Annotated in this window: 55 protein-coding genes and 1 tRNA gene (2 of these 56 running past the window's edge); 13 read left to right on the forward strand and 43 right to left on the reverse strand. The window is 47.5% G+C overall.

Translation table 11 applies throughout. From position 1 onward, the window contains the following. The 5 genes in view from C6P39_RS01435 to C6P39_RS01455 are tightly spaced (at most 48 nt apart) and all read right to left on the reverse strand, a layout consistent with a single transcriptional unit that may run on beyond the window. Positions 1-1,344: the 5' portion of a DNA internalization-related competence protein ComEC/Rec2 gene (locus C6P39_RS01435; protein WP_158661422.1), read on the reverse strand. 870 nt of this gene lie to the left of the window's left edge; 1,344 of the gene's 2,214 nt are visible here — the first part of the coding sequence; the start codon lies at positions 1,342-1,344; its stop codon lies off the left edge, out of view. Then, positions 1,337-2,278, reverse strand: coding sequence for a GerMN domain-containing protein (locus tag C6P39_RS01440; protein ID WP_187144021.1), 942 nt, complete (start codon positions 2,276-2,278; stop codon positions 1,337-1,339). Before C6P39_RS01440 ends, C6P39_RS01435 begins: the two co-directional genes overlap by 8 nt. A gap of 15 nt (positions 2,279-2,293) precedes the next feature. After that, positions 2,294-3,727: a sensor histidine kinase gene (locus C6P39_RS01445; RefSeq protein ID WP_095173828.1), complete on the reverse strand. Its 1,434-nt coding sequence runs from the start codon at positions 3,725-3,727 to the stop codon at positions 2,294-2,296. A gap of 21 nt (positions 3,728-3,748) precedes the next feature. Further along, entirely contained in the window at positions 3,749-4,438 is a 690-nt protein-coding gene (locus C6P39_RS01450) for a response regulator transcription factor (protein ID WP_095173827.1), read from the reverse strand. Positions 4,439-4,486: 48 nt separating this feature from the next. Continuing rightward, positions 4,487-5,173: a ComEA family DNA-binding protein gene (locus tag C6P39_RS01455; protein WP_095173826.1), complete on the reverse strand. Its 687-nt coding sequence runs from the start codon at positions 5,171-5,173 to the stop codon at positions 4,487-4,489. 196 nt (positions 5,174-5,369) lie between these two features. On the opposite strand from C6P39_RS01455, the gene C6P39_RS01460 reads away from it, so the two are divergent. From C6P39_RS01460 to C6P39_RS01490, 7 genes are read left to right on the forward strand one after another with little or no spacing between them, the layout of a single operon-like run. Next, positions 5,370-6,335 carry a transglutaminase-like domain-containing protein gene (locus tag C6P39_RS01460; protein ID WP_095173825.1) on the forward strand — a complete coding sequence of 322 codons (966 nt, stop codon included), beginning with the start codon at positions 5,370-5,372 and terminating at the stop codon, positions 6,333-6,335. Positions 6,336-6,346: 11 nt separating this feature from the next. After that, positions 6,347-7,384, forward strand: coding sequence for a type II secretion system F family protein (locus C6P39_RS01465; protein ID WP_095173823.1), 1,038 nt, complete (start codon positions 6,347-6,349; stop codon positions 7,382-7,384). A gap of 13 nt (positions 7,385-7,397) precedes the next feature. After that, on the forward strand, positions 7,398-7,739 hold the full coding sequence (locus tag C6P39_RS01470; protein ID WP_095173821.1) for a hypothetical protein: 342 nt from the start codon (positions 7,398-7,400) through the stop codon (positions 7,737-7,739). Beyond that, positions 7,736-8,218 (forward strand): DUF4860 domain-containing protein, encoded by a 483-nt coding sequence (locus tag C6P39_RS01475; RefSeq protein ID WP_104802532.1) that lies wholly within the window; start codon positions 7,736-7,738, stop codon positions 8,216-8,218. Before C6P39_RS01470 ends, C6P39_RS01475 begins: the two co-directional genes overlap by 4 nt. A gap of 21 nt (positions 8,219-8,239) precedes the next feature. Further along, positions 8,240-8,680, forward strand: coding sequence for a hypothetical protein (locus tag C6P39_RS01480; RefSeq protein ID WP_104802533.1), 441 nt, complete (start codon positions 8,240-8,242; stop codon positions 8,678-8,680). A gap of 18 nt (positions 8,681-8,698) precedes the next feature. Next, a complete protein-coding gene (locus C6P39_RS01485; protein WP_104802534.1) occupies positions 8,699-9,184 on the forward strand; it encodes a hypothetical protein in 486 nt (161 codons plus the stop codon). A 19-nt stretch (positions 9,185-9,203) separates the two neighbouring features. Continuing rightward, complete coding sequence (locus C6P39_RS01490; protein WP_095173813.1) at positions 9,204-10,259, forward strand: type IV pilus twitching motility protein PilT; 1,056 nt, start codon at positions 9,204-9,206, stop codon at positions 10,257-10,259. A 394-nt stretch (positions 10,260-10,653) separates the two neighbouring features. Here C6P39_RS01490 and C6P39_RS01495 read toward each other — a convergent pair whose 3' ends face one another. The 14 genes from C6P39_RS01495 to C6P39_RS01560 form a co-directional block, all read right to left on the reverse strand. Continuing rightward, a complete protein-coding gene (locus C6P39_RS01495; RefSeq protein ID WP_330406992.1) occupies positions 10,654-10,860 on the reverse strand; it encodes a helix-turn-helix transcriptional regulator in 207 nt (68 codons plus the stop codon). 1 nt (position 10,861) lies between these two features. Next, positions 10,862-11,503 carry a DUF3796 domain-containing protein gene (locus C6P39_RS01500; RefSeq protein WP_104802535.1) on the reverse strand — a complete coding sequence of 214 codons (642 nt, stop codon included), beginning with the start codon at positions 11,501-11,503 and terminating at the stop codon, positions 10,862-10,864. A 225-nt stretch (positions 11,504-11,728) separates the two neighbouring features. Next, entirely contained in the window at positions 11,729-13,057 is a 1,329-nt protein-coding gene (gene dnaB, locus C6P39_RS01505) for a replicative DNA helicase (protein WP_095173804.1), read from the reverse strand. Between the two features lie 31 nt (positions 13,058-13,088). After that, on the reverse strand, positions 13,089-13,535 hold the full coding sequence (rplI, locus tag C6P39_RS01510; RefSeq protein WP_095173802.1) for a 50S ribosomal protein L9: 447 nt from the start codon (positions 13,533-13,535) through the stop codon (positions 13,089-13,091). After that, positions 13,532-15,577: a DHH family phosphoesterase gene (locus C6P39_RS01515; RefSeq protein WP_095173799.1), complete on the reverse strand. Its 2,046-nt coding sequence runs from the start codon at positions 15,575-15,577 to the stop codon at positions 13,532-13,534. Before C6P39_RS01515 ends, rplI begins: the two co-directional genes overlap by 4 nt. Before the next feature lie 206 nt (positions 15,578-15,783). Then, the gene (locus tag C6P39_RS01520; RefSeq protein WP_104802536.1) at positions 15,784-17,388 is read right to left on the reverse strand and encodes a sensor histidine kinase; all 1,605 of its coding nucleotides are present in this window, start codon (positions 17,386-17,388) and stop codon (positions 15,784-15,786) included. After that, positions 17,375-18,076 carry a response regulator transcription factor gene (locus C6P39_RS01525; protein ID WP_095173794.1) on the reverse strand — a complete coding sequence of 234 codons (702 nt, stop codon included), beginning with the start codon at positions 18,074-18,076 and terminating at the stop codon, positions 17,375-17,377. Before C6P39_RS01525 ends, C6P39_RS01520 begins: the two co-directional genes overlap by 14 nt. A 177-nt stretch (positions 18,077-18,253) precedes the next feature. After that, positions 18,254-18,517 (reverse strand): 30S ribosomal protein S18, encoded by a 264-nt coding sequence (gene rpsR / locus C6P39_RS01530; RefSeq protein ID WP_065540893.1) that lies wholly within the window; start codon positions 18,515-18,517, stop codon positions 18,254-18,256. 34 nt (positions 18,518-18,551) lie between these two features. Continuing rightward, positions 18,552-19,016: a single-stranded DNA-binding protein gene (locus tag C6P39_RS01535; RefSeq protein ID WP_095173792.1), complete on the reverse strand. Its 465-nt coding sequence runs from the start codon at positions 19,014-19,016 to the stop codon at positions 18,552-18,554. A 100-nt stretch (positions 19,017-19,116) separates the two neighbouring features. Beyond that, positions 19,117-19,404 (reverse strand): 30S ribosomal protein S6, encoded by a 288-nt coding sequence (gene rpsF / locus C6P39_RS01540; RefSeq protein WP_018598534.1) that lies wholly within the window; start codon positions 19,402-19,404, stop codon positions 19,117-19,119. 101 nt (positions 19,405-19,505) lie between these two features. Then, positions 19,506-19,694, reverse strand: coding sequence for a DUF951 domain-containing protein (locus tag C6P39_RS01545; protein ID WP_018598535.1), 189 nt, complete (start codon positions 19,692-19,694; stop codon positions 19,506-19,508). A 32-nt stretch (positions 19,695-19,726) separates the two neighbouring features. Beyond that, the gene (locus tag C6P39_RS01550) at positions 19,727-20,452 is read right to left on the reverse strand and encodes an NAD-dependent protein deacylase (protein ID WP_104802537.1); all 726 of its coding nucleotides are present in this window, start codon (positions 20,450-20,452) and stop codon (positions 19,727-19,729) included. Beyond that, positions 20,452-21,255 carry a class B sortase gene (gene srtB, locus C6P39_RS01555; RefSeq protein WP_104802538.1) on the reverse strand — a complete coding sequence of 268 codons (804 nt, stop codon included), beginning with the start codon at positions 21,253-21,255 and terminating at the stop codon, positions 20,452-20,454. The genes C6P39_RS01550 and srtB overlap by 1 nt, the downstream gene beginning before the upstream one ends. A 12-nt stretch (positions 21,256-21,267) precedes the next feature. Further along, positions 21,268-22,509: a hypothetical protein gene (locus tag C6P39_RS01560; RefSeq protein ID WP_104802539.1), complete on the reverse strand. Its 1,242-nt coding sequence runs from the start codon at positions 22,507-22,509 to the stop codon at positions 21,268-21,270. Positions 22,510-22,732: 223 nt separating this feature from the next. On the opposite strand from C6P39_RS01560, the gene C6P39_RS01565 reads away from it, so the two are divergent. Next, positions 22,733-22,806: transfer RNA gene (locus C6P39_RS01565), tRNA-Met, on the forward strand. A gap of 88 nt (positions 22,807-22,894) precedes the next feature. On the opposite strand, the gene C6P39_RS01570 is transcribed toward C6P39_RS01565, so the two are convergent. After that, positions 22,895-25,657, reverse strand: coding sequence for a glycoside hydrolase family 3 protein (locus C6P39_RS01570; protein WP_104802540.1), 2,763 nt, complete (start codon positions 25,655-25,657; stop codon positions 22,895-22,897). A 234-nt stretch (positions 25,658-25,891) separates the two neighbouring features. After that, on the reverse strand, positions 25,892-26,740 hold the full coding sequence (locus tag C6P39_RS01575; RefSeq protein ID WP_330406993.1) for a MerR family transcriptional regulator: 849 nt from the start codon (positions 26,738-26,740) through the stop codon (positions 25,892-25,894). Between the two features lie 185 nt (positions 26,741-26,925). On the opposite strand from C6P39_RS01575, the gene C6P39_RS01580 reads away from it, so the two are divergent. The 4 genes from C6P39_RS01580 (at position 26,926) to C6P39_RS01595 (ending at position 31,884) form a co-directional block, all read left to right on the forward strand. Further along, positions 26,926-27,855 carry a helix-turn-helix domain-containing protein gene (locus C6P39_RS01580; RefSeq protein ID WP_095173775.1) on the forward strand — a complete coding sequence of 310 codons (930 nt, stop codon included), beginning with the start codon at positions 26,926-26,928 and terminating at the stop codon, positions 27,853-27,855. 122 nt (positions 27,856-27,977) lie between these two features. Next, entirely contained in the window at positions 27,978-29,651 is a 1,674-nt protein-coding gene (locus C6P39_RS01585; RefSeq protein ID WP_104802542.1) for an alpha-glucosidase, read from the forward strand. 121 nt (positions 29,652-29,772) lie between these two features. Next, a complete protein-coding gene (malQ, locus tag C6P39_RS01590) occupies positions 29,773-31,263 on the forward strand; it encodes a 4-alpha-glucanotransferase (RefSeq protein WP_104802543.1) in 1,491 nt (496 codons plus the stop codon). 3 nt (positions 31,264-31,266) lie between these two features. Then, complete coding sequence (locus C6P39_RS01595; protein WP_104802544.1) at positions 31,267-31,884, forward strand: sugar O-acetyltransferase; 618 nt, start codon at positions 31,267-31,269, stop codon at positions 31,882-31,884. A gap of 98 nt (positions 31,885-31,982) precedes the next feature. On the opposite strand, the gene C6P39_RS01600 is transcribed toward C6P39_RS01595, so the two are convergent. The 9 genes from C6P39_RS01600 to C6P39_RS28640 form a co-directional block, all read right to left on the reverse strand. Continuing rightward, positions 31,983-32,792: a Fic family protein gene (locus tag C6P39_RS01600; protein WP_104802545.1), complete on the reverse strand. Its 810-nt coding sequence runs from the start codon at positions 32,790-32,792 to the stop codon at positions 31,983-31,985. Positions 32,793-33,016: 224 nt separating this feature from the next. After that, complete coding sequence (locus tag C6P39_RS01605; RefSeq protein ID WP_104802546.1) at positions 33,017-34,090, reverse strand: Gfo/Idh/MocA family protein; 1,074 nt, start codon at positions 34,088-34,090, stop codon at positions 33,017-33,019. A 93-nt stretch (positions 34,091-34,183) separates the two neighbouring features. After that, positions 34,184-35,098: a sugar phosphate isomerase/epimerase family protein gene (locus C6P39_RS01610; RefSeq protein WP_104802547.1), complete on the reverse strand. Its 915-nt coding sequence runs from the start codon at positions 35,096-35,098 to the stop codon at positions 34,184-34,186. A 30-nt stretch (positions 35,099-35,128) separates the two neighbouring features. Continuing rightward, positions 35,129-36,088 carry a flavodoxin family protein gene (locus tag C6P39_RS01615; protein WP_104802548.1) on the reverse strand — a complete coding sequence of 320 codons (960 nt, stop codon included), beginning with the start codon at positions 36,086-36,088 and terminating at the stop codon, positions 35,129-35,131. A 15-nt stretch (positions 36,089-36,103) separates the two neighbouring features. Beyond that, positions 36,104-36,496 carry a C-glycoside deglycosidase beta subunit domain-containing protein gene (locus C6P39_RS01620; RefSeq protein WP_104802549.1) on the reverse strand — a complete coding sequence of 131 codons (393 nt, stop codon included), beginning with the start codon at positions 36,494-36,496 and terminating at the stop codon, positions 36,104-36,106. Next, positions 36,489-37,517 (reverse strand): sugar phosphate isomerase/epimerase family protein, encoded by a 1,029-nt coding sequence (locus C6P39_RS01625; RefSeq protein WP_104802550.1) that lies wholly within the window; start codon positions 37,515-37,517, stop codon positions 36,489-36,491. Before C6P39_RS01625 ends, C6P39_RS01620 begins: the two co-directional genes overlap by 8 nt. Before the next feature lie 12 nt (positions 37,518-37,529). Next, positions 37,530-38,645, reverse strand: coding sequence for a Gfo/Idh/MocA family protein (locus tag C6P39_RS01630; RefSeq protein ID WP_104802551.1), 1,116 nt, complete (start codon positions 38,643-38,645; stop codon positions 37,530-37,532). Further along, positions 38,635-40,020, reverse strand: coding sequence for an MFS transporter (locus tag C6P39_RS01635; protein ID WP_242986864.1), 1,386 nt, complete (start codon positions 40,018-40,020; stop codon positions 38,635-38,637). The genes C6P39_RS01630 and C6P39_RS01635 overlap by 11 nt, the downstream gene beginning before the upstream one ends. Positions 40,021-40,266: 246 nt before the next feature. After that, positions 40,267-40,386, reverse strand: a complete 120-nt coding sequence (locus C6P39_RS28640; RefSeq protein WP_408608507.1) for a DUF6783 domain-containing protein — start codon at positions 40,384-40,386, stop codon at positions 40,267-40,269. Positions 40,387-40,394: 8 nt separating this feature from the next. Between C6P39_RS28640 and C6P39_RS28395 the strand changes: the two genes are divergently transcribed. Then, positions 40,395-40,454, forward strand: coding sequence for a hypothetical protein (locus C6P39_RS28395; RefSeq protein ID WP_334293910.1), 60 nt, complete (start codon positions 40,395-40,397; stop codon positions 40,452-40,454). Here C6P39_RS28395 and C6P39_RS01640 read toward each other — a convergent pair. The 13 genes from C6P39_RS01640 to C6P39_RS01700 form a co-directional block, all read right to left on the reverse strand. Continuing rightward, positions 40,446-42,851, reverse strand: coding sequence for a GH39 family glycosyl hydrolase (locus C6P39_RS01640; protein ID WP_158661423.1), 2,406 nt, complete (start codon positions 42,849-42,851; stop codon positions 40,446-40,448). The two genes, C6P39_RS28395 and C6P39_RS01640, sit on opposite strands and share 9 nt — an antisense overlap. Beyond that, positions 42,802-43,848, reverse strand: a complete 1,047-nt coding sequence (locus C6P39_RS01645) for a GIY-YIG nuclease family protein (RefSeq protein ID WP_104802554.1) — start codon at positions 43,846-43,848, stop codon at positions 42,802-42,804. The genes C6P39_RS01640 and C6P39_RS01645 overlap by 50 nt, the downstream gene beginning before the upstream one ends. A 12-nt stretch (positions 43,849-43,860) precedes the next feature. Further along, positions 43,861-44,910 (reverse strand): 16S rRNA (cytosine(1402)-N(4))-methyltransferase RsmH, encoded by a 1,050-nt coding sequence (gene rsmH / locus C6P39_RS01650; RefSeq protein ID WP_095173746.1) that lies wholly within the window; start codon positions 44,908-44,910, stop codon positions 43,861-43,863. Positions 44,911-44,984: 74 nt separating this feature from the next. Beyond that, entirely contained in the window at positions 44,985-46,067 is a 1,083-nt protein-coding gene (locus C6P39_RS01655; RefSeq protein ID WP_104802555.1) for a Gfo/Idh/MocA family oxidoreductase, read from the reverse strand. A 12-nt stretch (positions 46,068-46,079) separates the two neighbouring features. Next, positions 46,080-46,460 carry a VOC family protein gene (locus C6P39_RS01660; RefSeq protein WP_104802556.1) on the reverse strand — a complete coding sequence of 127 codons (381 nt, stop codon included), beginning with the start codon at positions 46,458-46,460 and terminating at the stop codon, positions 46,080-46,082. Between the two features lie 608 nt (positions 46,461-47,068). Beyond that, positions 47,069-47,959: an Rpn family recombination-promoting nuclease/putative transposase gene (locus tag C6P39_RS01665; protein WP_104802557.1), complete on the reverse strand. Its 891-nt coding sequence runs from the start codon at positions 47,957-47,959 to the stop codon at positions 47,069-47,071. A gap of 384 nt (positions 47,960-48,343) precedes the next feature. After that, positions 48,344-49,744 carry a glycoside hydrolase family 32 protein gene (locus C6P39_RS01670; RefSeq protein ID WP_104802558.1) on the reverse strand — a complete coding sequence of 467 codons (1,401 nt, stop codon included), beginning with the start codon at positions 49,742-49,744 and terminating at the stop codon, positions 48,344-48,346. 38 nt (positions 49,745-49,782) lie between these two features. Next, on the reverse strand, positions 49,783-50,619 hold the full coding sequence (locus C6P39_RS01675) for a carbohydrate ABC transporter permease (protein ID WP_242986866.1): 837 nt from the start codon (positions 50,617-50,619) through the stop codon (positions 49,783-49,785). A 2-nt stretch (positions 50,620-50,621) separates the two neighbouring features. Beyond that, positions 50,622-51,506, reverse strand: coding sequence for a carbohydrate ABC transporter permease (locus C6P39_RS01680; protein WP_095173732.1), 885 nt, complete (start codon positions 51,504-51,506; stop codon positions 50,622-50,624). Between the two features lie 208 nt (positions 51,507-51,714). Next, positions 51,715-53,052 (reverse strand): ABC transporter substrate-binding protein, encoded by a 1,338-nt coding sequence (locus tag C6P39_RS01685; protein ID WP_095173730.1) that lies wholly within the window; start codon positions 53,050-53,052, stop codon positions 51,715-51,717. Positions 53,053-53,409: 357 nt separating this feature from the next. Next, on the reverse strand, positions 53,410-55,011 hold the full coding sequence (locus C6P39_RS01690) for a response regulator (protein ID WP_095173728.1): 1,602 nt from the start codon (positions 55,009-55,011) through the stop codon (positions 53,410-53,412). Continuing rightward, on the reverse strand, positions 54,986-56,812 hold the full coding sequence (locus C6P39_RS01695) for a sensor histidine kinase (protein WP_095173726.1): 1,827 nt from the start codon (positions 56,810-56,812) through the stop codon (positions 54,986-54,988). Before C6P39_RS01695 ends, C6P39_RS01690 begins: the two co-directional genes overlap by 26 nt. A gap of 7 nt (positions 56,813-56,819) precedes the next feature. Then, a protein-coding gene (locus tag C6P39_RS01700; protein ID WP_104802559.1) for a tetratricopeptide repeat protein crosses the window boundary here: on the reverse strand, positions 56,820-57,671 show its 3' portion. The gene runs 1,974 nt beyond the window's last position; only the last 852 of its 2,826 coding nucleotides appear in the window; its start codon lies off the right edge, out of view; its stop codon occupies positions 56,820-56,822.

The following is a 57,671-nucleotide window of genomic DNA, read 5'->3' on the forward strand; positions in this document are numbered from 1 at the left end:
CAGAATATGCCGCTTTTTCTCCTCCTTTCTCCCCCACGCCGCCCACACTGCCAATAAAATATAATACAGCAGAATTTTCCACATTGCGGGCCTGCCTGTTATCACGGAAGCAAAAGGGATCTGTCTCAAAATCTGTCCCATAAAAAGATACATCTTTAGGAAAAAGGCTCCGGGCAGCATGAAAAGCTCTCCCAAAAACGGAACTGCCAGACCTGCCAGACACCCGAACACCCCGGAACCCAGCACGATCCCCACTGTAGGCAGCACCAGCAGGTTCACCAGAATCCCTAATACAGGCAGTTCATAGAAGAAATACATCTGTATAGGAATTGTGGCAAGCTGCACAGCCAGGCCGGATTTCAGTGCCATTGCCGTCTTTCTTTTTTCTTTCTTTTCCGAAAACGCCGGATAGACCACAGCCAGCCCCAGAATAGCCCCAAAGGATAATAGGAACCCGCTGTCATACAGATATCCCGGACTTTCCAGAAGCAGCAGCACTGCCGACAGCGACAGCGCGGAGAGCAGATCGTATGTCCGGCCTGCCGCCATGGCCCCCACTGCAAGAGAAAACATGATCACCGCGCGCATCGCAGAGGCACTGCTCCCTGTAAATATCCCGTACTGCACCATCAGCATGACAGAGATCCCCCCTGCAGCCGCCACCGGCACACGCAGTTTCCGCAGCAGCCGGAACAACCCCCATCCCAGAAAAGAGAGATGGGTGCCACTGATGGCAGCAATATGAAGAACTCCGTCCAGCTTCAGCAGCAGCTGGTCCTCCTTACCGATCTCCTGCTTTTCCCCCAGCAGCATCGCGCAGAAAATCCCTCCTGTGTCAAAAGGTGCCAGCTCCAGTATCTTGTCACTCAGGAAACTCTTCACCTGGCAGCGCAGTGCTTCAAAAGACCAGGCATCCGGGGGAAATGCTTTCATACTGCTGCCCTCCAGATACCATTTGATCTTCCTGGCATAATAATAGCTCCTTTCATTAAACTGCCCCGGATTAAAAGGAAGAGGAATCTGCTGCAGATCTCCGGTAAGGCGCACTTTTCTGCCCGGCCTGACGGTATTGTCTGCCAGATCATTTTTGATATTTACTTTTACCTGTTCTATGGAATATTTGTTAGGATCACTTAGAATTTTTACTTGTCTGATATATAGAGTGGTATAAAAAGAATTGCTTTTTGTCTCATAAACCCAGCCCTCAAGCACCGCATGGTCCGGGCTGCAGCCGTTTGGCAGAACCGGGGGAGCATTCCCGAAAAAGGGAACTCCCGCCAGGTTCAGACACCAGATGACTGCCATAAAAAGCAGGGCAAAGGCACACAGAGGCCGTTTACTCATCTGATGCATCCTCCACTAAGCTGTAATCTGCCTTATAAAGTTTATCCAGGCTCATGCTCTCCCGGAACGTGACCTTTGTCTCCCCCTCCACGGAAATCTGCACGCCGTGTATCTTGCACGCATCCATCAGGGAATTGACAATGGAATAAACAGGCAGCTCCTGCTGTACATTCATACTCTGGTTCATAAAGGTCTTGTCCAGGTTCACATAGCACACACCCTCCACAATAGATACTCCCAAAATCTTAGTATCCTTTGCAATGGTGGGCTGGGCATCCGAATCGCTGGGCGGACCTTTTATCAGTAACTCCACGATTTTTTTCTCCAGCGGCACATTTATGCTGTAATACCCGCCGCCGTTTGTCACCTTCACCAGCTTGTCACCGGCCTTATTGGCAAAGTACAGATTCACATCCGCATAGACATACGAATTGGGGTTCTCACCTTCATTTTCCACAAAGGTGTCCTTGTCCATGGCACCGTAGGCATTGCCGCTTGAATCTGTCACCGGCTCACCGCCCACCAGGAAAGTCACATTGATGACTCCCGGAATCTGGGTGAAGGATTTTACGATTCCTGCCCGCACAAGGATCTCCCTGGTATTCTTCATCTTGGTATAGGCTTCATTAAAATTCAGCACGACACCTCGTCCGTCAAATTCATACTCCTGAATCTTTACATCATCCGGAAGCAGTTTTATATAATCATCGCTGTCCACAGGCTCCGTCAGCTTTTTTGCCATCTCGCTCACCATGCTGGCGGTCACCCGCTCTTCCGGTACATAGTCATCCTCAACCAGAGCTTCCTCTGTGGGGGATAGGTAATACATCCTGTATTCAGCTTTCTCTGTATTATCCGGCATCTTCTGCTTCCCGCACCCTGCCAGAGCGCATACTGCCAGCAGAAGAATTCCCATCAATCCTATTTTCCTCAATGCTGCCACCTCCTTTTAAGCAATATAGGTCAAAGGAATTCTCACAGAGAAGGTGGTTCCTTTATGCTCTTCACTTTTTACTTTTACGGCGCCCCTGTGCATAACAATGGCATTTCTGGTGATGGCAAGACCAAGGCCTGTGCCGCCGATCTCTCTTGAGTGGGATTTGTCCACCCGGTAAAAGCGCTCAAATATCCTGTCAATACTCTCCTCAGGAATTCCAATGCCGGAGTCCGCAACAGATACATAAAAATATTTATGGTCAGCATTCAGCGTCACCCGTACCCAGCCGTCCTCCGTATTGTATTTGATCCCATTCTCCACCAGGTTGGACAGGGCCAGACTCAGTTTCACCTCATCCACCTCAGCCACTACCGGCCGGTAACTCTCCAGGATCAGTTCCACCTGTTTTGCCTCAGCAATCGGCTTTAACCGCTTCAGGATATTCTCCAGAAGCTGGTTGATGTTGACCTCAGCAATGTTTAAGTCAGAGGCTTTTTTGTCCATCTTCACCAGGGAAAGAAGGTCTGTAATGATCTTATTCTCCCTGTCTATCTCCACAGCGATATCCTGCATAAATTCCTGATACAGCTCCACAGGTACATTCTCCTGCCCTACCAGGGAATCCGCCAGAACCTTCATGGAAGTCATGGGCGTCTTCAGCTCGTGGGACACATTAGATACAAACTCCTGCCTGGATTCATCCAGAACCTTCATACGGCTTAACATCTTGTTGAAGGCATTGGTTATCAGCTCTGTCTCTGTATAATCAGGAACCGAGATCTCCTCATCCAGATATCCGTCCGTCAAATCCTCAATGGATTTGGTGACCCTGGAGAATGGCTTCACTAAAACACCGGCAAGAAAGTATCCGAACACCACCACAAGCAGACAGATGGCAATGAGAAGGAGATTCCCCCTCTGTTCCAGCATATCAACGCTGTCTGCGATCTCGCTGGTGGAAATACTCATGAGCATTACACCCTTGACTTTTTTCTTTCCCGGTACGGTCAGAGGGCTTGTAAGTTCAATATAAGAGTTCTTCTTATCATAATGCGGTGTATTTTTCTCCCCCTCAAAGGACCGGATCACCTCCTCTGAGAGCACATATCTTCCCACGTCGATATCAAACGTATCTTTGACGACTTTGAAATCCTCATTGATGATCAGGATCCTGCCATTGTAAATAGCAGACAGCATGGATAGCTCATTATTGATCACCTCCGATTCCGGATGATTCAGATAGTCCTCCTTCATGAGCTGGTTCCCCAGAATATCGCACTGGTTCTTTACATTGACGATCCTGATATCCACAGCCCGGTTCTCATAACTGTTCACAATGACATTTTCCACAATGATACTGGGAACAATGCCGATGACAATGAGGATCAGCAGGATCCGAAACCGCAGACTCTTAAAAAATGTATGTTTTATTTTTTTTCCAAACAACTTCACAGACTCCCTTTTTCCTTATACCTGAAAATAATATCCCACACCCCACTTGGTATGTACATACTTTGGCTCACTGGGAGTCTCCTCGATCTTCTCTCTCAGACGACGGATATGGACGTCAACCGTGCGCACATCCCCCGGATATTCGTAACCCCACACCAGATTCAGCAGATTCTCCCTGCTGTAAACCTTGTTTGGATTCTTTACAAGAAGTTCCAGAACGTCAAATTCCTTTGCAGTCAGATTGACTTCCTTATCGCTTATGAAAACCCTGCGGCTCTCGCAGTCCAGACGCAGGTCTCCCACTGTGATGGAACCGGTGCGCTCTGCCTGCTTCTCGTCCTTTTTGGTCCGGCGCATAATGGCCTTGATGCGGGCCTTCACCTCCAGAATATTAAACGGCTTGGTAATATAGTCATCCGCACCATATTCAAGCCCCAGTATCTTATCCATGTCCTCGCCCTTGGCAGTCAGCATAATGATGGGTACCTGGGAAAATTCACGGATCTGCTGGCAGACCTCCAGGCCGGTCATCTTGGGAAGCATAATATCCAGAAGGATCATATCATAATTGTTCTCCCTGGCTTTCTCCAGCGCTTCCTCCCCATCGTACGCGCAGTCCACTTCCATATTATCCTGCTCCAGGCTGAAACGGATTCCCTTTACGATCAATTTCTCATCATCCACAACTAAAACTCTTTTACTCATTTAATTATCTCCTCATCCTTAAGTTTGCCCGTTATGCCGGACTATATCTCAGTAAGAAATATAGTTTTTTATTTTTTCGTAGGTCTTGCCTTTGATGCCGGGCACCTGCTGGATATCCTCCGCAGATGAAAACTCCCCGTGTTCTTCCCGGTAGGCGAGAATTGCTTTTGCCTTTACCTCCCCGATGCCGGGAACTGTCTGCAGTTCCTCCTGGGTTGCTGTGTTGATATTTACTGTGCCTTGGGCTTCCGCTGAATCCGCTGCATCGGGCGCTGCACCGTTTGCCGGCAGATCCATATCTCCCCCGTCTCTTCCCGGGTCTTGTCCGGCCTGCCGGAATGCCTCTGTCTCCTCCCTGGTATAGATCTGAACCCGGCTGCCATCCGACAGGACAGCCGCCTGGTTCCACCAGTCCTCATCTGCCGCCTCAGCAAAACCTCCGGCAGCAGCGATCCCTTCATAGAGCCGCGCTCCTTCTTTCAGGTAATACACACCCGGCTGGTTTACAGCACCGCACAGGAATACACAGATCTGCTGTGGAGCCGCCTCCTCTTTGGGAACATCCGGTTCTTTTTCGGAATCTTCCTTTCCTTTTGGCTCTGCAGACTCCTTCGGTACACTTTCCTCCTGCTCCGGCCGGTCCCCGGACAGCAGAAGTGTTTCCTCCTGTTTTTGACAGGATGACATAAACAACACGGACAGCACAAGCAGTCCGAAACATATCTTCTTATTCATTACAGCATATCTCCTCTCAGCAGTAGGCTAAAAGGTTCCCAGTATGCATAACTATTTCTATTTTATCGAATTTAGCCCCATATTACAATATCAAATTCCATAACTTTTCCCTCATATTGCTTTATGAAGGAAAAAATGATATGATTAAAACAATTATTCAGAACGAAAGAAGCAGCAGACACGAGGAGGGTCCCGTATGACTCACAACCGTATATTCCATCTGCTATGCGGCATTTTAGCTGTTCTGTGTCCCGTACTGATCCTGGCCTCCTGTTCCGCGGCCAGCGCATCGTCCGGCTCCACAAAAAAATCCAGCACTTCCCAAGCAGAGAAAAAAGAAACGGTACGCCCCAATACGCCGAATGTCCATGTGCCCGAGGCGTCAGGAACCGCCGTACTTGGGGCAGAACCCCTGATCATCGACGTTTCCCACACAGACCAGGGCTACATTATGGCCCGGTATACAGGGGATGCAGCCAAGGCCAATATCCAGATAGACGGCCCTGACGGCATTAATTACAAATATTTCATAACCTCCGGTCCCTATGTGACCATGCCCCTCACTTCCGGGGACGGTTCATACACCATAAGCACATATGAAAATATAACAGGTGACAAATATGCAACACTCTACAGCGAAACCATTGATGTAAAGCTGGAGAGCGACTTTATTCCCTACCTGTATCCTAACCAGTATGTGGATTTCACCCCGGACAGCCAGGCTGTGAAAACCGCTCAGGAACAGGTCAAGACAGCCTCCTCCGATCTGGATGCTGTGGCGGATATCTACAATTACGTCATAGAGACCATATCCTACGACGAGGAGAAAGCCAAGACCGTCCCAAACGGATATCTGCCGGATTTGGACGAAACCCTTTCCTCCTGCAAAGGCATCTGCTTTGACTATGCCTCCCTGATGACCGCAATGCTGCGCTCCCAGGATATTCCCACAAAGCTGGAGATCGGCTATTCCGGCAAGGTATATCACGCGTGGATCAGTGTATACATCAAGGATGTGGGATGGATCGACAATATCATTGAATTTGACGGAAAGAGCTGGAAGCGCATGGATCCCACCTTTGCCTCCAGCAATAAGAACAGCAAAAAGATATTAAAATACATTGGTGACGGAACTAATTATACCGTACGGTATACCCGTTAGAAAGGAGCAGCATGAAAGTTTTATCCAACAATGAACTCTCAACCTTCTGCAGCCAGATGGCTCTCATTCTCCGCTCCGGCATCTCCTCCACTGAGGGGCTTACCATTATGCTGGAGGATGCACCCCAGGAGGAAGGGCAGCAGATCCTCAAAACAGTCCTGGAGCAGATAGAACAGACAGGCTGTCTCTGGTCCTCCCTTAAGGAAGCGCAGGTCTTCCCCAAATATCTGTGCGATATGGTAGAGATCGGAGAGCAGGCAGGCCGTCTGGATGATGTCATGTCAGCCCTTTCCGAACATTATGAGCGGGAGGATGCCATTTCTAAAAATATTAAAAGCGCTGTCACCTACCCTCTGGTTATGATCCTCATGATGCTGGCCGTTGTACTGGTGCTGGTCACAAAGGTCATGCCTATCTTTGAACAGGTATTTGAACAGCTTGGAACCGGCCTTACCGGCATCTCCAGAAGCGTTATGGGATTGGGGCAGGTTTTGAACCGGTATGCTCTGGTTTTCCTATTGCTTGCCGCTGTAGTGATCGTGCTGTTTTTCTATTTTTCCTGCACCAGCAAAGGGCGGCAGTCTCTTAAAAATTTTGCCGGACGATTTTTCCTGACCAAAGGCCTTTCGGAAAAAATAGCGGCTGCGCGTTTTGCAAGCGGCATGTCCCTAGCTCTTAGCAGCGGCCTGGATACAGACCAGAGTCTTGAAATGGTATCGCGCCTCACGGACCACCCTGTCATGCAGGAAAAGATCCAAACGGCCAGGGACCTGATCTCGGAGGGCACCGGATTTTCGGAAGCGCTTTCCAATGCCGGGATCTTCTCCGGGCTTTATGCGCGCATGGTCAATATCGGGTTCCGCACAGGTGCCATGGATGATGTGATGCGTCAGATTGCCGTCCAGTACGACGAGGAAGTAAATGAACGGATATCCGGTATCGTCTCCAAACTGGAGCCGACTCTGGTTGCTGTTCTGTCTGTGGTGGTTGGCATGATCCTTCTGTCTGTCATGCTCCCGCTCATGGGAATCATGTCCAGCATCGGATAAAGGGGGCCGTCATATGAACCGATTTCAAACTGAAAAGCGCCGTCCCTTACACAGACTGCTTCTGCCCGCCCTCGTATTCCTATGTCTGATGTGTTTTCTGTTCTACGGCATGTCCTCTGTCTCCTCCGCCACACAAAAGGAGGAGGAACGAAGCCTGAAACAGGCTGTCATCAAAAGCGCTGTGCACTGCTACGCCGTGGAGGGGAGTTACCCGGAGAGCCTCACTTACCTGGAAGAGCATTACGGGATTACTTATGACCATGACAAATACCTGGTCACATATGAAGTGGTTGGCTCCAACCTGATGCCGGATGTGGATGTCATACCATTAAACAACAGGGAGGTGGCACCATGAATCCCAGCCGGAACCAGAAACATTTTATAGATGTCCTTTTCACCCTTGGGCTGCTCTGCGTATTTGCCGCCTCTGCGCTGGCTGTAGTGCTCATAGGAGCACATGTATACAAAACCACAGCCGCCGATATGGATGCCAATTACACCACACGCACGTCCCTCTCCTATATAGCCGAAAAAGTACGCCAGCACGATGAATCCGGCAGCATTTTTCTGGGAAAAGTCGAGGACAGGGATGCCCTGATCTTTCTGGAGACCATAGAAGATAAGGAATATGCCACCTACATCTACGAGGATGAGGGATATTTAAAAGAACTTTTTACCCAAAAAGAGAAAGAGCCAAAGAAATCCCAGGGGGAATCCATACTGGAAGTAACGGATTTTACTATCCAGGAGGCATCCAAGGGCCTTTTTCGGTTCACGGCAGCAGACAGGCAGAAACATTCCCTGTCCCTGCTGATCCATGTACAAAGTGAGTGATCTGTCAGAAAGGAGATTCCAGTGAGAGAACGGCAAAATACAAGGTCCAGTCTGTTTTTGATCGAACTGATCCTTGCAATATTATTCTTTTCCCTGGCCAGCGCTGTGTGTATCCAGGTTTTTGTAAAAGCGCATTTTATGAGTCAATCGGCAAAGGAACTGACCCTTGGCTCCAGCTATGCCTCCAGTGCTGCTGAGGTACTGGCCCACACAGACGGCTCCTATGAGGCAGTGAAAGCACTTCTGCCTGAAGCAATGGAAACGGACGGGATCATTTACCTATGTTACGACAAAAACGGGGAAACCTGTGCCCAGAAGGACGCAGCCTATTATCTCTATATCGAACAGACCGCCTCCCCACACAGCAGAGAAGCCCGGATTGACTTTACAGACTTAGGCGGTGACAGTCTTTACCATCTGTCTATCAAAATCCCCGTAGCCCGCAAAGCCGGGACAGCTTAACAGAAAGGAGTCCGCAAAATGGAAAAAAGCAGAAAACCCATACTGGGGGTAGGCACATCCTCTATCCTGCTGATCTTTGTCCTGCTCTGCATGATAACTTTTGCTGTACTCTCTCTTGTCAGCGCCCGCTCGGATTATCGTTTGAGCCAAAAAAATGCGGAGCATACCAAAGATTACTACGAAGCGGAAAACAGGGCAAATGAAATCCTCATGACCATTGACAAATGTCTGGAGGAACAGTATACGCTTTACGGAAATACGGAGGCGTACCTGCAGCATGTAAAAACGGCTCTGGAAGATACCGATGGAATCGTATTTTCTTCCCAGATGGAAATAGAATATCATGTGCCTGCAGGAACAAAACAGGAATTGTCTGTAGCCCTTCTCCTGCCCGAAGATTTAAAGGAGGGGGACAGTTATTATCAAATCAAGCGCTGGAAGCTTGTAAATACAGAGACATGGCAGCCGGATGAAACACTGCCTGTATACGGAAGCGACACATAACTCAGGAAAGGAAACAGCAATGGATGCACTAACATTTTTAACTGAAACCACCAATACCGGTGCCTCAGACCTTTTTATCGTAGCAGGTCTGCCGCTCTCATACAAAAAGAACGGCTCCCTTATCACCATGGGAACTGACAAGATCATGCCGGCCCAGTCGGAATCCATGATACGTGAGATCTACCAATTGGCAGACAACAGGGATATCAATCGCTTTCTGGAGACAGGGGATGACGATTTTTCCTTCGCTGTCAGAGGGCTTTCCCGTTACCGGGTGAGCACTTACAAACAGAGAGGTTCCATGGCTGCTGTCATCCGCGTCATCACATTCCAGCTTCCCAATCCATCGGATTTAGGGATTCCGGATTCCATCATTGAACTGGGGAATATGAATAAAGGGCTTGTCCTTGTTACAGGTCCTGCCGGCAGCGGAAAGTCCACCACGCTGGCATGTATCATTGACGCTATAAATAAGACACAAGAAAAGCATATTATTACGCTGGAGGATCCTCTGGAGTTCCTGCACAGCCATAAAAAGAGTATTGTGAGCCAGCGTGAGATCAACACGGATACAGAAAGTTATATTATGGCTTTAAGAGCCTCTCTGCGGCAGAGTCCGGATGTGATCCTTTTGGGGGAAATGAGAGATTATGAGACGATGGCCGTCGCTATGACAGCCGCCGAAACCGGGCATTTGGTGCTGTCCACCCTGCATACCCTGGGGGCTGCAAATACCATAGACCGTATTATTGATGTCTTTCCGCCCAATCAGCAGCGGCAGATCGCTGTGCAGCTCTCCTCCGTGCTGCGGGCTGTCGTATCACAGCAGTTGGTACCTGATGTAAATGAGACGCTGATCCCCGCATTTGAGATCATGAAGACTACTCCGGCTATTAAAAATATGATCCGGGAGAATAAGGTACATCAGATTGATGGGCTTATTTATTCTTCGGCCGGGGGAGATATGATCTCTATGGATGCCAGTCTGCAGCGGCTGGTGAAAGAAGGAAGGATCAGCAGACATGAGGCTTTGGGACATGCTTCTAATCCGGAGATGTTAGGGAAGAGGATATAATGGAGAGACGGACGGGGAAGAGAGGGCGGGAGGGAAACTGGGGAGCGAAGCGTTCCGCTGTCCGGGAGCTAACCTGCTCCCAGGCACTAAATTCATCGGCAATGGCCTCTTCATTAAGTGCCTGGGGCAGGTGGATCTCCCGAACGCTCCACTNGAAATAAAAAAAGTTTTAGCAGCCACAAAAAAGTGAAAATACACCATGAAAATATGACAAAAAGACAAACCCGTTAGTCAGCTTATTTGCTGGGCTAACGGGTATTTTTATACTTAATCATCTGCAAAAGTCAGGTTATATTAAATGATAAAATAATTGTCAAGATAAAACGAAATTTTATAAGCCCCTCAACAACCATAAGCGTAATTTGTATTAGATCAATGGCTTTATTGGGGCTGGTCAATCAAAAATAAAGAGTTCTTCTATGGGAGTCTCTACGACTCTTGATATATCAATTGCCAGTTTTAAAGACGGGTTATACTGGGCTTTTTCCAGCCGCATGATAGTTTCGCGGCGGACGCCTACGGCGTTTGCCAATTGTTCCTGAGTCATGTCCTTTTTCAGACGGTATTTTTTCAGGTTACACGAAAATCCTTCTATGCCCATATTACTCTGCTTCCTCCGTATCATATTTGTACAGAAGATAGCTGTTCAGAAAGAGAACCAGGGCAATGATCAGGGAAGAGGACACTGTAAAAATAAGTGCCACATAGGTAATTCCAATATGGCTTCCCGCCATTCCCATAAACCAGGCCACCGCCCACAGAAGTCCAAAACCAGTCTTATAAGAAACCAGTTGTGCTCTTGTCTGTTCCTCCTTAAATCTTTCATCCATCAACGTACAGCTCATCTTTGCCTCATAAAAAAATCCAAAGAACCCAAAAAACACAAAGAAGAAAAACGGCCAAACCTGTCCCTGTATCATATAGGCCGGGATCCCAACAAACCCGACAAATCCAAAAAAACCAAACCACCCATATCTTGGATTCAGTTTCCTGGTCACCCCCTTAACAGCCGACCCGCCTTTTCTAAAATTTGCAGTCACCATACGAACCACCAAATACACCACATAACAAACAAATCCCACCGTTACAGCCATCAAAGGCAGATCCGTCCATCGGAACACATAACTCCCCAAATCAATAGGTTTCACTATCCTGCTCCCATTAAAAACCACATCAAACCCCACAGCCAAAAACTCCGCCAATATAAACCCCATCAACACAATCTCTCTCCAATTCCTCTTCATGATCCATCCTCCCAAAAGTGATATATTTATCTCTTATTAAGACAAATATATCACTTTGCCTCCCCCCTGTCAACCCTAACCTAATAAACATCATAGACAAATAGCGTAATATAATATCCCCTCCACACCCCTCCCGGCCCTCTTACCATTTCCCGTCCGCCCTCAACTCTCCCCCCCTATACAAAAAAGGCCCCATGGCCGCCTCAGCCACAGAACCTTTCCCATCTATTTCTTCATATTCACAAACTTCGTATAATTCGGCAGCCAAACCAAATTCACCGTCCCAATCGGACCATTCCTCTGTTTAGCAATAATGATCTCCGCAATATTCTTATTCTCAGAATCCTTATTATAATAATCATCCCTGTAAATGAACATAACAACATCGGCATCCTGCTCAATCGCCCCTGATTCTCGAAGGTCAGAAAGCATAGGTCTGTGGTCCGGCCTCTGTTCCACGGCACGGCTTAACTGGGACAGCGCCACCACCGGCACGCTCAGTTCCCTTGCCAGCGCCTTCAGGGACCTGGAAATATCAGAAATCTCCTGCTGCCGGGACTCGCTCCTGCCGCTTCCTGACATCAGCTGCAGGTAGTCAATAAAAATAACTCCCAGATTCTGCTCCAGCTTATACTTCCTGCACTTTGACCGCAGCTCCGAAATGGAAATACCCGGTGTATCATCAATGATCATATTGGAAGACCCAATAATATTAGCGCCCTCGATCAGCTTTGCCCAGTCCTCATCCTCCAGATTACCTGTACGGATACTCTGGGAATCCACTTTTGACTCCAATGACAGCAGACGGTTTACAAGCTGTTCCTTTGACATCTCCAGACTGAAGATCGCCGTGGTAACACCACTCTTAAATGCCATATACTGGGCAATATTCAGTACGAACGCCGTTTTACCCATGGAGGGCCTGGCCGCTACCAGAATCAGGTCTGATGGCTGAAAACCGGACATCTTGTAATCCAGGTCAATAAATCCTGTGGGGATACCGGTAACACTCCCCTTTGTCCTGGATGCCTTCTCAATCTTCTCAATGGCATTCAGGACCACATCTTTTATAGGAACAAATTCATCACTGCTCTTCCTCTGTACCAGGTCAAAAATCTTCTTTTCCGTGATCTCAAGAATATCCTGTGTCCGCTCATTGCCAAGATAACAGGTATTGGCGATCTCCTCTGTGGTCTTGATCAGTTTGCGCAGCATTGCCTTTTCAGACACAATCTCCGCATAATACTTTACGTTCACAGAGGTGGGCACTGCTGCCACCAGTTCCCCTACAAATTCCATACTGGAAATCTCAGGCGGCACATCCAGTTCTTTCAGCCTGTTCTGGAGTGTGACCAGATCCACAGGTTTGTTCTCATTGTAGAGCTCCACCATGGCCTCAAAAACAATGCCGTACTGCTGCTGATAAAAATCATCACCTGTAATGATCTCTGATGCGGTCACAATGGCATCTTTGTTGGTGATCATGGAACCGATAACCGACTGCTCCGCTTCAATGCTGTGGGGCATGATCCTCTTTATAAGTGCTTCATCCATGACAGGTTATGGCTCCTTTCCTTTGGAAGGCTTACGCTTCCTTCACAACGACTTTCAGCTCTGCTGTCACTTTAGGATGCAGACGGATGGGCACTTTTGTGGTACCCAGCTCTTTGATGGGGGAAGAAAGCTGCATTTTCTTCTTATCAATGTCATATCCAAGCTGCTCTTTTGCCGCTTCAGCCAGCTCTTTTGTTGAGACAGAACCAAAAGTACGGCCGTTTTCCCCTACTTTTATGGATACCGTCACTTCTTTTGTCTCCAGCTCTGCCTTGAAAGCCTGTGCCGCGTCAAGCTGCTCTTTTGCCACTTTGTCCTCATGGGCTCTCTGGAGTTTTAAATCATTGATGTTCTTGGATGTAGCCTCCAGGCCCAGTTTCTTGGGAAACAGCATGTTCCTGGCATATCCGTCGCTTACATTTACAATGTCACCCTTTTTACCCAGGGATTTTACGTCTTCTACTAAAATCACTTTCATATCTCTATGTCTCCTTCCTTGATCATCTGGTCAATGGTCTCTTTCAGTTTGATGATGGCGATCTCCATCTCCTCATCCTTTAACTGTGCTCCGGCCATATTAATATGACCTCCGCCGCCCAGGCGTTCCATGATAAGCTGTACATTCACCTCATCAATGGCACGGGCACTGAAATAAATCGTATGGTTGTAGTCTGTGAGCACAAAAGATGCCCGCACACTGCTGATATTCAAAAGTTCATTGGCTGCCTGGGACGCCACGATGGTAGGGCTGTCCAAGCCCTGGCTTGGGCAGACTGCAATGGCAAAATAATTCCGGTAAGTCTCCACATGACGGATCGCCTCAGCCTTCGCCCTGTAGGAAGCCACATCATCCCGGAACATCTTGCGCACCCGGGTCACATCCGCGCCGCAGCGGCGCAAAAACGCAGCAGCCTCAAAAGTCCTCACCCCGGTTTTGGCCGTGAAATTATTGGTATCAATAATGATGCCGGAGTAAAGAGCATCTGCCTCTATGTTGTAAATTCTGATATCGTCAGAGAAATACTGCAGGATCTCCGCAACCATTTCACAGGCCGAAGACGCAAAAGGCTCAATATAAGAAAGCACCGCGTTGGAAATCACCTCCGCACCCTGGCGGTGATGATCCAGAACCACGATCGTCTTAGTCTTGGAAAGCAGCTCCTCACACTCCGTATAACTTGGCTTGTTGGTATCCACCACGACCACAACGGTGTTGTTGTCCACAATATCAAGAGCTTCTGCACTGTCCACAAACATATGCTCATCATAATCCGGATTATTGATGAAATTCTCAATGATCGGACGCACAGACATGGTCGGATTATTTACTACAATATGTGCCCTCTTATTCAGGGATTTCGCTGCCCTGTAAATACCGATCCCGGCGCCGATGGAGTCCACATCCGAAATCTTGTGTCCCATGACCACCACTTTATCCTTGGCAACCATGAACTCTTTCAGTGCATGGGCTTTTACACGGGCCTTTACGCGGGTATTCTTGCCCATCTGCTGAGATTTCCCGCCAAAATATGTCATGCTCTCTTTGTCCTTGATAACCACCTGGTCACCGCCGCGTCCAAGGGCAAGGTCAATGGCGATCCTGGAATACTCATAATTCTGCGCATAGCTGGGCGCATTGATGCCGATACCGATACTGATCGTCACAGCCATATCGTTTCCAATGTTGACCGTCTTTACATCCTCCAGGATATTGAACCGCTTCTTCTTCAGTTCCTCAAGAGAGCGCTGGCGCATAACAAGGATAAACTTGTCCTTCTCCAGCTTTTTCACGAGGCAGTCCACCTCACTGAAATACTTGTTCAGCTTCCTCTCTATCAGGGCAACCAAAAGTGAACGGCGCACTTCCTCCACACTATTCAGTGCCTCGTCGTAATTGTCCAGATACAGAAGCCCTGTAACCAGCTTTTCGTCCTCTGTCCTGCGGATGTAACGGTTGATCTCCGTCTCATCAAAGAGATAAAGTGCTGTGAGGAAATTCTCGTCCTCCGCCTCCACCAGGCCTGAATCTTCCAGAAGTTTCTGGATGGAAATTCTGCGCATGGATGCACGGTAATCCTTCTCAGCGAACTGGAACACTACCTCAGACGCATCCTCCTTCGGCAGAGTGTCCACTGTGATCTCAGGAAACAGGGTGGTGATTGATTTTCTATACTTCCGTGGCTTTTCACACAAGGCGGAAAATGCATCATTCATCCACATCAGCTTTCCCTTGCTGTCCAGCAGTGCATAAGGAACGATAAATTCCTTCAGCAGGCTTCTCTGCACCTGCCCGTACTGGGTAGCAAAAGAGATCAGCTCATTCATGATGATGGCACGGCTGTGGTGATATAAGAAAATAACTATCAGCAAATAAACAGCCAAAAATCCACTGGCAACAGCGCCAGCCCGCCTGTTGATGCGGAACACACTAATATCCATGAGAATCAGAAGGACTGCCAGAATTACCGGCCACTGCATGTACAGCTTCAACTGACCTTTAATCTTAATTTTCCCATTCATATCCTCTTACCTGCCAATTTCTCTACTTTGTCCGGTCTCCTATTATGCCTTGCCGGATGAAAATGTACTTTAACATTATACCATCAAATGCGGGGATGCACAACTTTAAATTGCAGCCGTCATTTTTGTGCAAATTGACAACAGAAAATAAGACAAAAAACAGCCTGTTCCAATAAAAACAGGCTGCATTCAAAACAGAGAAAACCTTATGACGTTTTCATCCATATAATAAATTCCGTGGACATCCCTTCTTCCGGATGCTTGGAAAGGCTGATGTACCCTTTGTGGGATTCCACGATTTTTTTCGCGATGGCAAGTCCCAGACCGGTTCCCTGCCTGCTGTTGCGGGACTCGTCCCCCACAGTGAAAGGTTCAAAGATAACATCTGCAATCTCCGGCGGAACCCCTTTCCCGTTGTCGGATATACTGATCTTTACACTGTTGCCCTCAGCAGCAATGGCAAAGCGCAGTACCGTCCCCTCCGAATTATGCTTCAGCGCGTTGGCAATGATATTTTCAAAGACACGGCTGAACTGCTGGGAATCAATATGACAGTACAGGGGCGTTTCAGGAATATCCGCCTCCAGTTCAAATCCGGCAAGCGCGATCTCATTGTACTTGGACGCCAGGTATTCTCTGGCGAATTCACAGATATTCTCTCTTTTCAGTACCGGGCTGAAATCCGGATGCTCCAGCTTACTGTACTCATAAAAGGTATTGATGAGTTCATTGAGCGCCGAGGATTTTAAATAGATGGTTCTGAGATACTGCTCCCTCCTGTCCTCGGGTATCATGCCGTCACAGATAGCCCTGGCATATCCCTGGATAACGGTAATAGGCGTTTTTAGATCATGGGATATATCGGCCAGCATCTTCTGCTTGTCCATATCTGCTTTCAGACGTTTCTCCTCACTCTCGTTGAGGCGGGCGGCAAGCCTGACAAAATCATCTCCAATCTCCACAAACTCATTTGGTCCTCTGTACTCTGTGCTGGGTTTCTCCCCCTGCTGGTACTGGGTGATGGTCCTGCTCAGGGATGTGAGCGGAACCTTTACTTTCCGGTTCAGCTTCAGCACAAAGACTGCCACAACAATAATATACAGCGGAATTGTCAGAAGCCAGAGTCGTTCCAGAGCAGAGACAATGTGACGGTAACTGGGATCATCTATTTTTTTGTATTTGAAGACTGCCGTATATTTCCTGCCATCCTCCCCTGTGAAAGCATGTTTCTGATATCCGTAGGACGCGGAGACGGAGTCCGTCATATACTGCAGTTCCCGCTCTCCAAGCTGCTGCGCCGGGAAATCCATGGTATTGGTCAGCACTCTGTAGTTCTCATCCAAGATCATGAAGCTCTCTGTCTCTTCATATGTTTCCTCGTCTTTTGACATCACTTCCCCGTACCGTTTCACCAGGATCTGTTTTTTTCCCTCCTGATTCGTAAATGTGGTGGTCTCCGTATATTCCCACAGTGTCATTTCCGGAATACAGTATAATTCCGTGGCAGTGAAGGATTCCTCCATCTTCTCACTGCTCTTATAAACCGTATGCAGGTTCTCGTCCAATACCACAAAATCCCCCTTTGGCCCCAGGACTTTCCGGCATGGAAACGCATCATAGTTTCCTTCCTCCAGCAGTCCCTCGTTTGCTTCCAGGGCATCGACACTGGGCAGATCAAGCCGCCTTTCAAATCCTTTGTTGATAATCGCAGAGATCAATGCCAGGATACAGAGTATGGTCAAGGTAAATCCCACATAGTTTTGTATGAGAAGGGCCAGAAAGCTTCCCGTTTTTCTCTTATCTGTCTTCAATCTTATAGCCTACTCCCCTTATGGTTTTTATGTAACGTGGATTTTTGGGGTTATCTTCTATTTTATCCCTGAGATTGGAGATGTGGACCATGATCGTGTTGTCATCGCTCTCAAAATATTCTCCGCTGGTACTCTCGTAAATCTGTACCTTTGTATAAATAGCACCCGGCTTTTTCATAAGTAGAGCCAGGATTTTATATTCCATTGGTGTCAGGAGAACCTCCTCGCCCTTTTTCTTCAGAACCAGCGTCTGCGTGTCCAGGCTCAAATCTCCCACTTTCAAAATATAGGTCTCCTCATGTTTGGGCTTCTCTGCGTTTAGCTGATAAAACCGTCGGAGATTGGAATTCACCCTTGCCACGATTTCAAGAGGATCAAAAGGCTTTGCCATGTAATCGTCAGCCCCCAGATTCAGTCCCAGGATCTTGTCATTGCTCTTATCTCTGGCGGAAAGAATCAAAATAGGAATATTGCTGATCTCCCGGATACGTCTGGTAAGCTCATATCCATCCATCTTAGGCATCATAACGTCGAGCACAGCCAGACTGATATCTTCCCTCTCCACAATCTTCAGTGCTTCCAATCCATTGCCGGCCCAAAAGACACGGTAGCCCTCATTCTCAAGATAGAGTTTTAAAAGTTCCGCAATGTCCTGTTCATCCTCAGCAATTAAAATCTTGTAATCCATGTACCTGCCTCACTTTCCTTTGTATAACCGAACTCATCCGATGTGCCCATTATAACACGTTTTTAGGTGCGATGAAACCAAAAAGCGCCTCTCTCCCGGCCGCAAAGCTTTTTATACGGCAAAAAACGCCGCTGCACAACGCAGCGGCGCTTCCTTCTCTATGCTTCTGTATGCAGATCAGTCCTGAACATAAGGCATGATAGCCAAATGTCTTGCTTTCTTAATCTCAACAGTTAAAGCTCTCTGATGTTTTGCACAGTTTCCTGTGATCCTTCTCGGAAGGATTTTTCCTCTCTCAGAGACATATCTTTTTAATTTATTTGCATCTTTGTAGTTGATCTCGTTATTTTCTTTTCCACAGAACACGCAAACTTTTTTTCTTCTGCGTCCGCCTCTTCTCTTCATCGGAGAATCCGGTCTGTTACCTTTTTCGTAAGCCATGATTTTTTACCTCCTAATCAAATTCCGTCCTTTATCAGTTGAACGGTAACTCTTCGTCAATTCCGTCCGGAATATTCATGAATCCGTCTGCAGAGGATGCTGCACCAGGTGTCGGTGAAGGCATTCCCATGCCCTGCATTCCCTGTCCGCCAGCCTGTCCCGCATGGCTGTCGCTGACTGCTTTGCTCTCGGCGAACTCCTGGTCCTCAACCACAACGTCTGTGGTATAGACCTTTACGCCGTCCTTGTTCACATAGCTGCCTGTCTGGATCCTGCCGCTGATGGCGATCTTGATACCCTGACGGAAGTATTTTTCTGCAAATTCAGCCTGTCTTCCAAAAGCCACGCATCCGATAAAGTCTGCGGTAGCTTCCCCGTCTCTCTTGAAACGGCGGTCAACAGCGATTGTATATCTGGCAATTGCCATAGAGTTTTCTCCTGCGGAATATCTCACCTCAGGATCTCTGGTTAAACGACCCATTAAAATTACTTTGTTCATATCTCTACCTCATCATTTCTTACCTTGCACATAGTATCGGGAATCAGAAATCTACTTTCATAACTCTAAATGGATCCGCGTTTTGTGCCTTCAGAAAAAATTAAGCGTCTTTTCTGACAACTAAATATCTTAATACATTGTCCATGATGCGAACGTGGCGTTCTACTTCTGCAGGGCATGCTGCATCAGATTCAAACTGGATGAAGTAGTAGTATCCTTCGCGCATTTTCTGGATCTCATAAGCTAATCTTTTTTTGCCCCATTCTTCTACTTCGGAAATAACTCCGTTGTAACGGGTGATGTAGCCTTTCGCTTTTTCCACAACTGCTGCACGAGCTTCATCTTCAATTTTCGCATTAACGACTAATGCTAATTCATATTTGTTCATGCTGTTTTACCTCCTTATGGTCTTCTGGCCCTCTGTTAAGCAGAGAGCAAGGATAAATAATATATCACGAGGATTTATTCTAACACATCACACCTGGATATTCAAGCCTTTTTTTTCAAATCTTTGGTATTTTTCTCCACAATTCTCCTCGCCAGCATGATCTGATGACCACATCCTGTGCATTTCAGTCGAAAATCAGCACCCACCCGGAGGATTTCCCATTCCTGGCTTCCGCAGGGGTGCTGTTTTTTCAGTTTTACAATATCTCCAACTTCATAATTGTAACCCATATCCGGTTTCCTTTCTGTCTGTCTATTCTGGTTTATTCCGCACGGATCTGTGAGAACACCTGGCCAATGGGCGCGTTGATCACAAGATCCGCCATTTTATCCCTAGGTGTGGCATCCCGGTTGATGACCACCAGATACTCCCCGGTGAAATAATCAATCAGGGATGCTGCCGGATAGACTGCCAGGGACGTTCCCCCGATGATCAAAGCTTCCGCGTTTGAAATGGCCTGCACAGACCTGTTGAGCGTCTTGCTGTCAAGGCTCTCCTCATAGAGGACCACATCCGGTTTGATAATACCGCCGCATTTCTCACATTTTGGCACTCCCTCTGCAGCTTTCATATAGGCAAAATCATAGGATGTACAGCATTTCATGCAGTAGTTGCGGTACACACTCCCGTGCAGTTCCAGCACATTGCCGCTGCCTGCCATCTGATGGAGATTATCTATGTTCTGGGTGATGACAGCCTTCAGTTTTCCTGCTCTTTCAAGCTCCGCAAGTTTTAAATGTGCGGCATTCGGTTTTGCGGTATCACAGAGCATCTTGGCTTTATAAAAACGATAAAATTCTTCCGGTCTTCTCATAAAGAAGGTGTGGCTTAAAATAGTCTCCGGCGGATATTCCCACTGCTGGTGATAAAGGCCGTCCACACTTCTGAAATCAGGGATCCCGCTCTCCGTGGAAACTCCTGCCCCTCCAAAAAATACAATGTTGCTGCTCTTTGAAATAATCTCCTGCAGCTTTTCTGTCTCTTCCATTATTTATATACCTCCGGCAGGCGCCTGGCCTGAATTACAAATCTGGTTGCATCATTTCCGGTGCAGGTGGAAAGGGTCACGATCTTGTCATCCTTTGTGGGCTCTGTACCTACATCAAACTCTGAGGCATCCCGCATTTTTTTCAAATACTGTGCAAACTGGTCATCCGGAGCGCTGAAAAGTGTATAAGTGTCACCGGTGGCGGATGTGGTGTGTACCGTGAAGATCTCATAGCGGTAGCTCTTATCCGGCAGACAGATCCACAGATATGGACTGGTCAGGTTTTCCGGCTCGTGCAATGTGCGGAACGTACCGAACATGGAGCCATTTTTCATATTATGTCCGTAAATGATGGTATTGCAGTCTTCAAAATTGCTGTTGTTTGTGTGCTCCATAAAAATGGCGCCCGCTGCATTCTGCTGCCCCTCAAAGGTATAGTGGAGGTAATGGTCATTATCCTTCCCCTTCACAATAGGATAACTCACATCAAGGGCTTCCATCTGGATCCACCCCACAATATCAGGATTGATCTCTTTGAGACCGGCAAAGTCAATCTGGGGGCCGATCAGCTCCTCCTCTTCCTCCTCCTTGGCTTCCGGTTCATCCTTGGGGTCTTCTTTTTTCGTCTCCGGTTCTTTTACATATTCCCTGATCTTGTCGTATTCGTCTGTTCCTTTTTTATACTCCAGGTAAATATTGACAAGCTGGTATGCAGAAAAAAGGAATACGCAGACAGCTGCGATCAAGATGATATTCCGCAGTACACCCCCGAATGTGGTCTTCTTTTTATTCTTCTTGCTCATGAGTGTCTCCTATCAATTGTAGTTATCGTAAAATGCTTGGTAGTCCTCAGAAATGATCCTGGCGCTGGGAACCAGTTTTACGGTGAGCCCATCCGCCGTAACCGTGGTACCTTTTGGAAGTACCGCGTTCTTATATTCCTTGGTATAATCCGGATAATCCGCGCTCGGTTCCGCATCCATCAGAAAGCTGAAGTTCAGCCCATAGTCCATCCCCTGTTCCTTAGGAAGCTCATAGGATACGATTCCGAAATCGTCTGTTGCCATAACAATATCATAGGTCCCTTCCGGGAAATCTTCTCCTGCCACCATGCTGTCTGTCAGGGTGATCTCCTCTGTCAGCGGGTTTGCGGGAGGTGTTAAAACCTCTGCCGCCTGTGCGTTCTCTGATACTATATGTATATTTCCGCCGCCGTTTACCATGACGATGGCACCTGTGAATAATCTCACATCATCTAACTGCAGCACTTCATTATCATTCTCTCCAAAATACTCACTGAACCATACGTTGCTGTCCATATCAGCCACTTCCAGGCGCATTCCTTCCCCTGCACTGGCTATATACTGGCCTTCTGGGATATCATATCCCACCACATATGCACCGGCACCTAAATCCGTCTCCCAGTTTTCCCCTTCCGGGGCCAGTTCCTTCGTGGTGTACTGATAGGGATCAAAGGTGTATTCCGGGTAATCATAAGGCTGCTGGTAGTCATAGGGCTGCTGGTAGTCAAAAGGGTCCTGGTAATCCGGGTCCTCAATAATCTTTTCCGCTGTTATACTTTCTTCTGTCCTGTTCTCATAGCCGATAGCCACCAGGAAAATACCGACAAGGACAGCGATCACAACTACGGTAAGCCCTGTCTTGCTGCCGTCCCGAGGGGTATGAAATGCAGACATACCTGTCCCCCCCGGTCTTTTGGACATCTCCCGGTAGCTGTTGAAGTTTACTGTGTTGTTGGTGTTTCCATTGTTTGAAGTATATTTTCTTGGAGTTGTGCCGGCTCCCATTTCTTTTTTTGCTGTGTTCCCGTCCTGGTCCGAAGGGCTGCGTTCCTGCTGACGAGGGTGGTTCAGAGCCGGCTTTTTGTAAGGCTCTGCGTTCTCTTCCCCATGGACATGGGTGAGAGGGGCACTCTCGCACTGATTGCGGTTCAGCTGGGAACGGTATGCGGAATCCGTTTTATTATTGTCCATACCGCATTCTGTGCAGATTCCATTTCTTAGTTTTCCACCGCATAGGATACATTTTCCCGCCATCTGTTTTCCTGCCTTTCTGCTGTTGGTGTGTTGGTAGCTTTTTATTTTATTGTACCATAGTTGTGGGGGAAACTGAATGTTTTTTTCAAATGTGTGCGGTGAAACCGTCCCGTCTCCCGGTGCCCTTCACCTGAGGAGGGCTGTGGCTGCGGAAGACCCGTCACATTTCTTTTCTTGACATTAGTATAAAAAGGGACTATACTGAATATACTTAAATATGTAACGCGGGATGGAGCAGTCTGGAAGCTCGTCGGGCTCATAACCCGAAGGTCGTAGGTTCAAATCCTACTCCCGCTACTCTATAAAAGCCCGGAGAATTTGTCTCCGGGCTTTTTCCTACTCACTTTTCAGTTTCTAAACTTACGGCAGCATCTGCGCTGCCCCCTTAAAATCCCCTGTCCATTTCCTCCTGCAATCGGATCGTGACAGTCTGAATCTCCATACCTCCCTGGGCAAAATACAGTCTCACGTAATTATGCGGACCAAAGAGCGGACCAATAGTCTTTTCTATTTCTATCCACTCCCCGTCAGTTCCGTTGATGGTCACGGTTCCCTCCAGATGTCCGTTTGCGAACACGGAAACCGGTATCTGCGCCAGCTTTCCGCCTTCCGCCTTTGCTTTCAGACGGACCGTATAAGACCCGAAAGTGTCCAGAAGGATTCCATATACCACACTTTTCCCCTTGGAGGTGTCAATATGAGTGCCATCCAGCGTAAGGCTGCCATCCACTTTGTGATAGGTGATGTCAAAATCCACCTTATCCTCCCCAGCCATAACTTCACCTGCCAGCTGCTCCTCCTCTGACATTCTGCCCAGGGTTCTTTCCATAACCGGGGACTTCATGAGCATACGGCAGATATTTCCGGCGCATCTCAAAAGAGCGCCGCGTTTTAAGACTCCCTTTTTCAAGCTTTCCATCAGGTTGTCTCTGTTGGTCAGAGAATCCTTGGTCACCATATAGACATCGTTCTGGCTCCGGACCATGGCAGCCAGATTGTCCGTGGATGCAGGGCCTCCCTCGTCGTTTAGATCAGCCCACCAGTCGGTCATGACCATACCGTCAAAGTGCCATTCTTTTCGGAGGATCGTGGTCAGAAGGTCATAATTGCTGGCGGTCCACAGACCGTTTATGGCGCCGTAGGTTGTCATGACAGAGTAAGCGTTTCCCTCTTTCACTGCTATCTCAAATCCTCGGAGATAGATTTCCCTCAGTGCCCTCTCGGACATGACGGAGTCCAGAAGCCTTCTGTGATATTCCTGGTTGTTGGCTGCAAAATGCTTTATGGTTCCCGTCACGCCATACTGTGACATACCCTTTAACTGGGCAGATGCCATAACTCCCGTCAGATATGGGTCCTCTGAGAAATATTCAAAATTTCTGCCGTTCAGAGGATTTCTATGTATATTGATCCCAGGCCCAAGCAAAGTGTCAATATGGTTCTTTCTAAGCTCAGCTCCCTCCATTTCGTACAGCTTTTCTGACAGTTCCGTGTCAAATGTACAGGCCAGGCAGGTACCGTTCGGCATGGAAAATGCCGGAGTCCCGCAGTCCATACGGATGCCGGAGGGGCCGTCCGCACAGCAGCCGCAGGGGATGCCGAACTTCTGCAGAGACTCTGTCACGCCGCCGAAAGCTGCCGCTGTACCCGGCGTAACCTTCGGTGAGCACATGCCTTCCCCTCTGACAATGCAGCACAGATCCTCCTCGGAAAGCTGGGCCAAAAATTCCTCCATGGATATTTCCCTGTCAAAAACCTCCCCCAGTGTATATCCCTTATCTCCTGTGTATGTAATATCAGGAAGTGTTTCTTCCTGCACGCGTTCCTGCATTTTGTACCTGCGGACAGGCACCTCCTCCCAGGCCAAAGCGCCGCCCTCTCCTGAACGCATTCTCTTAAATTTTTGCACCGGTCCGGCAGCTTCTGTACAAACAGAGGTCACCAAAGTCTCTGCAGCTTCAAAACTTCCTGCTGCCCGGGCACTTCTCACATCCGTGCCAATGAAGATCTCATATCTGCCTTGCTCCAGCACATAGCAGGATCTGTGCCCTGTCACACCGCTGTCATCATAAGAGGATATATAATAATCGGTAAATGTTAAGACAAGCTCCTGTGTTTCCCCCGGGCTAAGGCATTTCGTCTTGGCAAATGCGGCAAGATTTCTAAAAGGCTTGCCCAGTTTACCCTGCGGGGGATCCACATATAGCTGCACCACTTCTTTTCCCGCAGAGGTTCCTGTATTGGTAACTTTTACACGGACTGTGGTTTCCCCGTCCAGATGCACTGCGGGGCTGCAATCTACCCGGAAGTCAGTGTAAGACATTCCAAACCCGAAAGGATAAAGCACCTTATCTTTGGCAAAGGTCTCAAAATAGCGGTAACCTACATAGATATCCTCCGCATAGATATCAGAGGTCTCACCTCCGAAATTTTCTGTGGAAGGATAATCGGAAATATCACGTGCAATGGTGTCGGCCAGCTTACCACAGGGATTCACTCTGCCGGTCAGTACATCCGCAACACTGTGCCCGCCCTCCTGTCCGCCCTGCCAGGTATACAGAACAGCAGACGGGTTATATTTCTCCACCCATTTCATATCAATGATATTTCCCACATTCAGAACTACAATGACCCTTTTAAATGCACGGCACACTTGGTCCAGCATATCCTCTTCCAAATCTGTCAGAAGATAACTGCCCTTCTTGGCAGATGCATCCCGGTCCTCCCCGGCTGTACGCCCGATCACAACAACGGCCGCGTCGGATTTGGATGCAGCCTCCCTTACCAGCTTTTCATCCAGAGGCATTTCCTCCTGACTCCACGGCTCCTGTGCCCAGCCGCTTCCCTGGTCAAAAGGATGTTCTGCGATCCAGGAACGGTAAACTTCCGCCAGTTCTTCGTTTACAGTCAGTTTCTCCTCCTCCTGCAGGGCGTCATTTATGCTGACCACATATTTTGCGTTTACAAGGCCTCCTGAACCGGTTCCGCTCTTATAATAATGGAACTGGATTCTGCCGAATACGGAAATCGTCTCCTCCCCAAGCGGCAGGGCCTGGTCGTCATTTTTAAGCAGTACCGCTCCCTCTGCCGCAGCCTGGCGGGCAAGGGACGCATATTTTTCCCAGTTGATCACATATTTATTATCCACTGTACTTCTCCTATCCGTATGATTTATTCTTTTCTAACTGTTCCATACCACTCACAGTTACATTCTCTTTTCATTTTACCTGTGCTCCGGATAAAAGACAATATGACGTTTTTGACACATATTAGGCTGATTTTGACCTGTAAACAATTGTAAGTACGCTTCCGCGGGCTGCAGGCAGAATCCCCGCGTTCATACGCATCTGCCTGCGTTCCCGCCTGAAAAGCCGTCAAAACGTCACTGAAAATACTCCCGTACGGCCCCCGCGAAAAATTGTGCCGCCCCTTCCCCATACTGTCCGTCAAAGGCTTCTTTTGCCGTCCGGTCTTCCTCATAGTAATCTGCCAGGTCCAGCATCAGCTTTTCCGCGTCGGATATCTGGTAAAGCTGTTTTGATACAAACTCATACTCCCCGATCAGAGACTTAACTTCAAAGGAATCCCGAGGCATCTCCTTTTTCTCTGCCAGTCTAAGGCAGATCTGATCCAGGCGGTTTTGGTATGCCCGGACCACATCAGCACCCGCTCCGTTTTTTGCCGCCTCCAGGGCACCTTCCTTGCCATTGTACCATTCAGTCACTTTTTTGAAATTTGCCTGTACTTTTTCACCGGAGGCGTTCTCCATATAATGCTCCCTGAACGCCTCCATACTGCCGTACTGTTCTTCCAGTACCTTTATCTGACTCTCACTCATATGAGAGACTATATTTTTATATAACTCTTCGATCTCCGCTTTGCTGAATACTTCAAAATCCATTTTATCTTCTCCTTTCAAAATGTCATCCATGCTGGAAATCAGGCGTTCCAGGCGCTCCTTTTTCAGCTCCAGAAGTCTTTTCTGACTTCTTAAAACCTGCTCCCGGTCATAATCAGGGCTGTCCAGAATGGCTTTTATCTCCTTCAGGGGCATATCAAACTCCCGAAAGAATAAAATCTGGCGCAGAGTTTCCAAGGTCTTATCGTCATAAAACCTGTATCCCGCTTCATTGCAGACCGTGGGCTTCAAAAGCCCGATCTGGTCATAATAGTGAAGCGTGCGCACGCTGATACCCGTTATTTCAGAAACTTGTTTTACAGTCCTCATCATTTCTGCCTCCTGTCTTTCCTGATTTTTACCCTACACTATGACGTTCCGTCAGAGTCAAGTATATTTTACAAGTTTTTTCTTGTTGCTGCAAATGTTCTGTGCTATGCTTTTTTTAGTCAAATAACCATGCAAGCATGCTGCTTGCCTCGCTGCTCGCGGAAATAAATAGGAAAGGCGGAGAACATATGAAACTTTCAGACAATTCCGACATGGATCTGAAGGAACAGAAAGACCATGGCACAGCCTCTTTTCCCTGCGGCCTCTATGAAATTTTTGAGGTTACAAAATGGGATGGGGTAAAGCATCACTGGCATGATGAGGTGGAGATCCTTTATTTTATGAAGGGAGAATTTACACTGGACGTCAATATGGAGACTTACACCATTCAGGAAGAGTGTTTCTATTTTGTCAATGCAGGAGAACTGCACTCCATCCAACCCGGATCCGCCTGCCTGGAATCTGCCGTGCTCTTTCATCCCCGTATTTTGAGCTTCGACAATTATGACATTGCTCAGAGCCGTATCCTCCAGCCACTTTTAAAGCGAAAACTGTTTTTCCCCCTGTGCCTTACCCCAAAGGATACGGCTTTTGCTGCTGTCAAAAAAGAGTACCTGGATATCGTAAATGTATTTTATCAGAGCGGCTCCTACCTTTCCAAAGAGGGACAGACTGTGACAGAAGACCTGCCCTCCCAGCTCTTTATCCGGGCCGGGCTGCTGAAGATCCTGGGGATCCTGGCCGGTGCCGGGCTGCTGACTACCCAGGAGAAGACAGATGACTACAGGGTGGAGATCATTAAAAACTCTTTGGCCTACATTCATGAGCATTACCAGGAAAAATTTTATATCCGTGATCTGGCCCGGCAGGCAGGCATGAATGAGCAGTATTTCTGTCGTTTTTTTAAAAAAGCCATCGGAAGGACCCCTGTCACATATATTAACGAGTATCGTATCGGCCGGGCCATCACCCGGCTGCAGGATACGGACCTGCCGGTCATGGACATCTGCCTGGACTGCGGCTTCAACAATCTGGGGAACTTTTTAAGAGAATTCCGTAAGAAGACAGGTGCCACCCCTCTGCAGTACAGAAAAACCTTTCGCAGTGAAAAGTCATAATTTCGTAGTTTTTAATCAAATATTCGGAGGACAAACCGTGCCAAATGTCAGTATAATTATCCTCGTCAGGCGGAAACAGATAACCGCACAAAATTAAACGATCAGACGGAGGTATATATAACATGCAAAGAAAATGGTGGCACGGCAAAGTGGCATATCAGATTTATCCTAAAAGTTTTTATGATTCCAACGGGGACGGCATCGGTGATCTGCCGGGCATCATCAGCAAACTGGACTATTTAAAGGAGCTGGGCGTGGACATTGTCTGGATCTCCCCTATTTACGCATCTCCTTTTGCAGACCAGGGTTACGATATCTCAGATTACTATAAGATAGACCCCTCCTTCGGCACCATGGAAGATATGGACCTTCTGCTGAAAGAAGCAGAAAAACGCGGCATGTATATTCTTATGGACCTGGTGGTAAACCACTGTTCCGACGAACATGAGTGGTTCCAGAAAGCCTGCGCTGACCCGGACGGGGAGTACGGCAATTTCTTCTACATAGAGGACAGAAAAGAAGGAGAACTGCCCTGCAACTGGAGAAGTTATTTCGGCGGCTCCGTATGGGAACCCCTTCCCGGCTGTCCGGACAAGCAGTATATGCACCTGTTCCACAAAAAACAGCCGGATCTCAACTGGGAAAACGAAGCTGTCCGGGAGGAAGTTTACAAAAATATCAACTGGTGGCTGGACAAAGGTCTTGGGGGCTTCCGTATTGATGCCATCATCAATATCAAGAAAAAGCTTCCCTATAAAGATTACCCGGTTGACCGCGCAGACGGCCTGAGCCTTATTGACCACATGCTGGAAGATGCCACTGGCGTAGGCGAATTCCTGGGTGAAATGCGCGACCGTACGTTCCTCCCCCACGACGCGTTTACCGTTGGGGAAGTATTCAACGAAAAAGAAGAGGAAATCCCTGATTTCATCGGTGACAACGGCTACTTTTCCTCCATGTTTGACTTTGCTGAAACCTCTTTCGGCAAAAGCGAAAAAGGATGGTATGACTGCAAACGCATCACACCGGAAGACTATAAAAAATGCTGTTTCCACTCCCAGAAACGTGTGGGGGATATTGGATTTTTGTCAAACATCATTGAAAACCATGACGAACCCCGCGGTGTGAGCTACTATATCCCGGAAGGGGACTGCTGTGATACCAGTAAAAAAATGCTGGCAGCCCTGTACTTTATGCTCAAAGGTCTTCCTTTCATCTATCAGGGACAGGAGATCGGCATGGAGAATCTGGGTGTGATCCCTCTGGAGGAAGTTGATGATATCAGCGCTCTTGACCAGTATCATGTGGCACGGGAAGCCGGTTACTCTGAGGAAGAGGCACTGAAGATCATGGCTACCTATAACCGTGACAATGCCAGGTCCCCTATGCAGTGGAACAGCTCCGAAAACGCAGGATTTACAACAGGAAAGCCGTGGCTCATCCTTAACTCCAATTACAAAAGCATCAATGTGGAGTCCCAGATCCATGACGAAACCTCTGTTTACGCCTTCTATAAAGCGCTGATCGCCCTGAGAAAGAATCCGGAATATCAGGAAACAGTAGTATACGGAGAGTTGGTTCCCTATCTTGAGGAACGCCACAACCTTATGTCTTATTTCCGCAAGGGTGACAAAACTCTGCTTGTTATGGGCAATTACCAGAATGAGGAGCAGACCGTGGAACTGCCTGCTGCCTGCAAAAAAGTCCTGATCAACAACTATCCGGACATGAACCTTGCAGATGGTGCCATAACCTTACACGGTTACCAGGTATTGGTACTGGAATTGGAGAATTAAATTTCCCTTTCCGCTGTATCTATGATAAAATAACCCCATAAGCTTTAGCGTGGGCCACAAATGCCGAAAGGGATTTTCAGGCTCACTCTAAAGCGCTGAATATGATCAGGGGGTTTTACCAATGAGAGAAAGCGGAATTTTACTTCCCATATCCAGCCTTCCGTCAGGCTTCGGAATCGGCTGTTTTTCAAAAGAAGCCTATACCTTTGTGGACCAGCTTGCATCTGCCGGACAGAAATACTGGCAGATCCTGCCTCTTGGCCCCACCAGCTACGGGGATTCTCCTTACCAGTCTTTTTCCACCTATGCGGGCAATCCTTATTTCATAGACCTGGAAGTGCTGATCCGGGAGGGTGTGCTCACACAAAAAGAGTGTGATGCCGCCGACTTCGGTCAGGACCCCAGGGCTGTGGACTACGGAAAGGTATACAAGGCCCGTTTCAAACTTCTCCGCATGGCATATGAGCGGAGCCATATCACACAGAACCCGGATTTTCTGACCTTTTGTTCCGAAAATTCCTGGTGGCTGGAAGATTATGCACTCTTCATGGCAGTAAAGAATTTCTTCGGGGATGAATGCTGGGACCAATGGCCGGAGGATATCCGAAAGCGTTATGGGTTTGCCCTGGACTATTACAGGGAAAAACTGTATTTTGATATTGAGTTTTACAAATATATGCAGTTTCAGTTTACCTGCCAGTGGCAGAAGCTGAAATCCTATGCAGGACAAAAGGGGATCCGGATCATCGGAGATATCCCCATCTATGTGGCATATGACAGCGCGGACACCTGGGCGCATCCCGAGCTCTTCCAGCTCGATGAAGATAATGTCCCTGTGGCTGTGGCAGGCTGTCCGCCGGATGGGTTTGCCGCGGACGGGCAGCTTTGGGGCAATCCCCTGTACCGCTGGGATCATCACAGAAACACAGGGTTTGCCTGGTGGATGGAACGGCTGTCCTACACCTTCCGCCTCTATGATGTGGTGCGCATCGACCACTTCCGGGGATTTGATGAATATTTTTCCATACCTTACGGGGACACCACAGCCTGGAACGGACACTGGGAAAAAGGCCCCGGAATTGAAATTTTTAACAGGATGAAGGAAGTCCTGGGCTGGAAAGATGTGATCGCGGAGGATCTAGGGTATGTGACGGACTCTGTCCGCCATATGGTTTGGGAGAGCGGATTTCCGGGTATGAAAGTGTTTGAATTTGCCTTTGACACCAGAGATACCGGGTGCGCCAGTGATTATCTGCCCCACAACTACCCTGTTAATTCCGTGGTCTATACAGGCACCCATGACAATGCCACCCTAAACGGATGGTATCAGGATATCTCAGAGAAAGAAAAAGAAATGCTGCGGGATTATCTGCATGACTACACCACTGCGGACAGAAGTTTGTTCTGGGAAATCATCTGCCGGGTTATGGGAAGCGGGGCACGCCTGTGCATTATTCCCATGCAGGATTACCTGGGCCTTGGAAATGAATGCCGTATGAATACCCCGTCCACACTGGGCCAAAACTGGAAATGGCGGCTTCTGCCGGGTGAATTCTCACAGGACTTACAGAACCGAATAAAGAAAATCACAAGAATTTATGAAAGGCAATAAATTATGACGCAAAAAGAACGTATGCTGAAAGAAATGCTCTATTACCCGGCAGATGCCGTACTTACCAAAGAGCGGGCACAGGCAAAAGAGCTGTGCTATGATTTTAATATGTGCCGTCCCTCCGAGGGAGAAAAAAGAGTTTCTATATTAAAGGAGCTGCTGGGAAAGACAGGCGAAAACGTATGGATGGAACAGCCTATCTACTTTGACTACGGCAGTAATACGGAAGTGGGCGAGAATTTCTTCGCCAACGCCAACTGTATCATTTTAGATGTGGCAAAAGTGACCATTGGCAAAAATGTCATGTTTGCCCCCAATGTCTCCCTCTACACAGCGGGCCATCCCCTTCACACGGAAACAAGAAATTCAGGCTGGGAATATGGGATTGCAATTTCCATCGGCGACAATGTTTGGGTGGGTGGAAACGTGGTGTTCAATCCGGGCGTGCATATCGGAAGCAATGTGGTGATCGGCTCCGGAAGCGTTGTCACAAAGGATATCCCTGACAACTGTGTTGCTGTGGGAAATCCGGCTAAAGTGATCAAAGAGATCACGGATGAGGATAAGAAATACTATTTTAAGGACCGTCTTTTTGAAATCGGCGGGGAGATAAACGAATAATGAAACCAATGCCGGAGGACTGCCAATCTGCAGTTATCCGGCATTGATATTATTTCCGGCAGTCAGCCTATTATTTCTTCCGTCTGGATTTTTATGTCTCAAAACAATTGCTTTAAAACAGTATCGCGGTTTCTGAGCTCATTCTTCTTTTCAAACAGCAGGTTCTCATAAAAACGAATCAAAAAAACCATATCTGAATCTATTCTGTTCTGATAATCAGCAAAGTTTGCTCTTACCAGGGCATTTCTAAAATACTGCGCATTCTCTTTGAACATACTATTATCTACACAAAATCCTCTGGTTTTAAGATAGCATTCCATAAAAACAGCTGTTGTCCTGGTATTTCCCTCTCCGAAAGGATGTACTTGCCAAATAGAAGATGTAAATGCGGCAACCTTCTCCAATATCTGCTTTGTATCAAGAGATGCATATTTTGTTCTTTCCTCCTCACGAAAATCATACGAAAGAGTTTCTTCTATCATTTGGTAATTGGCATATTTGACTGAAATTCCATTTAAAATAGGTTCATCCTTGCTGATATTATAGTTTCTGAACGTACCGGCATGGGAGTAAATATCTTGAAACAATGACCTGTGTATATATTTCAGCATTACCGGAGAAAAGGAAAAAGCCTCATCTGAAAGTAGACGGACAATCCTGTTTGAAACCAGATCCGCTTCTTTTTGTCTGGATCTCTTTTCTTTCTCTGTCTCATTTTCATATTTCCGGTACAATAATTCCTCTATCTCTTCATTTGTATAGTTTCCTTCAATATTGTCCTTGGCAAGCTCATATAAATACTTACTGGGTACCAGACCATCCACAGCCTGAAGCCCCGTAGCCATCTCCCAGCACTGGCGTCTGTACTCTTTGCTGTACTCCTTATCCGGAATGTAATACTCGTCCATATTTACCTCCTGTCACGGCTGTTTCCCGGCCAGTTACAATGTTTTGTATTTATTATACTCTTGCCGGACGGACATGTAAACCGGGACTTTTCTTAAACCAAAGCATTTATTTTCAAGACGTAACAGTTCAGACAAGCTGAACTGTTACGCATCCAGCCATTAAAAATCGCTTCGCGATGGGCTGGTCAGCGCAGTGAATACGCAGACCTGTCTGTACTGTTACATCAAGACTCAAATCTGACGGATTCCCCTGTTCGGGCGGATTCTCTTACTGCTTCCATCAGCGCAAGGACTCTTCTCGTCTCCGGAATTTTCACCAGAAAGTCTTCCTCACCGAAATAAGCTTTTTTATAGTTCTCAAAATAATCCTCATGACAGGTGGAAACCGCCGGGATATCCTCTGTGAGGATGGTGCCCTCTGCCGGCGGGCCAAACGAACGGGTAGGCCCTGCTGCCGTCATGGTGCGTTTTCCATCCACGTTTTTCAGCAGATGCGCGGTCCGTACGATCTTCCCCTGGGGTTCAAAACCGTCCACATACGCGGTGCCTTTATTCCCTCCCATGATCCAATGGCGCTCAAACCATTTCTCATGCATTTTATCCGTCAGAAAATACGTGCCCAGTTCCACCTCAGCTGTGATCCCATTGTCAAATTTCATTAGGATCTTAAAATAGTCATCCACCTCAAAATTGATGATATTTCTCAGATCCGCAAAAACAGTCTTTACTTTGGCGCCCTGCATCATCCACAGAACCTGATCCAGAAGATGAACGCCCCAGTCGTAAAGCATACCGCCGCCCTCACTGATGTATACATGCCAGTCGTGCATGTTGCCGTTGAAGCCGTACAGGCTGTTTTTTAATGTATATACCTCACCTAGCTTCCTCTGGTCATAAATTTCCTTCATAATGCGGAAATCCCTGTCCAGCCGCCGCTGGTGGTGCACAGTAAATCTGACGCCGCACTCCTTCACCACGCTGACCATATGGTCAAGTTCCTCCACATTCATGGCTACCGGTTTTTCACAGATAATATCCTTTCCTGCTCTGGCTGCCTGAATGACCAGATCGTGATGCCGGTTGTTGTTGGCAGCGATCAGTACCACCTGGACCTCCGGATCCTGCATCAATTCTTCATTGGACGCATATCTTTTGATGCCATCCTTTACATCCTTTAACTGTTCTTGGTCAAGGTCGGAGATCCCTATCACCCGGAATCCTTCCATTTTCGTCAGCATATTTTCATGCTCATGCCCCATAAACCCATGGCCCACAATACCTATCCTGATATCTTCCATATTAAAATCCCCTTTATCAGACGGACATCTCTGTCCCCTTTACTGCTCATGACCTAAGACATGTGGTCCCGTACCTGCCGCACTGCCTTTTGGTCAAATCACAAAGTTCCTTAAATACCTGGCACTCAGGACCACCGCTTTTTTCGCATCCTCCAGGTCTTTTTCAAATGCCTTATCTTCCACCTCAATGCAGGTGTATCCGTCATATCCGATGTCTGTCAGGGCTGATACATAGTTTCCCCAGTCCACATCTCCCAGCCCCGGAAGTTTCGGAGACATATATTCTAAGGGCACGGCCATAGTCCCCACATCTGCCAGCTTATCCTCATATACTTTGATATCCTTGTAGTGCACATGGAAGATCTTATCCCTGAATTCATAGATTGGCTTGATATAATCAATCTGCTGCCACACAAAATGGGAGGGATCATAATTGATCCCAAAGTTGGGACTGTCCAGGATCTCAAACACTTTTCTCCAGTTTGCCGGGCTTGTCATCAGATTCTGTCCGCCCGGCCATTCATCCTCGGTAAAAAGCATAGGGCAGTTCTCAATTGCAATTTTTACGCCCTTCTCCTCCGCATATTTTACAATTGGCGGCCACACCTCTTTTACGGTTTCCAAGTTCTCCGATACTGTTTTTTTCGGGTCCCTGCCCACAAAGGTTGTGACCATATTCACACCCAGCATGGCAGATGCATCTATGAGCTTATACAGATGCTTTATATAGGAAGCCCGTTTCTCAGGATCCGGGTCCAGTGTGTTGGGATAGTAGGCAAGGGAGGAGATCTCCACCCCCTTTTTCTGACAGTAAGCAGTAAGGTATGCTGCTTTTTCCTCATTCATTGCCTCCACATCAATATGGCTTACACCGGCATATCTTCTCTGCGCTTTTCCCCGGGGCCAGCATGCCACTTCCAGGCATTCCAGGTCATGAGATGCGGCAAAATCCACCACTTCCTCAAATGTCATTCCATCACAGATTGCTGTGATAAAGCCTAATTTCATACTATTTTCTCCTCTCTCATTCCGGGAATATCATTCCCCATACCCTTTGTACGGTTCCAGCAGTTCTTTCAGATCCTGTATCTGACCCGGCCCCACTGCTCTTGTCTTGATCTCAGTGGAATGTTCCAGCTTCCCGTTCCACCGAAGCCTGGAACGGTTCTGTTCTTCCTGGCTGAAATGTACATTCATCCTGCCGTTCACCCATGCAGGCGTACCGGAAATCCCGCAGACCGGGCATTCTACGGCAGTGCTGTCCTTTGACACTGTCAGCATGTTACAGTGACAGACCGGGCAGATGCCCTCCTCCTCTCCCCGCCATGCAGTGCGTTCTTCCTCACTCCCGGCGGCAAGGGCCGCGGCAATGTTCTTTCCCATTTTTCTCATGCGTTCTATCTGTGCTTCATTACCAAGAACATGTTCACAGGCCATGGCGCCGTGATATTCATGCATGTCGATCACATCAATCCCCATGGACATGGTGAATTCATACATGGTGGGAAGCATGAAGGAGAGCCAGTTCTTTGTCATAGCCCCGCCCACGGAAATAAGTGCGCCCACTCTCTTTTTAAAGCTTCTCTCATCCGGCAGCTTTTCTCTGTCTTTTCCGGCGCCCAGTCCTTCCTCAAACGCCGCTTTTCTGAATGTGATATCGTGAGAAGGTCCGATCCTGTCACAGACAGTTTTAAATCTGCCTGTTGGGCTCAGCACATAAGCAGGGGAACCCACTATGACAGCATCACACGCCATAAGCGCTTCATCCAGGATATAAAAATCATCCTTTATGGGGCAGCCCCCTTTTCCCCGTCCTGTGGTCATTCCCACAACACAGGAAATGCAGCCCGTGCACGGCTTGATCTCCAGCTCATCCACACGGATAAACCGCACTTCACAACCTGCCTTTTCGCACTCCATCAGTGCTGTTTTTACCATAATATCTGTGTTTGCCAGCCTTCTTCCAAAGGACAGGCCCAGTACATTTTTCTTTCTCATTTTATTCATCCTGTTCTATGAAATCGTCACTTCCCGCTCCCGGATGCCTTCCAGGGGAACCGGGATATAGGCGGTTCTGGTTGCAACTGTCAGTTTCACTTTATGGACGCCTTTTGTAAGGCCGCCCGTCTTCATGACCCGGATATACAGAGGCTCTCCGTACTCCCATTTATAGGATGTGACCGTCTCTGCCTCCTGTAAAGTAAACCAGTCTTTTTTGTCCACAGAAATGCGTATATCTTCCTTTGGGACTTCCTTGCCATCCTCCGAAATCCGGATGTATTCTATCATGGACATGGGGATTCCTCTGTAATAGGTGATGTTTGTCTGCAGCTCATATCCTGTGATTTCTCCGCTCTCCACCACGTTCACACATGTATTTTCCAAAAAAACATTATTGTCAAACATATGATTCCTCCTGTCCCTGAATCTCTTTTAAACACTGTTTTATGAAAGCAAGCTGGGCTGCCACCTGTTCTTTTTCCACCATTGGTCTGCCGGGAAGTGTAAAGCGGTTCCCTTCATATTCCGCCGCCACATACCCCTTGTAGCCATGGTCATGGAGGTAGGTTAAAAGCCCTTTATAATCCATGGAATACTCCGGCCCCTCCTCTGTCATCTCGAACAGCTTGAGGTGGAAATGTTTGATATAAGGCATATATTCGTCCAGTACATCAAAGTCATAATTCTCATATCCGTCACACAGAGGCACAAACATTCTATCGTGCTCTGATCTGATGGCATCCTCCAGTTCTTTTGGATAGACAAAATTGTTCTCTCTTAAAACACGGTGCAGGTCCGTGCCCTTTTCAAACAAGGTGTCAATATAATCAAACACCCCAGGGCTTGTACCGTTTGCCGTCTCATATTCCCTTACCACCCGGGGAAACCGGCGGCAGAATATGCCCGTATCAATGACAAGTCCTATATATTTGCTGTCCAGCCGCCGCATCTCATCAATAAATGCCTTTGTCTCAGGGATATCAAAAGCCATGCCTGCATGTACTTCCAACGCCACCGACACGTCGTACTGTTCACAGAAGGGGAGCAGAGGCTCCAGCACCCAGTAAGGGACCATGGACACCAGACGGATCAAGCGGATCCCCAGCCTGTCTGCCTGTTTGATTTCCTTTACCAGAAGCTCCACACATTCCCTCTGGGTCAGACTTCTGTTTTTGTACAGATTGGTGTTCAGAAATACATCTGCGATCACAGGTTTCAGACCGGTTTCGGCCAGGAGTGCATGCCATTCCGAAACAGTTTCATCTGCAATATCCGGCGCATTTTTCAGCATCTGGTCCGGAAGGATCTCTATCCCCTCGGCCCCTTTCTCCTTAACAAAATACATGATATCCCTAAGGCTCATGCGTTTATTCAAATACTCGTCCTGTAAGCTGTAGAGGCTTACACAAGTCTTAATCTCTGACATATTCCTCTCTCCTTAATCCAGTTTGATCTCTTTTCCTGCTTTTGCGGATTTATAAATGGTATCCAAAATCTGTGTCACAACAAATGCCTGTTCCGGTTTCACCAGCGGCTCTTTGTCCTCCAGGATCGCCTCCAGCCACTGTTTACACTCTTTCACCTCAGGGGAACCACCGCCGTTCCCCTCAAAAAATGCGATAGCACCTGTATCGGATATATGTTCCTCTGTGAGCAGACCGCCTGTGGTCTCATTGAATACCAGGTCATATCCCTCCTGGCTCATCCCGCCAACCATCTCCGCACCTGCTTTTGTCCCGCACAGGGTTGTGGCAGCTTCTCTGGAGTCTTTCACATTCAGCGCCCAGGCAGATTCCAGAAAAATAGTTGCACCGTTTTCCATCTTCACATATCCAAACGCAGAATCTTCCACCTGGAAGGTTTCCGGGTCCCAGGGACCGAACATATTGCCCTCTGCTGCCTCCGGCAGATGGCCTAATTTTTCAAACACGGAGCCTGTCACCGTGGCCGGTTTGTAGTTATCCATACACCAGAGCGTAATGTCAAGCGCATGGGTTCCGATATCGATCAGGGGACCGCCGCCCTGCTTTGCTTTATCAGGAAATACCCCCCAGGTGGGAACCGCTCTTCTTCTGACTGCATGGGCCTTTGCAAAGTAAATCTCACCCAGCTTCCCCTCGTCACAGGCCCGTTTCAAAGCCTGGGCATCTGTGCGGAAACGGTTCTGGTATCCAATGGTAAACTTCTTTCCGGATTTTCTCCAGGCATCCATCATCTTCTGTGCATCCTCGGTTGTGGCTGCCATAGGCTTTTCACATAATACATGTTTTCCCGCCTCGAACGCGTCTACCGTAATGGGGCAGTGTGCTACATTAGGCGTGCACACATGCACCACGTCGATTTCCGAGTCTTTTAATAATTCCTTATGATCTGTGTATACTTTTGCACCTTCTGCCCCGTATTTTTCTGCTGCTTTCTCAGCTCTTTCCGCCTGGATATCGCAGAATGCGACGATCTCACATTTGTCTGCCTGGGAAATAAGAGCCGGAAAATGTTTCTGGTTTGCAATCCCCCCGCATCCGATCACTGCTACCTGTAATTTGTTATTTTTCATGATTTATTTCCTCCTGTTTTGCTTTTTCTCTTAATTGTCCACGGATATGGTCCGCGTCTTTGTCACTCATTTTCCAAAGCAGACATGCTGCCGCTGCAAGGAAAAAGATAATAGCCGGAATCAGATTGACTACGATATTGATCCCTCTCATGGCCTGGGTGGTCTGCTGTGCATTGGCAACGTAACCGAAAAATCCCAAGAGAAGGACTCCCACCGCACCGCCGATGGCATTTCCTATTTTTGTTGCCAGTCCGTATGTAGCATAGGCGGTCCCGTCTGTGCGGATGCCTGTTTTCAGTTCCATATAGTCCACTGAGTCAGCCACCATGGAAAGTGTCATGGGAAAACCAACGTTGAACAGACCGAAGATCCAGCATCCGGCAAGTACCATTTTCATGTTGTCAAAGGGTGCGAAATAGATGACTAAAAGACCAATCCCCTGCACGATCATAGAGCCCATCAGCACATTCCTCTTGCCGAATCTCTTGGCTGCTGCCGGCACAAACAGGGAGCCTATAATGCCGCCGATGGATGGAATGGTCATGATCAGTGCTATCATGGTAAAAGAACCCAGACAGTAGATCACATAGTACGCTGTCACTGCGATCCTCCCCATAAATGCTGTCATCTGCAGGGTCATAATAAGGGTGACGATCATCAGATACTTGTTTTTGATCAGGTTGTTGATGGTATCTTTAAATGAAAATTTCTGTACGCCTGAGACCGGCTGAACATTCTCTTTTGCAGTGAAAAATACCATCAAAAACAGGGGAATGGATATACATCCGTAGATCACTGCTGTCATCATATATCCATGTTCGTCTGCCACCTCCGCACCGGCGCCTGAAAATTTCAGCAGCAGGGTGGCGGAACAGGCATTGACGATCACCATGCCAAGATTCATACCGATATTTCTTGATGTATTGATCTGGTTTCTCTGATCTGCATCCTCCGTCATGACGCCTGCCAAGGCCCCATACGGGATGTTCGTCAACGTGTATATCATTCCTGCCACAATATAAGTGACTGCCGCCCAGATAATTCCTGCTTTGGAACTTCCTCCAAAGGGATTGGTAAACGTCAGCACTCCCATAATTGCCAGAATGGGACAGCCAAACGCTATGTACGGCCTGAAGCGTCCGAATTTGGAGCGTGTCCTCTCAGCTATAGCCCCCATCATGGGATCATTCACCGCATCCCAGATACGTGCCCCCATCATGATCACGGAAACAACAACCGGTGCCAGACCTACCACATCCGTATAAAACACGGTCAGATAGGAACCCACAAAGGTCCAGACAAACTGCGATGCCAAATCCCCAAATCCGTAGCATATGACTGCCGCCTTAGATGCTCTTTTCTTATATTCCATCATTTTTCTCCTTTTCAGTAATGAGCCTGCATAACCCGGTCTGCCCGGCTCCAAGAGATATCTCTGTATTTCATGGTTTAACTATACAGGCTTTTTGGCATCCGTACCTTTCTCTGGTTTCGTATAATCGGTCGTTTATTGCGTCTTCCTCTTTTCTTTTTCCTCAGTTGCAACAATCGTAGTATATATGTTGCACTAAAACACCTCAAAACAGCCAGCCCATAAATTTTATGGACTGGCTGTTTCTGTCTAAGAGCATGTTGGGAAATTGCTTTCGGCAAGCTGTGCGTCGCGCTTTGTGGGAAATCTGGCCCCAATGAGGGAGGCGCAGCGGGCTAGGTTGACCGAATTGGGGCAAATATACCGCAAAGTGGGGCGTGCAGATTGTCGGAATGAGTTTTCAAACACGCTCCAGAGCATGTTCTTCCTTATGCTAGATCCTGATAGATATGGATCATGGAAATCTCATGTTCCTGTAAAGTCACATCAAACTGCAGTCTGCCTTTTCCCGTTTCTCTTTTCTCCATACTCAGACCCGGAATGCAGGTTTCCCGTAAATACTTTACATCACTGCCGTCCAGGTCATTTTCATACTGGAATCTCTTCCATTCGCTGAGGATACTGCCTTTCTCCCGGTTGACTGTCCGCCTTTTGATAATAAATTTCTCATTGACAGGCATATCCTCCAGCTCGATCTCCAGCTTAACGGGCTGGTCATCTTCAAATATATCTGCCAGCACTTCCGGATTTTGAATGTTTTCGTCCCGCAGAAAATAGTTACTGCTATACCATTTGAAATTAAAACAGATCATATAGTAGCTCTGTTTTCCTTTTCTGGTGATAATATAATGGTCTCCCTTAGAAAGAAGCGTATCCCCCAGTTCATTCATAAACTGAAGGGCAAAATATGCGGGTTTGCGTATACTATCCTTTGTGAGGATCCCGCTGCCGCCGTTTGCGATCCCTACGGTATCATAATAGCTGCTCACCCAGTCAGACCCCATCCAAATACTGATCAGATCCACCGAATCCCCTATCTCAGACAGCTTTCGCGCGATATAGGCGGCCCGGAAGCAGCTGTCATTGAGATAATTTCTGTTTGAGATGGAATTATTCCACTCTGTGATGTAAAGCTTGCATTTTGGAATATCCAGACTGTCCAGGATCTCCCGCATCATCTCTATCTGCTCTGTTTCAAAGTTTTCTCTCACTGCCCGTTTATATACAATAGTTCCGCCCGTCTCCTTCGTCTCATAGGGAAACAGGAGAAATGACACAAAATCCGGCACACAGTCATGTTCCACACAGAGCGTCAGAAATCTCTTCAAAAACACCTGGTCTTTTTCAATGATCCCCATAGGCCCGCCAACCTGGGCATCCTTTACAACAGACTTTATCACTCCATATGCATACCGGAAGACCCGGAAATAATCATATCCCTCCCCCTGGTAATAAGGGCTGTTCCGCTCATGGTTACTGTCCCTGGAAAGTTCAAAGATCCACTGGCTGACTTCCTCCTTGCCATAACGTTTCACGATATGGTGGATAAAATCTTTCAACTGAGCTTCCCATATTTCCCTGGACCCAAAATCAATATATTCCTCCTCATAGAAAATGGACTGCCCTTCTGATCTGATGGCCGTGTCCGGTCTTCTTCCCAAATCCAAAAACGGCAGCGCGTGGTGGGATACCAGGAAATCCAGAACTACATCCAGTTTATCATAATTATAACCACCAATCCTTTTTCCGTCGCTTATCATCAGCTTCCTGGAAAATACATTCCAAACTCTCACATACCCAAATCCAAGCTGTTCCATCAGATGCAGCGTATGATACTGCAGGTTTGCCAGTGTCAGGTTATATACAGAGCCAATGTTCAAAACTTTGTTCCAATTCTTTCTGTAAGGAGCCCCCTGCTCCGCATCCACAGCCACAGAAATTCTGCCTGCCGGGGAAAGCCTTTTTTCTCCTATTTGTCTTTCCTTCAATTCCCGGAGCAGTTCTTCCCGCAGTTTCCTGTCCCGGTCTTCTTTTTCCTGTGCCTGTGCTTTTTTCTGGCGCCTGTAATCCGAGGGAGACAGTCCGTAAATATCACGAAATGCTTTGTTGAACACAGAGGGGTTGGAGAAACCGCAGTCCACAGCTATCTTGGTAATATTGCTGTCTGAATACAGCAGTTCCTGCATGGCATACCTTACACGGACATTTTTCACATAATCTGCGAAATAGATACCTGTCTGCTTCTTAAAAAAACGAGACAGTGTGGCGGTGGATACAAACATACGCTCTGCCAGTTCAGACAGACTCAGGCTGTACCGGAAATTTCTGCTCACATACTGAAAGATCTGCTGCAGCCTTACATCATTGTCCGCTTTGCTCATATTTTCCATATTACTGTTCAGCCGGTAGTTCTCAATGAGACAATCCAACAGTTTAAACAGCAGACTCTTTAGGAGGCATTGGGTGCTGTGCGTCTGTTTTACATACTGATACATCAGTTCTCTGCATATCTTTCTAAGCTCTTCATAATTGCGCTCTGTATCATTCACACTGTTGCATGTAAAGATGCAGTTTTCATTTTCCATGACCTCTGACAGGATCTCATAAGAATATCTGACACAGCAGAAGATGGTATCCTGAAAGGCCTCCAGGCTGTGGGTAACCCCGGAATTCATCAGGATCAAATCTTCTTTTTTCAAATGATACCGCTTATCCCTGATCTCCGCAGTCATATTCCCTTCGATGACGAAAATAAGTTCCATCTCCGGATGAAAATGTGCGGACTCATGGATACCTTTTACTATTTTCAGATTCCGGTCCGTGTTTGTGCTCATATGGTTCCTCATTTCTGTTTATGTCTGCTGTGCTTTTTCCTATGTAAGTAATGGCTTTTTCATCTGCCTCTGAAAGTTCCGTATATACAATAGAACGGTAATCCACGCTTTCTTTTTCCGATATCTGCTGCTCTGTACCGTCTGCTGTCTTCTCTGTTTCCTTGATCAACCGGTTTCTTTGGCGCCTGCTATTCTCCATGGTTTTCCGGGAATGGATGACCAGTCCGTTCCGGATATAGAACAGTTTGTACCCCTCCTCCAGTGCCACCGTATAAATGATATCCCTGCTTGTCAGCTCCCGGTAAGCATGCAGGCCTTTATCCAGATATCTCAGTTTGTCCGCCAGATCCCGGTACCGCACTGCCATCTCAAACTTCTGTTTTTCTGCGGCGCTGTGCATATGGTTTTCCACAGTCCGCAGAAATGCCTGCATCACAGAGGGGTTTTCACATATTTTCTGCAGGATCCGGCGGTTAGAGAGAAAACGCTCCTCTGACAGGCTCTCCGGAAAAAGGTGGTAGGAAAAGTCTATCCCCTCCCCCTCTCTTTCCTCCAGCGGATACAGGTTCTGCATGCTATCCACTAGCTCTTCCAGGCTCCTCCGGCTCCTCACCGGTCCGTAACTGTTTTCTGTCTTTGTATAACTGACTGCCAGAGGGCTTTTCCTCCTGTCCGTTCCCAGTTCCAGATACACATACTTTTCATCTGACTTCATGATGACATTAAAATAAGGGCGTATCTGCTTGATCAACCTGCACTCCAAAAGCATTGCCTCCAGGTGTGTATCCGTTACCGTATAATCCATATCCCGGATAAAGGGAGACATTTTTTTCGCTTTCTCCCACTTGGGTTCCGGTGCAAAATAAGAGCTGACACGCTTCTTTAAACACTTGCTCTTTCCAATATAGATGACCCTGCCCTCTGCGTCCAGCATTTTATAAATACCGGGGGCGTCCGGGAGTTGTTTCAGCTTCTTTTGTATGATGTCTGTCAGCATGATCTTTTCCTGTTATGCTTTGATGGCCCAGCGCATTTTCGTAGACCTTGCCCGTGGATTTCTTCTGCATTCTTCCGCGGACGGCCGGATGACTTCTGTGGCCGTTTCTCTGTATATCCCTGCCTTACTCAACTGCTTGAAGGATTTTTTTACCAGTCTGTCTTCCCCTGAATGGAAGGTCAGGATTGCCGCACGCCCGCCTTCCGCCAAAACATCCGGCAGTTTTTCCAAAAATGCTTCCAGCACTTCAAACTCACTGTTCACATCTATCCGCAGCGCCTGAAAGGTCCTCTGGCAGGATTTTTTCACTGCCTCCTCCCTCTCCTTTTCAGGGACGCGGCACAGCGCTTTCTCTATCACTCCCCGAAGCTGTGTGGTGGTGGATATATGGTTCCCTTTTTTTGATTCCTGCATAACAGCTCTTGCGATCTCCTTTGCAAAAGGCTCGTCTGCATTCTCTATGAGCATTCCCTCCAGTTCTTCCTGGGTCACTTCTTCCAAACGCTGTGCAGCGGAAACGCCCTTTTCCGGGTTCAGCCTTAAATCTAAAGGACCGTCTGTTTTATAAGAAAATCCACGGTCCGGATTGTCTATCTGCATGGAGGATACGCCCAAATCTGCCAGAACAAAGTCAAACTTTCCCGCCTGCTCTGCCACCTGGTCAATGTCCGCAAAATTTTTCTGCAAAATGGTCAGGATCTCCGGGCCATACCCTTTTTTCTGCAGCCGCGCCCTTGTCTTTTCCATCTCAATGGGATCCACATCCAGAGCATAGATATGGCCTTTGGACTGCAGGCAATTCAGCATTTTTGACGTATGGCCGCCATACCCCAGGGTGGCATCCAGTCCCCGCTGTCCAGGCTGTATCTGCAGAAAATCCAGGACCTCTTTTACCATGATGGAGATGTGCATTCCTGCCGGCGTACTGCCTTTTTCAATGACCTTTTGGATGGTATCCGCGTATTTTTCAGGCTGCAGTTCTTTGTACTTTTCTTTATAATTTCTTGGATGAGTGCCTTTGTAGCGGACACGGCGCTTATGCTGCTGTTCTTTATTTTCCATTGCTGTGTCTCCTTCTTGAATCTAAAATGGAAAGGATCTTCACGCTGCCCGCGTGATACTTGTCATGACTTCCTTTATCGTCTCTTTGCCCAGCTTGGGCTTTCTGTCTTCACGCTTTTCCCGGATTTTATGGCATTTCGGATCATGCAGTCCAGATACTGGTCCTGGCAGCCCTCCTCCAAGGAGTAAAAGCTCTCCCCACCGCATACATATTGGTGCATTTTCCAGACTGCATCCGCTACGGCGATCTCCTCGTCACTGAGCCTTGGCCTTTTGAACGGGTTGGTGTACAGCCATTCTCCTGCTGCCTGTATCCCCTCGATCACAGGGGCACCCAGCCCCTCATCTATCCCTGATCCACTTCTCGTCATGGTGTATTCTACAGGGGTTTTGTAATCTCTCAGACAGCGGATGGTATTGTTTTCGATTTCTCCTCTATCTCCCCGGATCAACACTCTGCTGCCACGGATCTTAGAAAAATACTGTTCCTCCGTGAAATCAAACACACCCCATTTCCCGCCAAAATCAAGCACTGCAAACTGCTGTTTTTCCTGTACGATGTGCTCTTTCTCAGGGTATCCGTCTCGTCCCGGGCCTTCCACAATGGGATTCGCAAATTCCCATGCCCTGATCTCGCAGTTTTCAAACCCCACATCCAGATATTTCCTCAGAAGACTGACCCCATGGTACCCATGTCCTACGGAAATCTGCGCCTGCGTCACACAGCCGATCCTCCCGGATCGGATGACTGCCAGCCTTGCCATATGGGCAGGCCGCAGCCAATACTGCTCTGCAAACTGTACCCTGGAAGGTTCCTTGATCTTATGATAATATTCTTCAATAGCGTCCACACAGTCCAGTGCAAAGGTTTCACTGAGCACATAAAACCCCAGTTCCGAAGCCCTTGCAAGCATCTTTGGCATCACCCCGGGTGAAAGACACATAACCAGGAATTCCACCTCATCTCTGCACACTGCCATAGCATCCAGATCCGGCAGAACTTTAACACCCCACTGCTCTTCCAGTCGTTTCCCTTTTTCCTGGTTCCGCTCCACCACAATGCTGACCTTTAAAAATTCCGGAAGTTCTTTTGCTGCTCTCAGGAAAAATTCAGCCCTCCAACCAGCGCCCACGATTCCAAATACTGCTCTCCTCATATATGTCTCCTCCTACAGAATCTCACAGAATTCAATCCTCTCCTTGTTCGGCCCTTCTATAATAAAGAATTTTATTCCTTTTTCCCAGAAAGGAAGGCTGTTGATTCCAGGTGTGAGCATGGTATACCCCTCCTCCTTCATTTGCAGGTATAGCTCTTCCACATGTTTTGTATCAAGGGCAAAATGGTCCACACTGCCGTCACGCCCCAGAGCGGCGCCGTTTTCATAAATCTCCAGTGTCAGGTTCTCATATCTGAGAAAAACCACAGTCTCTTTTCCGTTCTTTACCTGATAAATGTTTTCAAACCCCAATTTCTCGTAGAACTCCAGACTTTTTTTCATATTATTTGTTGGGATTCCGATGTGCTGCAGTCCTGTTACATGATTTTTCATCCGATGTATTCTCCTTTTTTATGTGATAGGGTAACTGTTCAGTATCCTCACAGTTACAGGCAAAAATCCATGCAGAATCGCCTTTGGCGATGGGATCTTTGCTTGGCCGTGGTACACTTTCTTACAGTCAGCGCAATGAATGCGCAGACCTACTGAATCGTTACGTGATAGGTTACTGTTCCCTCTGTGATGGGCAGCGTGATGGCCTCACAAACTTCCTATAATGTTTGGCGCTTCTGCATATATCAGGATTGAGTTCTATGATTTTGCAGAACACGCATTCATGTAGTTTTATACTATCATATTTCAGGGAAACTGGCTATTAGAATTCCTCTGTCTGTTATTTGAATCTATGATCGTAACTATCCAGTAGGTCTGCGCATTTACTGCACCGACCGTAAGAAAACCTTGAGCTGCTAGCAAAAATCCCATCGCCGAAGGCGATTCTGCATAGATTTTTGCCCGTAACTGGGAAGGTACTGAACAGTTACCTATGATTGATTGTAGGATTGGTTTTATGCCTGATACGGCATAGATTTGTAAGACAGGGTGCTGCAGGCAGATGATATGCCTGCAGCATCCACTTTTATACTTTTTAGAAAAGCTGCTTAGATTTTATCCATTTCTTTCACAAAATCCGCCATGGATTCCGCGCGTGCTGCCAGTTTCAGATATTTTAGAAGAATATCCATATCCTGCTCTTTCAAAATCTTATTCCTGAGTTCCTCAGATACCGAACCTAAATCCTGCAGCAGAAGCAGAACGGATTCCGCTTTGCCTTCTGCTTTACCTTCCAGCTTACCTTCTGCTTTGCCTTCCAGTCTGCCTTCCGCTCGTTCGTCTTTCAATAACTCTTCCAGCAACATAAACTTCTCCTCCATTTCCCGGCTGCTCCTGACATGTTCCATAAATTCCTGGATCTTTCGGATAAAGTCATCCTGATAATCCCGGACACTGTCTGTTAGATCAGCCTTGACAAATTTAAGAAATTTAACCAGCTTTGTTGGTACCTCCGACTCATTTTTTCCGCAGGTACTTAAAAAAATGGTGGTACTGCCGTCCGCAATGGGTAACCCTGTTTCCGCACAGGTGTTCCGGATGGTGTAGCGGTATTTTTTCTGTCCGAATGGGTCAAAATCGCAGATAAAGATCACGTAGGCTGCGGGCAGTTCTCTGTAGTCCTCTCCGATCAGCAGCAATTCCATATCCATTTGACTGTGATAGTATCTTGCTCTTTTTTCCATATGGGATTTTCGGGCAACCTGCATTTCTACATTATAATGAGTCCTGTTTTCATCCCGGGCGATAATATCAAGCCGTATACCACGGTATTCCGGATGGTAGATCATGCTTTTCTCTTTACTGATCTCCACCTTTTCAATGGGAAACCCCACTGCCATTTCCAGGAAATCACGGCAGATCTCCTCATTTACCATTACTGCGCCAAACATAAAATTATCTTTAAATAAGAGTTTTGCCAGTTTTCTGTTTTGATTCATACGTCTCCTCCGCACAGGCAGAGGAATTCTTGTTTCATTATACCATATAGAAGTCAGCATATGCAAATTATTTATGATAAATTAACTACTGATCTGCAACAGTTCAGACAAGCTGAACTATTACACATCCAACCATAAAAAATCTCTTGGCGATGGGCTGGATACCTGCCGGCACTACTTTTTCATACGGTCAGCCCAGTATATGCGCAGACCTCTATGGACTATTTCAAACATCCAGCCATTAAAAACCGCTTCGCGATGGACCGGATGCTTACTGCCACAACGCATTCATACGGTCAGCGCAGTGAATGCCCAGACCTGTCTGAACGGTTACACTGGCACAACTGCTGCTTTGGAGAGATTTGCACCGGAACTGCGCAGATCTTATTTTTCTTTCCCCGACAACCCTCTGGCAATGGAGATATTACTGACCTCCACTGTACCGTCCGTCACAAATATACTCAGTGCATCCCCCAGTTTTTCATAGATTCTGCTGTTAAGAGCCACCCCATTCACATATAAGGTCACTATGGTGTCATCCAGTATCATCCGCACATGATAAGTTTCACCTGCCTGAAGCGTAATAGGGCGTTCCAACCCGATGTTCATACATCCGAACCAGGGCCAGTTTGGATTCTTTTCAAAGACATACTTGTTTTCCCCAACCGGGAAGATAAACTGATAAGACTGTGCCGTCTCCTCGTTTTCCAGTACCCGGATCCCAAATGACCGGGTGTCTTCTGAAAAGGTAATGTCCGCTTCAAAAGAGTACAGGTCACCACATTCTTCTGCAAGTACCTTCTCCATTCTGGCATAAGGACTTTCAAGCCTCACATCCGGGATACTCTCCCGTGTTCCGAATGCCTCCCATACGGTATCCGGTATCCTTACCCCTAAGCTCCCGTCCTGACGCTGATATACCTCATGGGCCACAAATGTGCCTGCCCACTCAAAATTTTTCCTGTCATCACAGTCCTCTTTTGTGGGCACCCAGCCAAACAGGATCCTCTGCCCGTTCAGACAGAAGGTTCTTCCCGCATAATACGCCCTTCCGTCAAAGGCATCATCCACGGGCGCGATCCACGGGCCGTCAAGGCTTCTGCTCATACGGTAGATGATCTTATTTTTATCGCTGTACTCGGAGATGATATGATACCACCAGTCTCCTATTTGAAACAGATCCGGCATTTCATGCATGGTATACAATCCTGGTGCCCAGAAGTCACCTTTAAATTCCCAGTTCTTCAAATCCTTTGAAGTAAATTTTACGGTGCGCCCTGTCTGCTCTGTTTTTGGTCCGATCTTTCTGGCGCCTAATATGAGCAGGTATTCCTGTGCCTCCTCATTCCAGATGACAAAAGGATCTCTCCAGTCATCCGGATCATACCCATCCTGGGGGCAGAACGTGAGTGCTTCCTGTGTCTTTGTCCAATGATAAAGGTCATCACTCACTGCGTGCATCAACACCTGGGAGGCCTTTCCCTGTGCCGGATAATCCCGGTTATAGCCTGTATAAAAGATGTGGAACTGCCCTTCTGCCTCAAACACACTGCCTGCAAATATAAACTGGTCCTGCTCCTCGTCGGTTCCCCGCGGCACAGCCACACCGCAGTCCTCATACTTCACAAAATCTGAAGTGACAGCCAGGTCCCATCCGAAGGGTTCTCCGAAAGGGCCGGGTTTTCTGGTATCTCTCTGGTGGTAAAGAAAAAATTTGTCCTTATACCCAAAAGGCATGCAGTCACCAAACCAGGTTTCCGGAAATTGATAGTAAAGCTTATTCATATTAAAATCCTCTCTTTCTCATAGTAAGCGGTACCGTGTCAGCCCTTGACCGCCCCGGCGGTCAGTCCGCTCAGCATATATTTATTGGTAAAAAAATAAAACAGGAACGTTGGCAGCACTGTGACCGTGATAGCCGCAAACGTGGCGCCCCAGTCTGTAGTCCCCATAAATCCCACAAAGTCATTCAGCCCCAGTGTCACGGTCTTCATGTCCGTAGATCGGGTAAAGGTATAGGCATTGATGAAGTCGTTCCAGGTAAATACCCCCTGCATGGTAGCCACAGTCAGGATGGAATTCGTAGACATGGGAAAAATGATCCGGAAGAATGTCTTCATGGGCGTACAGCCGTCAATGATGGCAGCTTCCACAATCTCATCCGGCAAAAATTTACTGAAGGAGTAAAAAAGCTGGATCGAATAGGAAAGGGAAAATGCAATCTGCGGAAGTATGATTGCCGGATATGTATTTAACATGTTCATTTTACTGAAGATCGTAAACAGGGGAATCAGCGCCACTTGAAATGGCAGCATCAGTCCCAGAAGGAAATAGGAAAGTATTTTTTTATTTCCCTTAAATTGGATCTTGCTCAGAGCAAATCCCGCCATAAAGCTTATCAAAAGCAGTGGGACCAGCACACCTACCGTAATGATGATGCTGTTCTTAAAGTAAGTCAGCATGGGGCTTGTGGTAAATACTTTGATATAGTTGCTGAAATCAACTGCTCTCGGCAGGGCATAGGAAGCCAGGTGCCTAAAGTCATCGGTTGTCTTCATACTGGACATGATCACATAAAAGATCGGATATACCTGGAGGACCAGCAGCAGCCCCCCTGCCAGCAACTTACATCCGGTAAAGAAATTCTTTTTTGTCCTCATATTCATGCTTCCTCACCCCTTTCCGTAACTCTCCTGAATACAAACCCAACCAACAGACAGATCGCCACGATCGCCATGGCAACTGCGCTTCCATATCCGTATTTCATACTGGAAAATGCCTGTTTATACATATATGTGGACATAAGCTCCGATGAATTGCCGGGTCCTCCTTTTGTCAGGAGGAAGGAAATATCAAAGGAACGCAGAGATCCGTTCAGCACCAGTACGCAGTTGGCAATGATAACAGGCCTGATATACGGAATCTTCACATGTCTGTAAAGCTGCACCACATTGGTGCCGTCCATGATCGCAGCCTCCTCCAGTTCCTTCGGAACACCGATAAGCGCTGCATAAAAGATAACCATATAAAGTCCCAGATATTTATAACCTTCCACAAAGGACGCCACCAAAAGAGAAAGGGAATCATTGGAGATCCACTCCATATAGAGAAGATCCGCATTGAAAAATCCCAGTACAGAATTGATCACCCCGGGCGGTGTCACGGACAAAAGCTTTGTAAATATCTGGCAGATGGCCACGGAAGAGATCACCACAGGCACATAATACAAAGTCTGCAGACCTGCTCTGAATTTTGTCACCCTGCTCAAAAAAATGGCAAACAGCAGTCCACCGAATACCTGTATGAGAACACAGATCACTGTGTAGATCAACGTGTGTGCAACGGTTGCCCAAAAGGTGGGGTCATTTGTAAATAACTGGGTATAATTCTGCAGTCCCAGAAAACTCTTTTCTCCTACTCCGCTCCAGTCAAAAAGGCTGTAATATCCCGCCCAGACAACAGATACCACCACAAACAATGTGTACACAAGAAAAGCCGGCAGCAAGAACATCATAATTACTTTTTTACGTCCAAATGATTTTTGCATAATATCTTCCTTTCTCTGTCATGCGCCGAAAAACATAACCGTTCTGCCATTCCCTTCGCGACGGCCGGATGCCTGCTGCCGCCACGCCTTCATATGATCAGCGCTGTGAACGCGCAGACCTGTCTGAACTGTTGCAAACAAATATGCATTTCAGCATTTCAAGACAGAAAAGGAGACAGGCACCGGAAACACCTGTCTCCTGCAATTCTTATTTACTGTTATTGATAATGAACTGGTCTGCTGCCGCCTCGAAATCTTCAGGCGTTTCCTTACCCTGTGCCAGTTTCTGCTGCTCATCTACCAGATTGGTAAGGGTAGCGGAATCCAGCTTGTCATCCCAGGACACCCAGGCGTCCGTAGCGGTCTCAAACAATGGCTGCAGATCATAGAACATCTGGTCTAAGCCCTCTGGGATCTCATCATTGAAAGGTGAAAAGACTTTAGCATCGTTATAACAGGAATCCGAATAATTTTCGCACATATACTGGAAAAATTCCTTCATAGTATCATCATAGGTCTGGGCATTGAAGGCTGTTCCGAACCCGCCGTGAATGGGGATATTGGTCTCCATATTCTCCTGGCCTTCCACATCCGGTACCGGGAAAAATCCAAGCTCACCTTTGCTGTACATCTCACTTGCCTGTGAGATCTGTCCGGATCCGCTGTACCACATACAGCCTGTGCCGCCAAAGAACAGATCTGTGGCTGCGGTGTAGTCTGTGCTCAAAAATCCGCCCTGGAAATATCCTTCTGTTCCCAGTGTGTAAAGCAGATCCACACCCTCTTTAGCTGCTGTATTTTCAGAGAAGGTCTCCTTTTGGCCAATGTAATCCATAATAAACTGGTCTTTTGTCATACGCCACGGCGCAAAAGAGAGATATCTCATCAGCTGCCAATTCTCTTTTCCTGCCACAATAAGCGGAATCTCTTCCTTCTCCTTTAATGTCTGGCAGACATTCAGGAAATCATCCCAGGTTTTCGGCACCTCCAGATCATATTTCTCAAAAATATCCTTTCTGTACAGGAAAAATTCACAGTTCAGACTCTCCGGAAACAGATATACATTTTCATCCTCAGCATCCTTGAAAAAGTCATACACAGCCCCATTCATATCATCTTTCATGCCGATACGTTCCAGTTCGTCCCCAATATTCACAATGGCATTAATGTCCTTTGCCGCTTTGGACAGGGCACCATTGGCACAGCCGTAAATGTCAGGCAGCGCATTACTGTTGATATAAAGCTGAAGCTTTGTCACATAGTCCGCATCGCTGCTCACAAGCTCAAATTCAGGTGCTTCCAGCCCTTTCTCCTCACTGAAATCTGTCAGCAGCTTTTTCAGGATTATGTACTTTGTGGATGTCTCACTACAGCGGAGAAGTGCGGTTATCTTCTTCCGCTCCCCGGATGACTTCTCCCCTGCATCTGAAGTTTTCTTTCCCGACTCTTTGGTCTGGGAGCTTCCTTCCCCTCCGCACCCTGCGAGCAGTGTGGAAACTGCCATCACTCCGGCCAGTGCCAGTGCTGCGATCTTTTTTACTTTCATACTTTTCCTCCTTTGAAATACCATTTCTTTGTTGTTATGTAACTGTTCAGTACCCTCACAGTTACAGGCAAAAATCCATGCAGAACCGCCTTTGGCGATGGGATTTTTGCTTGGCTGCGGAATGCTTTCTTACGGTCAGCGCAGTGAATGCGCAGACCTGCTGAATCGTTACGTTGTTATGCTTATATTATAAATTTCTCCGCAGAAAATCCATATGCAAAAATATGGTAAAAACCGGACATATGGAAACGAAACCATAAAAAAAATGCGCACTCCTGCTTTTGCTTGTGCGCATTTTTTCTATTTCTGTTATGCCCCATTCTGCACTGGCGGTCTTGTTTCCGGCCGGATGGAGCATCATATTCTGCGGTATACATTGGGAGTCACCCCATATTTTTTCTTGAATACCCGGATAAAATAGCTCAGGTCATGGTAGCCCACTAATTCCGCCACCTCGTAAATCTTATACCTGTTCTCTGAAATAAGCTGTTCTGCCTTTACAAGTCTGCAGTCCAGCAGGATTTCCAGAAAGCTTTTCCCTGTGTTGTTCTTCAGCAGCCTGTTGATATATGTCTTGCTGATCTTAAAATACTCGGCAAGGAAATCCAGGGAAAGATCCTCCCTGTAATGTTCCTCTATATATTTTAAAATACGCTGTGCTGTCTGCTGGTTCCGGTCCAGTTTCACCCCTCTGTTCTGGTCCGCCAGAAAACTCAGGGACTTTTTCAGATAGTCCAGCAACTCCCGCCTTGTATGGCAGGAAAACATCTTCTCAATACTCTCGGTCAGTACGGAGGTCTTTTCCACAGCGGACCGGAATTTCTGGGATTCGTGGCCAAGATACTGAAAACAGCTTATCAAAAGCTCCATGGCAGCATACCGCATAACATCCAAATCATCACAACCCTCGAATATCTGTCCCGCAAAATTCTTAGCGGTCTCAATATTTCCTCTCGCAACTTCCGAAAAAAGCCGTTTCCGCTCTCCCTCTGTGATGTTCCAGGTATTTATCTGCACATCCGCCACATCTGTATATTCCAGAATACTGGATCCTTCCCCCATATACACGCACTGCTCACAAGCTTCCACGGCCTGCTTGTAAGACATATTTACAGAATAGGGGTCTGTACGTGCGAGGCTGATCCCAAAAGATATCTCCCCCATGGTGATATCCTTTATATTTTTCTGAATTTCCTCACAGGCCTGCACACAGTGGCTGACACAGTCCCTGCCGTCCACGGATCTTGGATAGACCACAATAAAACAGTAACCCAGAGTATCTGTCTCGGAATACACCTGTACACTGGTCTGTCTTAAGGATTCCTCACAGATATTGCATACCACAAAATCGTATAGTCCCGGTTCCATATCCGCTGCCTGCCCGCCTGCACAGTTCTGCATACGGGCATAGACAAACACATACTGCTCCATCCTGATGCCCAAAAGTTCCATACGCACAGCCATATCCCCCGGGTCCCGCAGCCTGCCGTATATTAGATCAGAGATGAGCTTACTCCTCACCAGGGGCAGGGTCTGCTGGTATTTCTTACGCATTTCCGAATCATCTTTTTTCTTCTTATTGCGCAGGCGGATGCGGCTGCAGACTTTTTCGATCACTGCATGCATCTCTCTGAAATTCACAGGTTTGAGCAGGTACTCGCAGACCCCGATACGCAGGGCCTGCTGTGCAAAAGAGAAATTATCATAGCCTGTCAGCAGGATGATCTCTGTGTCCGGATCCTCCAGTTTTATCTGCTTGGAAAATTCCAAACCATCCATTCCCGGCATTTTTATATCACTCAGTATAATATCCGGATGATGCTTGGCTGCAAGCGCCAAGCCCTCTGCCCCATCCCCTGCGCTTCCCACCACACAGCAGCCGTAAGATTCCCAGGGGAAAGAACATAATCCATCCAGTATAATATATTCATCATCAAGAATCAGAACTTTCAAGTCCATTTTCAGGTCTCCTCTCCACTAAATTTTCTGCACGTGCATAGACTTCCTCCGGGTCCATCTGAAAGGGGATCCGTATCGTGATACAAGTCCCCTCCCCCGGGCTTGACCGGATGGTCAGTCCATACCCTTCTCCGAACAGGTATTTCAGCCTCTGGTGCACTGCGTAGACACCCAGCCCTGTATGGGCGGTATTGATATCCTGCCTGTCTGTGCTGCCCGGCTCCATGAGGAGTGCCTTTCTGGTCTCCTCTGTCATTCCCACGCCTGTGTCAGATACGCAGATCAGAACGGTTTCCCCTTCCCTGTGCCCTTCCACCGTAAGCTCCGCTTTCTCTCTGCTCACCTCAACACTGTGCACAATGGCATTTTCCACCAGGGGCTGTATGGTAAGCTTGGGAATGAGCTGCTGACAGATTTCAGGATCTATATCAAAAATCACCTCGAACCGGTCACGGTACCGCGTCTTCTGGATATAAAGGTAATCTTTCACATACCGAAGCTCTTTTTCCACGGTAAAAACAGCTTCCTTATTACTGATACTGATACGGAGCAGGCTGCTGACTGCACTGACCATATCGCATATATCATCCTTGCCTTCTTTATGGGCCATCCAGTTGATGGTATCCAGGGCATTATACAGAAAATGGGGGTTGATCTGGGCCTGGAGAGCCTTAAATTCCATTTCTTTGTTCAATACACGGCTGTGCGCAATCTCCTCCAGCAGTTTTTCCACCTTCTGAATTGTAGAGTTAAACACCTGGTTCATCTCACCGAATTCATCCTTCCGCTCCTCTTCCAGACGGACTTTGAAATCCCCGTTTGAAAACTTTTTCAATGCCCCCACCGTACTTTTGATAGGACGGACAAGAACATAGGACATGATCCCTGATAAGGCAAGGCTCAGCAGAATGCCCAGCACTGCCGCCACAGCGGTTCCGGTCTGCAGCGGCATGATGGATTTACTGATCTCTTTGTCCGGAAGGATCCCTATGGTTTTCCAGCCTGTGTACTCTGAGACCTGATATACCACCTGATAAGCGGCGTTGTCCATTTCATACCGAAAGGAATCATCCCATTTTACAAACAGATCGTCCGCCCGGTCTGTTAGTTCTGATCTCTCCCCCAGTATGATCTCATTGTTGTCATCCAAAAGGATCATCTTTCCTGAGGACGCGAAATCCACATTGTGCTGTATGCGCTCCAGGGCTGACAGGCGGATGGAGGTGCGCAGGACTCCCAGGGACTGCATGGACAAAATGTCCTTGATTTCCTTCACCGCCTGCAGACTGCCGCTTGTCCCAATGTCATTGACACAGACGATCGCGCCCATACCTTCCCGGGCTGTCTGCTTTAATTCTTCCGTATTTGGCAGATCCGGCGCCTGATAGAGAATGGAGCAGAAATATTCCTTTCCGTTTTCTCCGTATATCTCCATGTCTTCCATATGGATACTGTTGAACATCTGGACCATCAGCCGTTTTAATTTTCTGGTTCCGCTGTAATATCCCTCCTCGTCCTCCCCCGGCCTGCCGTATATGAGCTCCTCCTGCACCGTAGGATTAAATGCCAGATAATCCAGCTTATTATATACTAATTTCATGAACGAATCGTAATTCTCGGATATCTGCTTAATGGTCTCCTCTGTCTGCATCACTGTCTTTTTAAGAATGATCTCAGATGCGATATAGTATGTAATGCCTCCTGAGATCAGAGATATGAGCAGTGTGACCAGCAGGCAGGACAAGAACATCTTGCCGAAGATCCGCATATCCTTCATTCTTTTTTTGATCTTTGGTATCATTTTTATCTCACCTCAATACTTTTGCCGCCTTCAGTCTGGCTCTTGTCTCCTCCAGCATCTTAAGTTCCTCCGCTGTCATATCCTTCTGTGAAAATATCTCGGCCATACGGAAATGTTCCAGCGCTTTGTCCTCCTCGTTTCTGGACAGGGCGATCACGGACATACAGCATTCCCCCACCGAACGGAGCCAATAGGTACCGAATTCCTCGTAGATCCTGGCACTTTTCTTAAAATACCGCTCTGCCTCCTCATACTTCCCCTGCAGATACAAAATATAGCCGTAATCTTCATAGAACAGATCCAGGCTTTTTATCACCCGCTTTTCCAGGCAGAGACAAATTGCTTTCTCCATGATCTTTCCGGCCTTTTCATATTCTCCCCGCCGCCTGTAGATAAGGGCCAGATAATCATAAGCACCGGCCACATTAAAATAATTGGCCCGTTTCATCTTCGGACTTTCAAATAGCTGGATAGATAAGAGCAGCAGATGTTCTGCCCTGTCATACTCTCCTTTCAGAATATTACAGTACCCCTCCAGCCGCAGCAGCACCCCTCTTTCTCTGGCATACGCGTTCAGGTTCTCTGTGGATTTTGCTTCCTTCAAATACTTTTCCATCCATTCCACACTGCCTTCCTTCAGGCCGTAGCAGATCAATTCCACATAGCCTTTCAAGAGCATATCCGTCCGCTCCAGCTCCCCGGCACGATCCATCATCTTCTGGATACACACGATCCCCCGCTTCCGTTTGCCGTCTCTGGTCAGGGAACGACCCGCAAGAAAATCAAGCACCATATGGAGTTCCTCATAATTCCGGAATTCCACCTCATCTTCCATGGCTTCCAGGCGCTGGGTATATTC

The sequence above is a fragment of the Blautia marasmi genome (assembly GCF_900258535.1).
Taxonomy (GTDB): domain Bacteria; phylum Bacillota; class Clostridia; order Lachnospirales; family Lachnospiraceae; genus Blautia; species Blautia hominis.

Excerpts from the sequence above, each read along its gene's own strand:
- rpsF (WP_018598534.1), bottom strand. The coding sequence starts at position 19,404 with ATGAACAAATATGAATTAGCATTAGTCGTTAATGCGAAAATTGAAGAT.
- C6P39_RS01640 (WP_158661423.1), bottom strand. The coding sequence starts at position 42,851 with ATGAGCACAAACACGGACCGGAATCTGAAAATAGTAAAAGGTATCCAT.
- C6P39_RS01535 (WP_095173792.1), bottom strand. The coding sequence starts at position 19,016 with ATGAACAAAGTAATTTTAATGGGTCGTTTAACCAGAGATCCTGAGGTG.
- C6P39_RS01475 (WP_104802532.1), top strand. The coding sequence starts at position 7,736 with ATGAATCCCAGCCGGAACCAGAAACATTTTATAGATGTCCTTTTCACC.
- C6P39_RS01655 (WP_104802555.1), bottom strand. The coding sequence starts at position 46,067 with ATGAGGAGAGCAGTATTTGGAATCGTGGGCGCTGGTTGGAGGGCTGAA.
- C6P39_RS01625 (WP_104802550.1), bottom strand. The coding sequence starts at position 37,517 with ATGTCAGAGATTAAGACTTGTGTAAGCCTCTACAGCTTACAGGACGAG.
- C6P39_RS01620 (WP_104802549.1), bottom strand. The coding sequence starts at position 36,496 with ATGTTTGACAATAATGTTTTTTTGGAAAATACATGTGTGAACGTGGTG.
- C6P39_RS01665 (WP_104802557.1), bottom strand. The coding sequence starts at position 47,959 with ATGAATCAAAACAGAAAACTGGCAAAACTCTTATTTAAAGATAATTTT.
- C6P39_RS01515 (WP_095173799.1), bottom strand. The coding sequence starts at position 15,577 with ATGAATGGGAAAATTAAGATTAAAGGTCAGTTGAAGCTGTACATGCAG.
- C6P39_RS01575 (WP_330406993.1), bottom strand. The coding sequence starts at position 26,740 with ATGATGAGGACTGTAAAACAAGTTTCTGAAATAACGGGTATCAGCGTG.
- C6P39_RS01460 (WP_095173825.1), top strand. The coding sequence starts at position 5,370 with ATGACTCACAACCGTATATTCCATCTGCTATGCGGCATTTTAGCTGTT.
- C6P39_RS01585 (WP_104802542.1), top strand. The coding sequence starts at position 27,978 with ATGCAAAGAAAATGGTGGCACGGCAAAGTGGCATATCAGATTTATCCT.
- C6P39_RS01545 (WP_018598535.1), bottom strand. The coding sequence starts at position 19,694 with ATGGGTTACAATTATGAAGTTGGAGATATTGTAAAACTGAAAAAACAG.
- C6P39_RS01450 (WP_095173827.1), bottom strand. The coding sequence starts at position 4,438 with ATGAGTAAAAGAGTTTTAGTTGTGGATGATGAGAAATTGATCGTAAAG.
- srtB (WP_104802538.1), bottom strand. The coding sequence starts at position 21,255 with ATGAGCAAGAAGAATAAAAAGAAGACCACATTCGGGGGTGTACTGCGG.
- C6P39_RS01610 (WP_104802547.1), bottom strand. The coding sequence starts at position 35,098 with ATGAAATTAGGCTTTATCACAGCAATCTGTGATGGAATGACATTTGAG.
- C6P39_RS01470 (WP_095173821.1), top strand. The coding sequence starts at position 7,398 with ATGAACCGATTTCAAACTGAAAAGCGCCGTCCCTTACACAGACTGCTT.
- C6P39_RS01670 (WP_104802558.1), bottom strand. The coding sequence starts at position 49,744 with ATGAATAAGCTTTACTATCAATTTCCGGAAACCTGGTTTGGTGACTGC.
- C6P39_RS01560 (WP_104802539.1), bottom strand. The coding sequence starts at position 22,509 with ATGGCGGGAAAATGTATCCTATGCGGTGGAAAACTAAGAAATGGAATC.
- C6P39_RS01690 (WP_095173728.1), bottom strand. The coding sequence starts at position 55,011 with ATGGACTTGAAAGTTCTGATTCTTGATGATGAATATATTATACTGGAT.
- C6P39_RS01635 (WP_242986864.1), bottom strand. The coding sequence starts at position 40,020 with ATGATGGAATATAAGAAAAGAGCATCTAAGGCGGCAGTCATATGCTAC.
- C6P39_RS01615 (WP_104802548.1), bottom strand. The coding sequence starts at position 36,088 with ATGAGAAAGAAAAATGTACTGGGCCTGTCCTTTGGAAGAAGGCTGGCA.
- C6P39_RS01695 (WP_095173726.1), bottom strand. The coding sequence starts at position 56,812 with ATGATACCAAAGATCAAAAAAAGAATGAAGGATATGCGGATCTTCGGC.
- C6P39_RS01600 (WP_104802545.1), bottom strand. The coding sequence starts at position 32,792 with ATGGACGAGTATTACATTCCGGATAAGGAGTACAGCAAAGAGTACAGA.
- C6P39_RS01495 (WP_330406992.1), bottom strand. The coding sequence starts at position 10,860 with ATGGGCATAGAAGGATTTTCGTGTAACCTGAAAAAATACCGTCTGAAA.
- C6P39_RS01630 (WP_104802551.1), bottom strand. The coding sequence starts at position 38,645 with ATGAAAAATAACAAATTACAGGTAGCAGTGATCGGATGCGGGGGGATT.
- C6P39_RS01605 (WP_104802546.1), bottom strand. The coding sequence starts at position 34,090 with ATGGAAGATATCAGGATAGGTATTGTGGGCCATGGGTTTATGGGGCAT.
- dnaB (WP_095173804.1), bottom strand. The coding sequence starts at position 13,057 with ATGGATGAAGCACTTATAAAGAGGATCATGCCCCACAGCATTGAAGCG.
- malQ (WP_104802543.1), top strand. The coding sequence starts at position 29,773 with ATGAGAGAAAGCGGAATTTTACTTCCCATATCCAGCCTTCCGTCAGGC.
- rpsR (WP_065540893.1), bottom strand. The coding sequence starts at position 18,517 with ATGGCTTACGAAAAAGGTAACAGACCGGATTCTCCGATGAAGAGAAGA.
- rplI (WP_095173802.1), bottom strand. The coding sequence starts at position 13,535 with ATGAAAGTGATTTTAGTAGAAGACGTAAAATCCCTGGGTAAAAAGGGT.
- C6P39_RS01465 (WP_095173823.1), top strand. The coding sequence starts at position 6,347 with ATGAAAGTTTTATCCAACAATGAACTCTCAACCTTCTGCAGCCAGATG.
- C6P39_RS01685 (WP_095173730.1), bottom strand. The coding sequence starts at position 53,052 with ATGAAAGTAAAAAAGATCGCAGCACTGGCACTGGCCGGAGTGATGGCA.
- C6P39_RS01490 (WP_095173813.1), top strand. The coding sequence starts at position 9,204 with ATGGATGCACTAACATTTTTAACTGAAACCACCAATACCGGTGCCTCA.
- C6P39_RS01680 (WP_095173732.1), bottom strand. The coding sequence starts at position 51,506 with ATGCAAAAATCATTTGGACGTAAAAAAGTAATTATGATGTTCTTGCTG.
- C6P39_RS01675 (WP_242986866.1), bottom strand. The coding sequence starts at position 50,619 with ATGAGGACAAAAAAGAATTTCTTTACCGGATGTAAGTTGCTGGCAGGG.
- rsmH (WP_095173746.1), bottom strand. The coding sequence starts at position 44,910 with ATGGAAAATAAAGAACAGCAGCATAAGCGCCGTGTCCGCTACAAAGGC.
- C6P39_RS01550 (WP_104802537.1), bottom strand. The coding sequence starts at position 20,452 with ATGGAAGAGACAGAAAAGCTGCAGGAGATTATTTCAAAGAGCAGCAAC.
- C6P39_RS01455 (WP_095173826.1), bottom strand. The coding sequence starts at position 5,173 with ATGAATAAGAAGATATGTTTCGGACTGCTTGTGCTGTCCGTGTTGTTT.
- C6P39_RS01645 (WP_104802554.1), bottom strand. The coding sequence starts at position 43,848 with ATGCTGACAGACATCATACAAAAGAAGCTGAAACAACTCCCGGACGCC.
- C6P39_RS01660 (WP_104802556.1), bottom strand. The coding sequence starts at position 46,460 with ATGAAAAATCATGTAACAGGACTGCAGCACATCGGAATCCCAACAAAT.
- C6P39_RS01485 (WP_104802534.1), top strand. The coding sequence starts at position 8,699 with ATGGAAAAAAGCAGAAAACCCATACTGGGGGTAGGCACATCCTCTATC.
- C6P39_RS01580 (WP_095173775.1), top strand. The coding sequence starts at position 26,926 with ATGAAACTTTCAGACAATTCCGACATGGATCTGAAGGAACAGAAAGAC.
- C6P39_RS01595 (WP_104802544.1), top strand. The coding sequence starts at position 31,267 with ATGACGCAAAAAGAACGTATGCTGAAAGAAATGCTCTATTACCCGGCA.
- C6P39_RS01500 (WP_104802535.1), bottom strand. The coding sequence starts at position 11,503 with ATGAAGAGGAATTGGAGAGAGATTGTGTTGATGGGGTTTATATTGGCG.
- C6P39_RS01525 (WP_095173794.1), bottom strand. The coding sequence starts at position 18,076 with ATGGATTACAAGATTTTAATTGCTGAGGATGAACAGGACATTGCGGAA.